A 57,434-nucleotide genomic window follows, 5' to 3' on the forward strand; every position below is an offset into this window, starting at 1 on the left:
TGATGTACAAGGTGTGGCACTCAATATCAGCAATGCCGCCGCAGTGCGCGATACCTGGCAGGATATGCAGACCCGCGTCAGCCGGCTGTGTCCGGATGCGAAGATCCATGGGGTTACGGTACAAAATATGTCGGGCAAACCGGATGGACGCGAGCTATTCATCGGTGTGTCGACCGACGAATTATTTGGCCCGGTGATTTCCTTTGGTGTTGGTGGCGTCATGATAGAACTGCTGACTGACCGTAGCCTGGAACTGCCGCCGCTGAATCAATTCCTGGTCCACCGGCTGATAGACAGGGTCAGGTCGTCCAGTATTTTGCAAGCCTGGCGCGGCGCACCCGCAGTTGACCGGGAAGCGCTGGAACAAATCCTTTTACGGGTGTCGGAAATAGTATGCGCCTTGCCGCAACTGCGCGAAATGGATATCAATCCGGTCATCGTCGATGAGGACGGTGCGGTAGTGGTGGATGCACGTATCGTGATCGACAATGTGGCACTCAAGCCCGGTAACTATGAGCATCTGGCGATTTCGCCCTACCCGTCCGACTCGGAAATGGAATTCCCGTTGCGCGATGGCAGCCGCTACATCGTGCGTCCGCTGCATCCGCATGATGCCGATATGCTGCAAACCCTGGTGCGCGGGCTGTCGGATGAAAGCCGCTATTTCCGTTTTGTGTCTTCGATTAAGGAATTATCTGAGCGCATGCTGGCCAAATTCACCCTGATCGACTATGACAGGGAAATGGCGCTGGTGGCGATCTACCCTGAACGCAGCGCCCTGCCCGACGGCGGTTTTGCTGAAACAGAAAAAATCATCGGTGTGTCGCGCTATGTGACCAATCCCGATAAGAGCAGCTGTGAATTCTCTTTACTGATCGCCGATGAATTCAGTGGTCAGGGTCTGGGTTCGCGCATGATGCTGTCCATCATAGAAGTGGCACGCAAGCGCGGCCTGAGCCAGATAGAAGGTTTGGTACTGACTAAAAACGCGTCCATGCTCAAGCTGATGCGTAGCCTGGATTTCCGGATACAGGCTTATGAAGACGATCCTGATTTCCGGCTGTGCGTGAAATCCTTATAAACTGCTGACGCTGTGATGCTGCTGTGATGCTGACTACCATCACAGCGTCAGGTTCAGCGTCAGGGTCGGCAATGATAACTCAGCGCCCCTTACGGCCACGCTGGTACATATGGATAAATGACTCGTAAAAATCGGCACCGCTGCGCTCATAGCCGTCTTCAGTGAAATGGATCAGATCCTGTCCAGCCAGCGGTGGATTGGCAGCCGCATAGCGCTGTATGGAGCAGGCACCGCCCATGGCTTTTTCCCAATCCCAGTACAACAGCTTTTCTTCAATCGCGATTTGCTTTTGTATGGTTTGCACATTCCTTAATGCCGCAGGGATTTTATAACGGCAGCCAACCTGCTCGCCGGGGCCGGTTTTTCTGGCTGAATTCGGTGCACCAATCAGCAATATCGCCGCTTGCGGCGCGGCGGCGCGCAGGTTACGTACCGAAGTTTGCAGGTCGCTGTAATACGCTTCAAAATCAGGCTTGGCATCAAAGGCTTCGTTGGTCCCGTAAGACAAAATCAGCAAATCGGGCTTACGCCAGCGCAGCTGATCGCGCAAGGCTTCCGGTTGCCAGCGCAGGATCACGCGCTGCATCGCACCGACGACGCCCAGTGCATCGACCGTCACACCGGGTGCCAGCGTATCAATCACGATGCCACCCAGCTCTGCCGGTGCTTCATCGGCACGCAGAAAAAAACTGTTCTGCTCATTACCAGCGCCATATACATAACTGACTTGCCAATCCTGAGACAGCGGCGCAGCCAGTTCACGCTGTTCGCCATCCGGCATGACAATGCGCCAGCCACCGGTAGTAGCGTCACTGCTGCGGCGCGACCAGATGCTGACGCGCAGCGGGCCATTGACCGGGAACTTGGGCTGGATCTCCATGTAGGCGCCAGGATCGGGCAAATTGGCGACGCCGCCTACCGGGAAATTCTCAGGATTGGCGCGCGCGATACGGGTTTTCCAGTTACCTGCCATTTTCATCAAGACCTGGGCTGAGCGTTGATTCTTGACGTAACCCGGCGTGATCCAGCCTATGCCGGCATTGCCAAAACGTTGCTGCATGCGGTCGCGAAACGCATGTGTGAAGTAATCGCCACCGGTATGCGAATCACCAAATTGCATAATCCTGAGCACATCCTTGCTTTCGCCACGCTCCAGCGCTGCCAGTTGCCGCCAGACGCGATGGATGTTCGGATCGCCATAATCCACTACCTGCGCCAGCCCTGCCGCCTGACTCAGTTGGGGCAGCAGCAGGAACAGCACAGTTAAACAGCTTAGTGTGGAATTACGCATCAGTTTCAATCAGTAGTTCAGGAAGAAGTGGTCGACGTCACGGACGTAGTAACCGGCGTTGATAGTACACGACTCTCTTTGCGGCGCGGATGAGCAGGCGGGATGGAGACCGGACTGGTGACTGGATTTGCGACTGGATGTGCAGCCGGGCTCAGGTTCTGCGCTGCACTGTCATTCTGTGCCTGTTCGGTGGCGGCGGGCTGCGGCAACACAAACTGGCGCATCACCAGTTGGGTAAGCAGTTTATGGCCATCGCGCGTAAAGTGCACGCCGTCGCCACTACGCACCACAATTTGCTCACCACTTTTACCGGTAATGGTGCGCTGATATTCATCGGCTTTATCGCTCAGGATTTCACGCGTGGACAGATAGCGTGAAGTACCGTCTTTCATTGCCCCCGCATACAATTGATTCAGTACCGGTACGCCTTTCTGGATATTGTCCTTACCCATATTCGGTGCACCCAGCCAGATCACCCGTACATGCTGGGAATGCGCAAAGTTCAGGATACCCGCCACCCGCTCTGCGTATAAACGACGCCAGGTTTCGCTGCCGAAAGGCTCATATTTACCGCCCAATACCATGTCCCAGGTATCGTTGGCACCCATGAAGATCACCAGAATACTGATTTTTTCTTTAGGGATCAGCTCACGGATGCGACCGGGCCAGTCAAAATAATTCGGATAGGTCAGTCCTGTGCTTTGCTTACTCACGTCCAGCGCTTTGACCTGCACATTCTGCAAAGCGCGCGCCAGATGCGGCGCAACCCCTTGCATCATAGAGTCGCCGACCAGCAATACGCGATCCGTTTTGGATAACACGATACGACCATCTTCCGCCAGACGGGCAAACTGGGTCACAGTGGGCAGCTCTTCGCTATCGCCGCTGTCGGCCTGTGCCGACGTTGCCGATGCCGCCGATGCAGTATGTGACGCAGATGCGGCTTCAGGATTGATGTTCGCAGCACTGGCCGTCGTATCCGCGCCAGTTGTGCCATTTTCCTTAATGCGCGACCCAGCTTCCGTTTGCACTGAACTCAAAGTACCTAATTGCTGTGCATGCGCCTTCAGCGACAGGCCGGCCTGCGCCGAGCTCTTGATCACAGGCTCAGACACTTGTGCGAGATCCTGATCCGTGAGAGCAGCTTTACCGTATAACAGCACATTTGCTGCCAATACCATACGCTGCTGTATTTCTGCCACACCGGATAAGCGGTTTTGCAGTGCTGACTCCAGCTGTGCGCTGAGTACCGGCCCCTGGCGCCACCAGGCATGTGGAATCGCAGTCGACAAACCCAGTTCAGCATGGCGCGTCTGTTGCCAGTACAGGTCCAGCGCATCCTGACGCAACCAGGCGATCAGCGCCAGGCTGCAGCCTAATAAACTCAACGCCCGCAGCGCAGTTGTTGGCTGTGCCTTGCGGTCGGGATGGTCACCAAAATACATATTCATTCTGTTCAGTACGAATAATACAAAAACGCCGGAACCCCGGATGGGCCCAGATAATTGATGAGTAAAACGGTCAGCGTAACCAGCAGCACTTGCAGCGGCAGCGGTGTTTTTTCCAGCCAGCGCACTGCCTGTCCCTGCCAGCGTTCATACCCCAGAGCTCCCGCAAAGAATACGCCCAGCAATAAGAAACCGGCCATGACATTCATTTGCAGCGGGCCATCAGCACGTGTGAGTCCAGCCAGATAGTGCAAAGCTTCCTGCCAGTTTTCAGCGCGGAAAAATACCCAGGCCAGACAGACAAAGTGAAAGCTGAACACGGCACCGGCTATACCCTGCACCCGCTTGCCGGTCAGGCGTTCAAAGCCATTTTGCAGCACCATGCCCAGTCCATGCAAGGCACCCCAGATCAGGTATTTGAGGCTGGCACCATGCCACAGGCCGCTGATCAGCATTGCGTTGAAAATCGTCATCTGGGTCAGCCACCAGCCACCACGGTTGCCGCCCATGGGGATATACACATAATCACGTATCCAGGTCGACAGCGAAATATGCCAGCGCCGCCAGAATTCGCGCAGACTGGTCGCCAGATAAGGCTGGTTAAAGTTATCTGCCAGACGATAACCAAGCAGTAATGCCAACGCGATCACCAGATCGGAATAACCGCTGAAGTCAAAATAAATCTGTATCGCAAACGCATACATACCGACCAGCAGTTCCAGTCCCTGATAGGCATCCGGATTGGCAAACAATGGCTTGACCCAGGCATCCGCCAGCCAGCTGGCCAGCCAGACTTTCTTGATCATAGCACTCAGCAGCAGACAAATCGCCAGCGCCGGGCGCTGGATTTCGCGCTGTTCACGGGCTTCGAGTTGACTTAATAAACCGGAGGGGCGGCAAATCGGCCCGGCAAACAGCGTAGGAAAAAAGGCCAGATACAGGCTGCCATCCAGCCAGGATGCGGGCTCACGCTCGCCGCGTGCCAGGGCAACCAGATAGGCGATGGACTGAAAAGTGTAGAACGAAATCCCGACCGGCAGAATGATATCCAGTGCCGGAATCGCCCATTGCCAGTGAAAAAATTCCGCAAGGCCCTGCATGCCTTCACGGAAAAAATCAAAGTATTTGAAGACGGCCAGATTCGCCACCGACAGCGTAATCGCAATCGCTGGCAAACTACCCCTGAGCGTGGGCCGCCATACAAGCATCTGACTGATCAGGCTGACAAAAGAAGAATAGACCACCAGTACAGCAGCAAAACGCCAGTCTATCGAAGCATAGATGCCGTAACTGGCCACCAGTAAAGACAATTTCTGTGCAACCGGCCACTTTACCAAAGACCAGTACACCACCAGAAACAGAAAAAAAACGAGCGCAAACTCAGGAGACAAATAACTCATACATGAACAACAAAATTGAGGATAGCGCTGACAAGAAGCTGTAATCAGTCAAAGAAGCATGCGATATCAGCCATGGTGCTCCCGACCTGCCTCCGTTAGCGACATGGTCAACAGCATCTGCTGCAACGCTGAATCACATCTGGAAAACCAAGCTGCGCGCTTGAGCTGGCAAATTGGTATTTCCAATTTACATTATTCTAACATTGACTTGCACGTATGGTCAGTAAGCTTGTTGTCTGTCTACGCCTTTAGGCAACAAGCCATGCTCGCGGTAACGCTTTAGATTGCCCGCAACGATATGCGCGGCGCTTTCTTTATCGGTCGGGGCCGAACAATGTGGCAGCACGGTCACAGCCGGATGCGTCCACTGCCAACTGTCCGGCGGCAGCGGCTCGACCGCAAACACATCGAGCACCGCGTGCTGCAGATGCGCGGCATCCAGCGCTGCACGCAAATCCTGTTCAACCACGATGGGGCCACGAGCAAAGTTGACCAGACTGGCACCAGCGGGCAGCATGGCCAGCCGCTGCGCATTGATCAGGCCGGTGGTTGCTACTGTGAGTGGCAGCAGGCATACCAGGATATCGGTCTGCGCCAGCATCGCTGACAACCCCGCTTCACCGCTATAACAATCAACACCATCTAAGTGCTTCTGAGTGCGGCTCCAGCCCAGCACAGGAAAACCCGCCTGCTGCAAACTGCGTGCTGCAGCTTCACCCAGCGCGCCCAGTCCCAGCAAACCTATCTTGCGCTGCGTCGCAGGTCGATATGCTTGCGGCTGCCAGCGTTGTTCTTTTTGCTGCTGCAGATAACGCGGCATATCACGATGCAAATACAGCACCCAGGCCAGCACCGCCTCAGCCATAGTGGCCGCGAGACGCGGATCAACCAGGCGCACAATATGCACCTGACTGTGCTGCATTTCAGCTAACAGGCGCTCTACCCCAGCCCACACTGAATGCAGCCAGACCAGGTTCGGACAGGCGGCTAACTCGGCCGGATCAGGATTAGCGACAATCGCGACTGTCACCGCAGCTTGATCAGCCGGACTCAAAGCAGAAAATGGCACGATACGCTCATCGGGCATGGCTGCCTGCAAGGCCGCTACCCAGGCATCGGTCGCGCCATAGCCAGGTGCTGCCAAAAAAGGAAGTGGAGGAAGCGAAGGACGCAAATCAGCAAGGGCATTGGCGGGTGCAGCAGAATTCGGCATGATCAATCAATCGGGACGTCGGAAAAGCGCATAGCATAGAACTTTCCGCATAAAATTGCAGGTTTTTCAGCCTGCAATGATACCCATGCCCAAACCACGCACACCTGATGCCAGACCCGCCGACTGGATGGCCTGGTTCGATGGCTCTTGCAAGCCCAATCCGGGCGCCTGCCAGATCGCCTGCATTTTGCAGGGACCAGATGACCAGCGGATAGCGCATACGCAGGCGGCTGGCCACGGTGACAGCAGCGATGCGGAATACCAGGCGCTGATCCAATGTCTGCAGCTCGCCCTGCGCCATGTCGCACCCGGCCAGTCGCTGCGTATCCATGGCGACAGCCAGGTGGTGATTGACGATGTGCTGGCGCGTTATGGCAAAACTTCGGCTCTGCTCGCGCATTACAGGGATCATAGTCTGCAATTGCTGAATCAGTTAGCGAATAGTCAATCGGCCTGTCATCTGCAATGGATACCGCGACATAAGAATGTGGAAGCCGACCAGTTAATGCGTACCCAGTCCTGATTCACAGCGTGCATCATTGATGCATAGCGAACGCTGAAAATTGTCGCAAGCTTTTGATTATTCAGCAAAAAACCGCAGCGACTCCGGCAAGCGCCAGCACTTTCCGGTACAATCGCGCCCATGAATGCTCAGCCTAAAAATTTATTTTCTTTCCCGCGTTACCGCGCCGATGTCGGCGCTGGTCGTACTGCCCCGTTTTTACCCATGTCCCGCGCCGAAATGGACGCCCTGGGCTGGGATAGTTGCGATGTGATCCTGGTCACGGGCGACGCCTATATCGATCATCCGAGTTTCGGCATGGCCTTGATAGGCCGCCTGCTGGAACACCACGGCTTCCGGGTCGGCATCATCAGCCAGCCAGACTGGCATTCGGCCGAGGCCTTCCGTGTGCTGGGTAAGCCGAATCTGTATTTCGGTGTCACTGCCGGGAATATGGATTCCATGGTCAATAAGTACACCGCTGACCGTAAAATCCGTTCCGAAGACGCTTACACACCGAACGGTGAAAAAGAAAAACGTCCTGACCGTGCGCTGACCGTGTATGCCCAACGCGCACGTGAAGCCTATCCGGATGCGAATATCGTAGTTGGCAGTATTGAAGCCAGCCTGCGCCGCATTGCGCACTATGATTACTGGTCGGATAAAGTCCGGCGCTCAGTGCTGCCTGATTCCAAGGCTGACATTCTGTTATTCGGCAATGCCGAACGTGCGCTGATCGACCTCAGCCACCGCCTCGCTGCAGGCGAACCGATCAAACAGATACGTGATTTGCGCGGCACCGCTTTCATGGCGCCGCGTGGCTGGTTGCCAGATGAAGACTGGACCGAAATTCAGTCGGTAAAAATCGACAAGCCGGGCAAGATCGATGCGCATACCGACCCGTATGCGATGACGCCGGAAAAAGACGCTAAATGCAAAACTGAAGGCGGCGCGACGGACAGTGGCACCACCGAAGCCAGCCCCGCTGTCGCAGAGGTAAAGCCTGACGTAGTTCAGCAGCAGACTATCCGCATCATGAGCCGCGAAGAGCGCCAGCTGATGCTCAAAAACCGCCATCACAAGAGCGTAATACGGCTGCCTTCTTTTGAAGAAGTCAAAGACGATCCGGTCATGTATGCGCATGCTTCACGTGTTTTTCATCTGGAAGCCAATCCTGGCAATGCCAAAGCGCTGGTGCAGGCGCATGACGGGCGCGATGTCTGGCTGAATCCGCCACCGCTGCCGCTGGCTATGGATGAAATGGACGGCGTGTATGACCGTGCCTATGCACGTGCGCCCCACCCCTCCTATGGCAATGCGCGCATTCCAGCGTGGGAGATGATACGCTTCTCGGTCAACATCATGCGCGGCTGCTTTGGCGGCTGCACCTTCTGCTCTATCACTGAGCATGAGGGCCGCATCATCCAGAGCCGCTCCGAGCCATCCATCCTGCGCGAAATCGAAGAAATCCGCGATAAGGTCAAAGGCTTTACCGGCACCATTTCCGATCTGGGCGGTCCAACCGCAAATATGTACCGGCTCGCTTGTAAGGATAAGAAGATAGAGGAATCCTGCCGCCGCTTGTCCTGCGTTTATCCCGGCATTTGCTCGAATCTGGGCACCGATCACAGCAAACTGATTTCGATTTACCGCAAGGCGCGCGCGCTGCCCGGCATCAAAAAAATCCTGATCAGCTCCGGCCTGCGCTACGACCTGGCCGTGCGCTCGCCCGAATATGTGAAAGAATTAGTTACCCATCACGTGGGCGGCTTGCTGAAAATCGCGCCGGAGCACACCGAACAAAATACCTTGTCTAAGATGATGAAGCCCGGCATCGGGACTTACGACGAATTCAAGGAAATGTTCGACCGCTATTCGCGCGAAGCTGGCAAAGAACAGTATCTGATCCCCTACTTCATCGCCGCCCATCCGGGAACCACCGATGAAGACATGGTCAATCTGGCGCTGTGGCTGAAAGAAAAAGACTTTAAGCTGGATCAGGTGCAAACCTTTATGCCTACCCCAATGGCATTGGCAACCACCATGTACCACACACGCAAGAATCCGCTTAAAAAAGTCAGCGGCGATTCTGAAGCGGTGGAAACTGCACGCTCCGGCAAGGTCAGAAAATTCCATAAGGCTTTGTTACGCTATCACGCACCGGAAAACTGGGAAGTCTTGCATGAGGGCTTGTTACGCATGGGACGGCGCGATCTGATCGGCAGCGGCCCGCGCCATCTGATTCCAGCGCGCCAGCCATCGGTAGCGCTGACCGTGGAAAACAGCGGCGTGCTGAATGGCCGTCGCGTGGCAGCACCCAAGATCAATACCTTTGGCAAAAAACCAGCTGGCCGGACCGCGGTCGCCAGCGCCAAGCCAGCGGCGCCCGCTTCGCGCAATGGTCTTAGCTATAACAGTGCCAAACCGAAAGCCAAGCCAGCCCAGCCGGCTGGCAGCAATAAATCGGGACGGCGCGGATAAACGGCTAAGTTTCAAGCAGCCTCACCGGAAAGCCACATGCCTGACCCGCATGTGGCTTTTTTTTCGACTGAGGGCAAAGTCATCATCTTGCTGATGTACAATAAAATTGTCGGTACATCCCCTTTTCAACAACCTGGCAGTGCGGAGGAAGTATGAAACACATGAAAACCGTCTTAATCCTCGAACATACCGAAGAGGTATTCGATAAGCTGACCTGTGATGTATGCGGTACAGAGTCGCGCTGGGATGAAAACTGGAGTAACAATGAGCACGAAAAAGTGATCACCACGATTTCACTCGAAGAAGAAGATTCCCGTGCCAGCGGTGGCAATTCCAAACTGATCCAGTACCACATCTGTCCATCCTGCTTTAAAACCCAGCTCGCACAATGGCTGGAAAGTCATCGTAAAGCAGAACCCACCGTAACTACTTCGGTCTGGTGAGCGAATTTGGCACTGTAAAGTCACTTCAAATACCGTTTTCACGCTTTTTTATACCTGTCCGGACGCGCCGATAAAACATCGCTGCGCGATCCGGTTATAATGCAAGGTTTTATTGCATTAGAAAAGCGACATTATGGAAGCCGAACGCCTCAATAGCCTGTCCTCCCTGCTTGCCGACCTGACGGTCCGTGAAGCCGAACTCCGGAGGTATCTTTGACTTCGATATCAAGTCAGAGAAACTGGAACAAGTTAACGCCGAATTAGAAGATCCTAACGTCTGGAATGATCCAAAACGTGCTCAGGATCTGGGCAAAGAAAAGAAATCCCTGGAAGCCGTGGTCAATACCCTGACCGAGGCAGAAAGTGGTCTGCGCGATGCAAACGATCTGTTTGCCATGGCCAGGGAAGAAAACGACGACGACACCTTGGAATCCATAGAAGCCGATACGCAGCATTTGCGCGAACTGATCGAAGGCATGGAATTCCGTCGTATGTTCAACAATCCTATGGACCCGAACAACTGCTTTATCGATATCCAGGCCGGTGCCGGTGGTACCGAGGCGCAGGACTGGGCATCCATGCTGCTGCGTCAGTATCTGCGCTATTGCGAGCGCAAAGGCTTTAAAGTCGAAATTCTGGAACAATCCGATGGCGATGTGGCCGGTATCAAAACCGCGACGCTGAAAGTGGAAGGCGAATATGCCTACGGCTTCCTGCGCACCGAAACCGGTGTACACCGTCTGGTGCGTAAATCGCCATTCGACTCCAACAATGGCCGCCACACTTCTTTCTCCAGCCTGTTTGTTTATCCTGAAGTGGATGAATCGTTTGAGATCGATATCAATCCGGCCGACGTGCGTACCGATACTTACCGCGCTTCCGGCGCCGGTGGTCAGCATATTAATAAAACTGACTCCGCGGTACGTCTGACCCACGGCCCTTCCGGCATCGTGGTGCAATGTCAGAATGACCGCAGCCAGCATCGTAACCGTGCAGAAGCCTGGGAAATGCTGAAAGCCAAGCTGTTTGAATTAGAGTTACGCAAACGCATGAGCGAAAAGCAAAATCTGGAAGACTCCAAGACCGACGTCGGCTGGGGCCATCAGATCCGCTCTTATGTACTGGATCAGTCCCGCATCAAGGATTTGCGCACTGGCTTTGAAACAGGTAATACCAAAGCCGTACTGGATGGTGATATCGACGAATTTATCGCCGCCTCGTTAAAGCAAGGCGTCTGATCACTGCCATGCAGCCTGCTTTCCGTGTGAACGCGGGCTGCAAATCCGCAATATCTGTAACACCCGTAATTCCCGTAATTTCGCTGCTGTCGCACAGACAGCAGCCCATCCATCAGTCAGCCACTATTTAGCCGGGCCTGTGCCCGTAACACTGAGAGAAATCTTATGTCAGACATTCAAAATCAAACAGCCGCAAGCGAATTGCCGGTCGATGAAAACTCTATCATCGCTGAGCGCCGCGCTAAGCTGGATGCGATCCGCGCCAAAGGCGTCGCCTTCCCGAATGACTTCCGCCCTCAGCATAAGGCGGCAGATCTGCAGGCGCAATACGGCGAAGTCGGTCGCGAAGAACTGGAAGCCATGAATGTGGAAGTCAGCGTGGCTGGCCGCATGATGCTCAAACGTGAAGCAGGCAAAAAAGCGGCATTCGCCACCTTGCAAGACGCCTCCGGCATCAAAGCAGATGGCCGCATCCAGCTGTATGTGACACTGGATAAAACCGGTGAAGAAGCGATGGAAGCCTTCCGTCATTATGATCTGGGCGACATCCTGGGCATAGAAGGCGTACTGTTTAAAACTAAAACGGACGAACTGACCGTCAAAGTCACTACCCTGCGCCTGCTGACCAAATCGCTGCGTCCGCTGCCGGATAAATTCCACGGCCTGGCCAATCAGGAAACCAAATACCGTCAACGCTATGTCGATCTGATCATGAGCGAAGACACACGCCGCACCTTTAAAGCGCGCACTGCAGCGATGACCTCGATCCGTAATTTCATGGCCAGCCACGAATTCATGGAAGTCGAAACACCTATGCTGCATGTGATTCCTGGTGGCGCGGCAGCTAAACCCTTCATCACACATCACAATGCGCTGGACATGGAAATGTACCTGCGTATCGCGCCGGAACTGTATCTGAAGCGTCTGGTGGTCGGCGGCTTTAACCGCGTGTTTGAAGTCAACCGTAACTTCCGCAATGAAGGTGTATCCCCGCGCCACAATCCTGAATTCACCATGATGGAATTCTATGCCGCCTATGTGGATTACAAATGGCTCATGGACTTCACCGAACAAGTCATCCGTAAAGCAGCAGAAGATGCGCATGGCACTGCAGTGCTGACTTATCAGGGCCGCGAGCTGGACCTGTCCAAACCGTTTGAACGCCTGACTATCGTCGGCGCGATCAATAAATATGCACCGCACTATACGCATGAACAATTGCATGATGCAGATTTCATCCGCACTGAGTTGCTGAAGTTTGGCGTCAAACCTTTCGCCACTTCCGGCCTCGGCGCGCTGCAACTGGCGCTGTTCGAAGAAACCGCAGAAGCGCAGTTGTGGAATCCGACTTACATCATCGATTATCCGGTTGAAGTCTCGCCACTGGCACGTGCTTCTGACAGCGTAGCGGGCATTACTGAGCGCTTCGAATTATTTATGACTGGTCGTGAAATCGCGAACGGCTTCTCTGAGCTGAACGATGCGGAAGACCAGGCTGCGCGCTTCATGGCGCAGGTCGCCGCTAAAGATGCAGGCGACGAAGAAGCCATGTACTTCGATGCTGACTATATCCGCGCTTTGGAATATGGCCTGCCTCCGACCGGCGGCTGCGGCATCGGTATCGACCGTCTGATGATGCTGATCACCGACTCACCGAACATCCGTGACGTGATTCTGTTCCCGCATCTGCGTCGCGAAGACTAATTTAGCGGCCGACAACAGGCAGCGAATCAGCCGGGTTTTGTGTATCATTCAACACGAATTGAAGTGCATAAATTCCATGCTGATTTGCCAGTCTGAATACTCGCACCTGCGCATAGCAACAAGCTTGCTGATAACGCTAAGGTGTCACCTTGGGACTGTGTAAGCAGTCCCTTTTTCTTTTCCTCCTGCCCTTATGTCCGCCCACCATCCGCTACGCAAACTGCTGACTTATGCCAGTGCCTATAAAACCGATTTCCGGCTGGCCACGCTGTATTCTGTTCTGAATAAATTCTTTGATGTGCTGCCCGAAGTACTGATCGGTGTTGCGGTCGATATTGTGGTCAATGGTGAAAAAAGCTTCTTAGCGAAGCGGGTGCTCGGTGGCTTTGGCATTACCGAAACCTGGCATCAGCTGGTTTTTCTTGGCGTGCTGAATGCCCTGATCTGGATGGGCGAATCCTGGTTTGAATACCTGCTCTCACTCAAGTGGCGCAAGCTGGCCCAGAATCTGCAGCATGATTTGCGGCTGGATGCCTATGACCATGTACAAAAACTGGACATGGCGTATTTTGAAAATCAGCGCACCGGCAATCTGATGTCCATCCTGAATGAAGACATCAATCAGATGGAACGCTTCCTGAATGGCGGTGCGAATCAGATTATTCAGGTGATCTGCTCGTCCATCATGGTCAGTGCAGTCTTTTTTGCTTTGCAGCCCTCACTCGCAGTCATCGCGCTGCTGCCGGTTCCGGCCATCTTATTTGGTGCGTTCTGGTTCCAGAAACGGCTGGCGCCACGTTATGCAGAAGTACGCGAAGCCGCTGGCGATGTCAGCGCCCGCCTGAACAATAATCTGCTCGGCCTGGCCACCATCAAAGCCTTTGCGACCGAGGACTTTGAAAAGCAGCAGATCGGTGAGGCGAGTAATGCCTACCGCAGAGCCAATGCGCGCGCCATTGCAGTCAGTTCGGCGATTACGCCGGTGATACGCATGGCGATTCTGGCAGGCTTTACCGCAACCCTGGTCTACGGGGGCTGGCTGACGCTGCATGATGAGCTGGCGGTCGGCGCGTATTCGGTACTGGTCTACCTGACCCAAAGACTGTTATGGCCGATGACGGGACTGGCAGAAGTCGCTGACATGTACCAACGCTCTATGTCGGCGATAGACCGCGCCATGAATTTGCTGGATACACCGATACAAATCCGCTACGACGGCAAGGCACTGCCACAAGCACAAGTCAGTGGCGATATACGCTTTGAAGATGTGAGCTTTGCGTATGGCGAGCAAACCACGCTGCATCACATCAGCCTGCATATCCCCGCTGGCAAAACAGTGGCCTTTGTCGGCTCAACCGGTTCTGGTAAATCGACGCTGGTGAAATTACTGTTGCGTTTTTATACGCCAGCGTCCGGCCATATTTTGCTGGATGGTGTCGCCAGTGACAGCCTGAACCTGCAGGATCTGCGCCGCGTGATCGGCTATGTGGCCCAGGATAGCTTCCTGACCGATGGCACGATCGCAGACAATATCGCTTATGGCCTGGAACAGGTCAGCGATGCAGATATCGCCGCTGCCGCACGCGCCGCAGAAGCGATGGAGTTTATCGAGAAACTGCCTTTAGGTTTTGCCACCCGCATCGGTGAACGTGGCCAGAAACTATCTGGAGGCCAGCGCCAGCGCCTGGCACTGGCACGTGCCATTCTGAAAAATCCGCCTGTACTGATACTGGATGAAGCAACCAGCGCAGTTGACAATGAGACCGAAGCTGCGATACAACGCAGTCTGGATGTCGTGAGTAAAAACCGTACCACTATCGTGATTGCACATCGTTTATCTACGGTGAGACTAGCCGACTGCATACATGTGATGGAAGCGGGACGCATCGTGGAAAGTGGCAGCCATGAACAGTTGTTAGCCAATAATCGCAGCTATGCCGCCTTGTGGCGTTTACAAACTGGTGAAAGATAATTCTGAAATGAAAAAAACCCTGATCTCCTGCGCCGTTGGCGCCCTGCTCGCCTTACTGGTGGTCGCCACGTATCAGACTGCGCAACACATCAGCAACATTGCACCAGCCAGCACAGAAACGGCGACTCCGGTTCTCAAGCCTTTAGCAGTCGATCCATCCTGGGTCAAACAAGGAAACCCAAATTTCCGCGCCACTGAATTTTTCAAATCCAGCGATGGCAAAACCAGCTCGGGTATTTTTGAATGCGACGCTTCCACCTTTGAATGGCGTTATCAACTGGATGAAGCGGTCTATATACTGGATGGCAGCGTGGAACTGGACTACCAGGGTAAACGCTTTACACTAAAAGCCGGTGATAGCGCATTCTTCCGCGCCGGCACCACCGCGACCTGGCATGTTCCATCCCATATCCGTAAAACCTGGACACTGTACGACGCAGGAAAAGTGGCACGCAGCTTCGCCAAAGTCAGCAATTAATAAGCAGATGGCGGGCTGCAGCCTGTGCTGACAGCCCGCCGATTCTGCTTTAGCCTACCGCGCTGGCCAATGCCAGTCCGCTCAGAAACGCGTTCTCGACCTTGCCTCCGCCTTCCAGGCCGTTAGCAAACCAGTCGCCACACACACCGATACCCGCCTTCGCATCCCACAAGCAAGACTGCTGCAGAGGCTGCTGCGCTTGTGAATAACGCCAGCGATGCACTACCGCATAAATCGGTTGTATCCATGAACCGGTCGCTTCATGGAAAGCCTTGAGTAATTTTTCTTTGGCGCGCTCAGGCTCATCTTCCAGATGCTCCTCACTCCACGCGCGCGTGGCATGCGCGACCCAGCGCTCACCTGCGCGGTGCTGAGGTTTAGCGTTGTCCCTGGCAATCCAGCCCAGACGTGATTGCTGCACCCAGGCGCAGTCATATGGCAGATCCAGCGCATCCTGGAAACCCAGCATCAGACACCAGCAAGGCGACAGCCGCGCCTGCTCGGCCTGTGCTGCAAAGGCAGGCAGCGGCTGCAATAGAGGAATCGCCTGATCGGAAGGAATCGCCAGTATCACCGCATCAAATGGCCCTGCGCTGGCCGCCACACTGACCGTACCGGACTGAATTTTCAGCAGCCACTTGCCCTGATAGGCCTCCAGCGCCAGCACCTGCTGATCGGACCGCACATCGAGGCCATGCGCCAGATGTTTGCCTAATGCGCTCATCCCAGGTACCGCAACATAAGGTTTGGACTGACGTCCTGCAGTTTTCGCCACCCCCGCCTCCAGGTTCACCAGGCGCGCATCCCAAGCCTGCACCCAGCCGACTTTTTTCCAGTCGGCGACTTCTTTTTTGAAGCGATCTGTCGTCGCAGTGAAGTATTGCGCGCCATGATCGAAACCACCTAATTCGGTGTGACGGGTACTCATGCGTCCACTGACACCCAGACTTTTTTCATAGACCGTCACATGATGTCCCTGCATTTGCAAATGACGGGCGGCAGTTAAGCCGGATAAACCTGCACCAACCACAGCGATATGCATATTCATTTCCTTTTTTTCTGATAAAAACCACCATACAGAGACGGCAGCGATAAACAAAAACGCCCGCAACAAACATGGGCGGGCGTTATGCTAAGCGATTCCGGTGCGCTTTGCTCAGGACTCGTTATCTTCGACTGGCCAGTCGCGGATATAGGCCTTGAGCATTTTGTTTTCAAAGCTTTGCGCTTCAAGTACCGCTCTGGCCACGTCATAAAAGGAAATCACACCCAGCAGGGTTTTGGCGTCCATCACCGGCAGATAACGCGAGTGCTTTTCCAGCATCATGCGGCGTACTTCATTAACCTCAGTTTCGGGCGTGACCGTAATCGGATGATCATCCATGTATTTGCGCACGGTGCCATTGCCCAGCGAGCCGCCATTTTTATGAATCGCACGTATCACTTCACGGAAAGTCAGGATGCCAGCCAGATCGCCGTACTCCATGACGACCAGAGAGCCGATATCTTTTTCTTCCATCACGCTGACCGCCTCCGTAATCGGCGTGTCCGGCGTAATCGTGAACAGGATATTGCCTTTTACCTGAAGAATTTCGGAAACTTTCATGTATGCGATCTCCTCTGATCTGGTTGTTTTCGGGCTGAGCCTGATGGTGGCACAAGGTAGCTAAAGACCCGGGCAGCCTCTGCAGCCATCAGGCGAACGGGTGCAAACCGGAGACACTCTTGCGTCAGCGCCATGTTTTTACTCTGCACACCAATGTATCTTAAGCGATGCAAAAAATCCAGCGCAACTACGTTATTTTTAGAGCAAAAACCCGGAATTCGCATGACGCTGTATGGCGCGAGTGGTAGCATGGCGGCGTCACAAAATGGAGATACCAGTTTATGAGCGGACCACGATATCCGGGCTTTGACACGCTGTCCCTGCATGCAGGTGCCAGCCCCGACCCCAGCACAGGCGCACGCGCCACCCCGATTTACCTGAGCTCGTCATTCAGCTTTCAAAACGCGGATCACGCAGCAGCCCTATTCAATATGGAAAAAACCGGGCATGTGTATTCACGCATTTCCAATCCCACCAATGCCGTGCTGGAAGAACGTATCGCGGCACTGGAAGGTGGTGTCGCCGGGCTGGCGGTCGCCAGCGGTCAGGCTGCGCTGCATCTGGCGATTGCCACGATCGCCGGTGCCGGTTCGCATCTGGTCGCATCACGCGCCTTGTATGGCGGCTCGCATAATTTGCTGAGCTACACCATGAAACGCTTCGGCATAGAAACCACCTTCGTCGATCCGCGTGACCCAGATGCCTGGGTCGCTGCGATTCGCCCTGAGACCAAGGCCTTGTTTGCTGAAACTTTGGGTAATCCAGGGCTCGATGTATTGAATATCCCCGTGATCGCTGAGATCGCACACAGCCATCATTTACCCTTGCTGGTGGATTCCACCTTCACCACACCTTATCTGTTAAAACCTTTGGATCATGGAGCCGATCTGGTGTTTCATTCGGCCACCAAATTCCTGTGCGGACATGGCACTGCCATCGGTGGTGTGCTGGTTGATGGCGGCAGCTTTGACTGGCAGGCCGCACATCAGCACACTGGCCGTTTCGCTGAATTATGCGAACCCTATGATGGTTTCCATGGCATGGTATTCGCAGAAGAATCACCGGTAGCTGCATTTGCCTTACGCGCGCGGCGCGAAGGTTTGCGCGACTTTGGCGCCTGCATGAGTCCACACAATGCCTTCACCATTTTGCAGGGTGTAGAAACCCTGAGCCTGCGTATGGAAAAGCATGTTGCCAACACCAGACAGATCGTCGAATTCCTGCTCAGCCATCCGGCGGTAGACAGCATTTCCTACCCTGAACTCGAAAGCCATCCGGATTACGCGCTGGCTCAGCAATTACTGCCTAAGGGTTGCGGCGCAGTGTTCTCATTTAATCTCAAAGGTGACCGCGCAGCCGGTAAGCGCTTCGTCGAATCGCTACAGGTATTTTCTCACCTGGCCAATGTTGGTGATGCTAAGTCGCTGGTGATCCACCCTGCTTCCACCACCCATTTCCGGGTTCCGGCAGATCAGCTGGCAGCCTCAGGCATCAGCGAAGGCACCATGCGTTTGTCGGTAGGACTGGAAGATATCAGCGATCTCAAAGACGATCTCAACCGCGCCTTAAAAGCCGCACTGAAAGGAGCATGAGATGCAGCTGACTATAGACAATAAGACCGCGTACGCCTATACCGGCGGCAAAGCACTGCGTAGTGAGCAGCCAACGCTGGTGCTGATCCACGGCGCGCAGAATGATCACTCGGTGTGGGCACTGCAAAGCCGCTACCTGGCCAATCATGGCTATAACCTGATTGCACTGGATTTACCGGGCCACGGCCTGAGTGCAGGCCCTGCCCTGAGCAGCGTGGAAGACATGGCTGACTGGGTACTCGCTTTTCTGCAACAGGCTGGCATAGAGCACGCTCATCTGGCCGGTCACAGCATGGGTTCACTGATCGCACTGGAAGCCAGTTATCGTGCGCCTGCCGTGGTCAGCAGCCTGAGTCTGATCGGCACCGCTTATCCGATGAAGGTATCGGACGCTTTGCTGAATGCCGCGCGCGACGAGGAACAAAGCGCAATCGACATGGTGAATATCTGGTCGCACTCTGGCCTGGTCGCCCGTCCGTCCTGTCCGGCTCCGGGCATGTCACTGCATGGTATGAGCCGCCGTCTGATGCAGAGAATCGCGGCACGCAATCCGGCCGAAAAAGTATTTCATATCGATTTCAGCGCCTGCAATGCCTATGCAAATGGTGAAGCGGCGGCCGCCGCAGTGCGCTGTCCGGCGCTGTTTGTGTTGGGCCAGCAGGATATGATGACGCCTGCCAAAGCAAGTAAGACACTGAGCGCCGCCATCCCGCACAGTCAGATACGCCTGATCGCCAACAGCGGCCATTCGCTGATGAGTGAACAGGGCGACGCAGTGTTGACGGCGATGCTTGGTTTTCTGCAGGGCCAGCGATGAATTGGGAAAATCTGGCTTTATTTACCGTGACTGAAGCAGCGATGTCGCTGTCGCCGGGACCGGCAGTGATGATGGTGGTCGCGTACGGCATCGCACGTGGCTGGCGCACCTCCTTGTTTGTGACTTTGGGTATCTTAAGTGGCAATGCGATTTTCTTTTTGCTGTCCGCCACTGGCCTCAGCGGCGTATTGCTGGCGTCGCCACAGCTGTTTTTGGGTATTAAGTATCTGGGTGCGGCGTATCTGGTGTATCTGGGTTTGTCAGCCATCACCGGCAGACCTTCACCGATCACGCTGTCGCGGCTATCCGAAAATACGCTGAGCCCACGCCGGATTTATCTCAATGCACTGATGCTGCAATTGACGAATCCGAAAACGATGCTGACCTTTGTCGCCATCCTGCCGCAATTTATTAACCTGCAGCAGCCAGTCGGCTGGCAAATGCTGATACTGGCAGTGTGTTCGATTGTTCCGGAGTTTTTCATCTTGCTGGCGTACGGCATGCTGGCGTCCAAAGCCAGTCATTTAGCAACGCAAGAACGTTATGCGCTGATCACCGAACGCATCGCTGGTGTATTGGTCTTGCTGGCAGGCGTGATGATCGCCATCGTCTGATCCGGCCTTGTTAGCCGCCAGTTGTCGCGCTTTGCATCCCGCTGCATGTGGATGAAAAGCGCGACTCGCCTCACACAGAGTTTTTTGTAGCCAGCTGTGCCAGATAATCGGCCCGGAAACGACGCAGTATAAAGTCCTTGAAGTTTGCTTCCTTGAGTTGAGTCCAGGCTTGCAGACGTTTGACGCGCGATGCTTCCCTCGCCTCTGCGATCATTGCAGGATCAAGCGCACAACTGGCTGCTGTCATTCTTTCGTAGCCATATTGCAGCATCCAGTCAGCGCAGATACTATCAATGGCCTCGATTTCAGTGATGGATAGCTGCTGCTTGAATTTATCTTTGTTCGCCATCAGCGGTGGAAAGCGGTTACTTTCCCACAGCGCCGATAATTGCGAAATCTGTTGTGCTTCCGCTGAATGAGCAACATCCAGCATCGCTGGCAAAAATGGAATACCAAAGAAGCTGCAGACTCGGCGCAATACCGCTTCCTGATTACTCAGAAAATCTTCATAGCGTATGCTCAGCACCCGATCTGGCCAGCGCTGCTGGACTTGCTGCGCCATTTCATGCGCTTCACGCCAGGTCAGTGCATTCAAACGCGAATCGTAGTCGTGAATAATGGCACGGTTCATCGACGCGACCTGGGCACGCGGATCGCGGATCACGTTCAGGAACAGCATATCGGGAAACAAGTCCATCAGTTCATCCGCATAGCGCACGCTGTCCAGTGACTTGTCCATGACGATACCAGCCTGATGCAATTCACCTGCGCGTAACAGCAATTCCCATAAGATGCGGTGCACACTACGTTTCTGATCGCGTAAGGCCTCAAAAATCTCGACCGGATCAAATACCATGTCTTTCCATTTGACCATGCTGGCAGCTTGCAGGCCTATGACATCGACCACCAGCCGGAAATAGTTTTCATCCTGCGACAAGTCACCGTAGCCCGGCAGCAGCGGCATGAAATCGATGATGTGCAATGGGTAGGGAGAATAAAACGCAGGATTCTGATTCAGACGCAGACGCAGCGCATGACTGCCGCAACGGCGTAGCGGTATCATCAGCACCGGGCGTGGCCGGCCTGATGGCTGAGTTGTATCTGAATGCTCCTGCCTGACTGCTGGTGCTTGCATGATCTGCCTCGTCTTCGTTCAGTTTCCATCACGACCGGCAGACACGCCTCCGAAGTGCTGAGCACATGAAATTCACTTCAGGGCTGGCGGCCTGCTTGAGCCGGCTCAAAAAAATCAAAAAACCGCTGATAAAACAAGTCCTGCTGTTCTGCCTCCAGGACATTGATACCCGCTGCAATCCGGCGTCCGCCACCACCGGCGAACTGGCTGCACAGGCGGTCGGCTGGCAGTGTTTCCGGATGGGCCGAGCGCACGCTGACCACAAATCCGCCCTGCTGCCTTGGCGTCAGCACCGCAAACGAATATTCCCTGCGTTCTTCCAGCAAGCGGTTGGCCAGCAAGCCAGACAGGCGTCTCGCCCACGGTACATCCGGCAAGAGATAAATTTCACTGAGCCCACGACTGGCTACCGGTTGCAATTCACTCAAAAAAATCGTCTCTTCAGCAAACGCATATTGCAGAGCCAAAAAGTGACTGGAGTTCTGAATAAAATCAAAGGGATTAACGAATTTATGTACTTCTCGATACAGCAATTGCGGATGTACATGCAAATCTTCCGTGCTTTCCCCATAAGCGTTGTAATTCAGCAGTCGTCCTAATTCCATCAATGCCGAACGGTCTTCGCGGCTCAGACCATGCTGCATCGCGAGTCCATTGGCGGTATCGAGCAGATTGTCACCAAACGCAGCAACGATGGCCCACATCACATAACGGCCTTCCAGATATTCATTGACCAGCAAACTGGTACAGACATCACGTGCATCATTCCAATACAACTGCAAATTCGGATGCGCAAAGCGCTGGTTAGCCGCATGGTGGTCGAAATACTCGACTTCTGCGCCAGCCGCCAGATGCTTTTTGAGCGCCTCCACATTCGTATCCAGTGAAATATCGAGTACGGTGATCCGGTCTCCGGCTTTGGCATCTATCCGGCTCAGCAAAGCCACATCGCGCTTCACCCCGGTAATCTCAATCGTCTCACGTGGAAACGCCAGTCTGAGCTGATGCAGGGCGCAAATCCCATCGGCGTCACCATTAAACACATCAAAACATGTCACATTGTCCGGGATTGCTGTTGTCATCAGTTCACCTCATCAAACATCGCTCCGCCAGATACGCCAATAGCTGGTCTGCGGCCGTCTGCGTCGTTGTTAACTCGGTATCTATCGTGAAATCAGGGGTTTCCGGCTCCTCATAGGGCGCACTGACACCGGTGAACTGCGGAATCTCGCCTCTTCTGGCTTTGGCATACAAGCCTTTGGGATCACGCTGCTCACAGGTTTTACCTGATGCCTTGACGTATACCTCAACAAAATTGTCATGACCGATAATTTCGGCTGCCATCGCACGGTCTGCACGTAAAGGCGAGATGAACGCGGTAATCACGATCATGCCAGCTTCATTAAACAGATGCGCGACTTCCGCTGCGCGGCGTAAATTCTCGCGCCGGTCAGCGACGGAAAAGCCTAAATCGCTATTGAGGTGATGCCGCAGGTTATCTCCATCCAGCACATAACACAGCTGCCCACAGTCCAGCAGCTGCTTTTCGAGTGCATAGGCCAGGGTGGATTTGCCTGCAGCACTGAGTCCGGTCATCCATAAACATAGCGGACGCTGGCCCAGTACCCTCTCCCTTACTGTAGCTGAGACATGACCGGAATGCCAGACTACATGCTGTGCGCGTGGCTGAGTATCAGGCAGAAAGCGCCCGAGTGTCTCTTTCCTGTCGATAGCGAGTGGCGACGCGGCCGGAACGGTTTGCGCGAAGATTGGCATATGCCCTCCTGTTACTCATTTACGCTGTGATACAGCTACTCAGAATTCTTCCCATTCCTGCTCAGTCGCGGCTTTGGTCTGGCGTGCAGGCTGGGCCTGTGCGGTACCACCGATACGCTTGATCTGTTTGAGCGATGGTGCTGACTGTGCATGCGGTGCAGCTTTTTTGACCAGTGGCAGAACTTTAGCGGACTTCGCCGCTGCTACCGGGCTATTCAAATTGGGTGAGGCACTTTGGGCAGAGGACAGGATGAAAGTACTGACCAGGTCGCTCAGACTATCCGACTGATTTTGCAAAGAGGCCGCTGCTGCTGCTGCTTCTTCGACCAAAGCAGCATTTTGCTGGGTTACATCATCCATTTGCACGATGGCCTCGTTGATCTGCTCGATACCGGCAGTCTGCTCCTGAGTGGCCAGCATAATTTCATTCATAATGGCGGTCACGCTTTGTATGCTGCCGACGATTTCTTCCATCGTCGCACCTGCCTGATCGACCAGTTTGGCACCGATCTCCACTTTACTGACTGAGTCGTCGATCAGTTTCTTGATCTCGCGTGCTGCCTCGGCGGAGCGCTGAGCCAGATTGCGTACTTCAGTCGCTACCACGGCAAAACCACGACCCTGCTCACCCGCCCGCGCTGCTTCGACGGCGGCATTCAGCGCCAGGATATTGGTCTGGAAAGCGATGCCATCGATAACGCCGATAATATCGACAATCTTGCGTGAAGAATCATTAATGGAACCCATGGTCTGCACCACTTCACCCACCACAGTACCCCCCTTGACTGCGACATCGGAGGCAGACATCGCGAGCTGATTCGCCTGACGTGCGCTGTCAGCATTTTGTTTCACGGTTGAGGTCAGTTCTTCCATTGAGGACGCAGTTTCTTCCAGCGACCCCGCCTGCTGTTCTGAGCGTGAAGATAAATCCATATTACCGGAAGCGATCTGGCGCGATGCGCTGGCGATCGTTTCGGTACCGGTTCTGACCATGCCAACGATGTCCGCCAGGCCATTACGCATATCGCGCATCGCGTGCATCAGACTGTGGCTGTCACCCTTATCGACCCGGATGTCCATGCTCAGATCACCAGAAGCAATTTTTTCAGCGATTTGCACCAGATAACGTGGCTCGCCACCCAGTTGGGCCAGCAAACTACGTACGATTAACCAGGCAGCGATAGCGCCGACCAGCAAGGCCAGACAACCCAGGGTAATCAAGGTGCTGCGCGCCTGTTTATAATCCGCCGCTGCTTTGACGACCGCAGCCTGATTTTGCTTTTCCTGCTCAACCATCTGCTCATTGATCATATCCCACCATTTGCGTTGCACTGGGCGATATTCATAACGCAGGATGCGATAAGCCTCTTCGGTCTGTTTTTGTAAAGCCAGGTTCGCCGCTTTTTCAATAAATGGCAGTGATAATTTGGATTGCTCTGCGATCTTATCCAGATTTGCGATGTCTGCAGGTGAAGACTCAGGATCCGTCTTCAGCAATTGATAAAGTTTGGTCTGTGCATCTGCATATTTTTTATTTTGTGCTGCGATGCGGTCTACCTCTATCTGTATCTCTTTTTGCTCCGTCAGCAAAATCAGATTGCGTAGCGCCAATGCGCGTTCGGTAACAGTCAGATACATGGTTTGCGCGGTACGGATTTCTTCATCGTTAAATTGCACGATTTGCTCCATACGCTTATTCATTTGCTGCATATTAATGATCGCCATTGCCAAAATGACGAACATAAACACGAGGACCAGACTAAAGCCACTAATGAGTCTGGTCGAAACTTTGGTATTTTGTATATTCATTTTTTCCTCCGCACGCGCATCAGTTCCACATTACTACAAGTCAACATCAACACCCGATATGTCCCGGTTGCCGCACAATCCTTGCTGGTTGCAGGCACAGTGTGGCCACGATGACTAGCTATTAGTGCCACATGAAAAAGCTTTGTGCTGACCAGGTAGTTACCAAAAAACAAAATGCAAAAAAATGTTACACAGATCTTACTCTAGTGCATATATTTCAAAAGTCACTATTTATTATTAACTTATCTATAGACGGAAAAATCATATGCTACATCGATATATAGCGATGAAAGCCTGTGTCGTGGACAGCTCAGAAACAGGAGCAAGCGGCCATAAAAAAAGCCAGCGCTGAGGCTGGCTGGTGCTGCAATCGCGGTAGCAATTACAATGTATGCTTCATCGAGACATGCGGGATGCCGGCTTCTTCAAAACTATCGCCCTCACGCACAAAGCCTTCACGCAGATAAAAGCGCTCTGCTGTGTGCTGTGCATTCAGACGCACTTCGGCATCACCACGGCGTCTGGCCTGGCTCATGAGTTCACGCAGAATTTCTGCACCGACACCCAGATTACGCGCCGACGCCAGCACTGCCATACGACCGATATGCCCATCGGGCAGCAAGCGCCCGGTTCCGACAGCCTGTTGTTGTTCATTGTAGGCCACCGCGTGCAGGCATTGCGCATCCATCACATCCCATTCCAACTCTGCCGGAATATTTTGTTCGACGACAAAAACCTGATAACGAACTGCTTGCGCATCTTGCTGCAAGCTACTCCAATCTCCTAATACGACTCTTACTGTACTCATGGACGACTTCTCAGTGGTGAAGGGACTTGTAAAACCGGCGCATGCTGCACAGATTCCCTGCAAGCGATGCAGGCCATCCCGGGTGGAAAAACGAACAATATACGCCTGCCAGCCTGCTACTTGCAAGCGCGGTCAAAGCTAACTCAGGAACTCAGGAATTGCCGTAACAGCGCATTCACTCTTTGTGGCTGTTCATGGATCACCCAATGCCCGCCCTCAGGAATGCGTACGATCTGCAAGTCGGGGATAAAAGCCTCTATACCAAGCAGCAGACTGGCTGGCAAAGCCTGATCAGCTTCACCCCAAATGATGCGTACCGGTGGCTGCACGCAGAAATCAGCGGGTTTCAGTTCCAGGCGCTGCGCACCGGCCGCCTGATTTGTCGGTGGGTGCAAGGGCGAAGCACGATAATAATTCACACCGCCATGCAGGCCACGCTGCCAGCATGCGTGATACTTACTGCGGGTGTCCGCATCAAACCAGACTGCGGGCGGCTGTCCCATGCCCTGAAAAAAGCCTTCCATTAAAGCGAAATTGTCTTTTTCCAGTGCCTGCTCAGAACCCGGCTGCCGCAACCAGTTCATGTATGCGCTGGAAGCCTGCTGGGCAGGGTCGTTTGCGAGTGCCTGCATAAACAGATAGGGATGCGGTGAGTTGATGATGATGAGTTTTTCCACCAGCTTGGGCAAGGCATTCGCGAGATTCCAACATACCGCGCCACCCCAGTCATGCGCGACGATGATCGCTTGCTGATAACCCAGCGTAGTGATCAGCCCCTGCAAATCATCAACGATATGTCTGGCTTTGTAAGCAGCGGGATCAGTCGGCATATCCGACAGATTAAAGCCACGCAAATCCGGCGCTACCGCAAAATAATCCGTGCCGAATTCTTCCAGTTGCGCTACCCACTCGTACCAGAATTCGGGAAAGCCATGCACAAACAAAATCAGCGGCCGGCCAGGCTCACCGGCACTCGCATAATGCAGGCGCGTGCCATTCGGCAGTTGCGCAAATTGTCCGGTTTGTATCTGAACTTTTGCCATGCTCATACTTAGCTCCTGTGCCTTAAATAAGAAGATGAAACGAGCCGGACGCGGCTCAGGATTTCAGTTTTTCACGCAGCATTTCGCGTATGTGCGGCGTTGCTTTGTAGGGATCGCCGGGGTTACGTTGCTGCACGATGTCTTCCATTCTGTCCTGCACATTCGCCAGCGCTGCCGGATGCGAATAGATGTAAAACTGTGCTTCAGCGATCGCCTTGAAAGTATTCTCAGCCACTTCCTGCGCCGTCACCTTACCTGAGCTGACTGCCTTATCAGACATCACCTGTGCCACGCGCTGACTGACGGTAGGCGCACTGCCAGCCACATCTTCGGGCCGGTTACGATGCGATTGCGCGATACCAGTTGGCACAAAATACGGACAAAGCACCGAAGCGCCTATCGGTGCATCAACCAGTTGTAAGTCCTGATACAGCGATTCCGACAGCGACACCACCGCATGCTTAGACACGTTATACACGCCCATGGTCGGCGCATTGAGTAAGCCCGCCATCGATGCAGTATTGACGATATGTCCTTCATAATCAGCATCCTGACGCGCGCACGCCAGCATCAGCGGTGTGAAAATCCTGACGCCATGAATCACGCCCCACAGATTCACACCGAGCACCCATTCCCAATCGGCCTGGGTGTTTTCCCAGATCAGACCACCGGAACCGACACCCGCATTGTTAAATACCAGATGGACTGCGCCAAAGCGCGCCATTGTTGCATCGGCCAGTGCCTGCACCTGCTCCGCATGGCGCACATCACAGGCCTGCGCCAGTACCTGCACGCCCTGTGCACTGAGTTCAGCGCTCAGCGCATCGAGCGCTTCTTTCTGTACATCGGCCAGCACCAGCTTCATACCCAGCCTTGCACCGATCAGTGCAAACTCACGTCCAAAGCCACTGGCAGCGCCGGTAATCACGGCTACCCGGTTAGTAAAAGTCTTCATCTTGTCTCCTGTTTATTTTGTAATCGATGATGAATTGCTTAAGCTGGGCAGCTGGACTTAGATCAGCCTGACCAGTTGTTTGCCAAAATTACGGCCTTTTAACAAACCGATCAGTGCCTCCGGTGCCTGTGCCAGCCCTTGTGCGACAGACTCACGGAACTTGAGCTGGCCGCTGGCGACCTGTGCGCCCAGTTCCTGCAAGCCCTGTGGCCATAGATCCATATGCTCAGAAACAATGAAGCCACGCATAGTCAGACGCATCGTCAGGAACACGCGTGAATTTTGTATCGGTACCGGTTCGCCGTTATAGCCGGCGATCATGCCGCACAAGGCAATGCGGCCAAACGGATTCATACGCGTCAGCGTCGCATCGAAAACTGCGCCGCCTACATTTTCATACAAGGCATCGACGCCATCCGGTGTGGCAGCTGTCAATGCAGCCTGCCAGTCATCTGCTTTGTAATCGATACAGGCATCAAAGCCCAGTTCATCCACCACATAGGCGCATTTTTCCTGGCCACCGGCGATACCCACCACACGGCAGCCGCGTTGCCGCGCGAGTTGACCGACGACGCTGCCCACCGCACCGCTGGCGGCAGAAACGACTACCGTTTCACCTGCTTTGGGCTGCATGATCTGGGTCAGGCCATACCAGGCTGTCAGGCCCGGCATTCCCACCGCCCCCAGATAGGCAGACAAAGGGATGTGCGTCGTATCGAGCTTACGTAACAGGCTGCCATCCGATACCGCCATTTCAGTCCAGCCACTCATGCTGATGACTTGATCACCAACCGCAAAACGCGGATTTTTTGTGGCGATGATTTCGCCTACGGTACCGCCTATCATGGTGGCATTCAAAGGCTGCGGCTCGGCATAGCTTTTACTGTCCTGCATGCGGCCACGCATATATGGGTCGAGCGACAGATAGTGATTGCGGATCAGGACTTCGCCATCCTGAATCTCAGGTACTGCCAGGATCTCAAGCCGGAAATTATCCGGGCTGATTTCGCCCTGAGGACGGGAAGCTAAAACGATGCGTTGATAAGTGCTCATGTTGGTATTCCTTTAGATCAGGATTGAGGCGTGTCGCGTCAGCGTCGCTACGCCCGGCCAGATTCAGGCCTCTATCCTGGATTGATACAAAATTAGGCGTAACTTAATCGCTGCCACACAGCTTTTTCATGTTTTCGCCGGATTTCAGACGGCGCAGATATTTAAATGTGCCCATCGCCTTCGCGATCAGGCGCTCGCCATGCCAGATTTCAGCTTCACAAAAACACATGGTGGTGGATTGATGAAAGGCCTTGCCGCGTGCCTCGATGCGGCCTCCCGCAACGCCGCCAGGTTGCAGGAAACTGGTTTTCATCTCTACCGTCACCACACCTTTCAGATCTTCATGCAGTGAGCGTCCGGCCATCGCCATCACCACATCCAGCATGGTCATCAGCACGCCGCCATGGGTGATCATCCAGCTATTCATATGGCGCGTTTCCAGATCCAGTGCAATTCTGGCCTGGCCATCGGCCATCTCCAGAAACTCCACCCCCAGATCATGCAGGAAGGGATTAAGTTCAGCAGTCGGCTGAGCGAGCACAGCGCCCGGCGTAGTTGTCGCTGGTTTCGCTGGTGTCGCAGCTATCGCTGACGCAGTTGCGTCGGGAACGGATAATTCTTTCATGGATCTATCAACAAACAGACTGGCTGCCGCAGCAGCCGCAGTCTTTAAAAAAAGGCGAACCAGCCTGAAACAATGCAGACGTTGTATCAGGCCACTGCAGACACGCCACCATCCACAGCCAGAGTCTGACCAGTAATGTGCTTGCCTGCATCGGAGGCGAATAATACCGTGATTCCCTTTAAGTCTTCGTCGTCACCGATGCGCTGCAAAGGTGCCATGCGCGACAAGTTCTTTTCACCCAGATGCTCAAGTATGCCTTTCGTCATTTTGGACGGGAAGAAACCGGGCGCGATCGCGTTGACCGTAATACCGTACTGACCCCATTCACCGGCCAGGGTGCGGGTAAAGTTAATCACTGCTGCTTTCGAGGTGTTATATGCAATCGTCTGCATAGTGCCGGGCGCATTACCGGCCAAACCTGCGATGGAGGCGACATTGATGATACGGCCAGTCTGACGCGGTATCATGCTGCGTTTACCTATGATCTGGGACAGCAGGAAGATACTGCGCACATTCAGATCCATCACCTTATCCCAAGCCTCCAGCGGGTAATCCTGCGCCGGGGCACCCCAGGTCGCACCGGCATTGTTGACCAGAATATCAATCTGTCCCGCCTGCGCCAAAGCCTGCTCCGCCAGTTGCTGCACAGCCGCTTCCTGCGCCAGATCCGCGGCTATCGCACTGGCAGCGATGCCACGCTCATGTAAGTAAGCAACGGCCTGATCCAACTCATCCTGTTTGCGCGCCGACAGGATGACGCGTGCGCCCTGTTCGCCCAGTGCCTCAGCCATTTGCAGCCCCAGCCCGCGTGAGCCGCCGGTAACCAGTGCTGTTTTACCCTGCAAATTCATCAGTTGTTGTACGCTGCGTGCGGTCATTGCATCTCCGTTATGTTGAGTTCACGCCAGCAGTCAGCGCTGTTCAGCGCCAGCCTGACGTGCCCGAATCTGAAAATTGATCTTCTGTGTGAATCGCTTAAACAAGCAGCTCTGGTATCAGAACCAGCTGTCCTGCATATCGAGGTTGGTGCGGTCCAACTGCGCCAGAATGTCGAGTTGCGCATGAACTTTCGGTAATTCCCATTGAAAGAAATAGCGGCAGGCCTGCAATTTTCCTGCGTAAAAATCGGCATCGTGGGCCAGCTTTTGTTGAAGCGCACATAAAGCCTGCTCCAGCCAGATCCAGGAAACTACCGCATGTCCAAATACCTCCAGATACAAAGAGGCATTTGCCAGCGTCAGATTCTTATCTGTCTGGCTGTGCAAGAGCTTAGTGACCTGCGCCAGTCGTTGCAGCACCCTGGCCAGCGCTTTGCCATAGCCGACTAAGGGCTCGGTGTTAGCGGCCCGCAGCAGGGTTTTATGCATCAGTTCGCCCAGTGCTTCCAGCGCTGCACCATCCTGCATGATGACTTTGCGCCCCAACAAATCCAGTCCCTGTATGCCGTGCGTGCCTTCGTGGATGGGATTGAGCCGGTTATCACGGTAAAACTGTTCGACATGGTATTCACGCGTATAGCCGTAACCACCATGAACCTGTATCGCCAGATTATTCGCCTCCAGACACCATTGCGATGGCCAGGATTTAGCAATCGGAGTCAGGATGTCGAGCAGCAGATTGGCATAGGTACGCGTAGCGGCATCAGGCGCGGTGCGCTCTTCATCCACCAGTCTGGCGCAGTAGAGATTCAGTGCCAGTCCACCTTCGACATAGCTTTTCTGCGCCAGCAGCATGCGCTTCACATCGGTATGTTCAATGATGGGTATCTGCTTGCTGGCAGGATCTTTATTCAATGGCGCCCTGCCTTGCGGACGCTGACGCGCGTACTCCAGTGCATGCAGATAGCCGGTGTAACCCAGCATCACGGCCCCCAGACCGACGCCTATGCGTGCCTCGTTCATCATATGGAACATATTGGCCAGGCCCTGATGCAGATTGCCGACCAAGTAGCCGATGGCTCCGGCCTGTGACTGCGGCTGGAATTTACCTTCACCGAAATTCAGCAGGCAGTTGGTGGTGCCGCGATAGCCCATTTTATGGTTGAGGCCAGCCAGCACCACATCATTGCGCTCACCCACACTGCCATCATCCTGCACCAGAAACTTAGGCACGATGAACAGCGATATGCCTTTCACGCCGGGTATCAGCTTACCGTGCTGGTCAGGTACTTTCGCCAGCACCAGATGAACGATGTTCTCCGCCAGCTCGTGTTCACCGCCAGAAATCCACATTTTGTTGCCAGTCAGACGGTAAGTCCCATCCTCCTGCGGGATAGCCTTGCAAGTGATGTCCGACAGACTGGACCCCGCCTGCGGCTCAGACAGGCACATGGTGCCGAAAAAGCGGCCTTCCAGCATGGGTTTCACATAGCGTTCTATCTGCTCAGGCGTACCACAACGCAGCAAGGTGTTGGCATTGCCTATGGTCAGAAACGGATAGGCGGCGGTACCTACATTAGCTGCTTTAAAATAGGCAAAACCCGCCTTTTCGACTACGCAGGGTAACTGCATCCCGCCATATTCATAATCCTGGCCCGCAGCAAACAAACCGGCATTGCGGAAAGCCTGCAGCGCATGCCCGACTTCCGGAATCATGCGTACCGAGCTGCCGTCAAACACCGGCTCATTTTCATCCGCTTTTTTATTATGCGTCGCAAACAAATCGCTGGCGATCTGCTCACAGGTATCGAGTGCGGCACTGAAGGTTTCCCGGCTATGATCCGCATAGCGCGGGCGCTCTTGCAGCTGTTCTACCTGCAGCCACTCAAACAATAAAAAATCCAGATCACGGCGGGAGACAAGTTTAGATTGCATAAGTCACTCACTAGAAATCAACACACTATTCAAGATCAGACAACTTCAAACAAGCCTGCCGCCCCTTGGCCACCGCCTATGCACATGGTCACCACCACATATTTCACGCCACGGCGCTTGCCCTCGATCAGCGCATGCCCCGTCAGACGTGCACCAGATACACCATACGGATGGCCGACAGCGATGGAGCCGCCATTCACGTTTAATCTGTCCATAGGGATGCCCAGTTTGTCAGCGCAATACAGCACCTGTACCGCAAAGGCTTCGTTTAATTCCCACAGACCGATATCCTCAACGCGCAGACCAGCTTTTTTCAAGAGCTTAGGGATCGCAAATACCGGGCCTATGCCCATCTCATCGGGTTCGCAACCCGCCACCGCAAAGCCTCTGAAAATACCCAGCGGCTGTAAGCCCTTGGCTTCCGCCACTTCAGAGCGCATCACAATCGCTACCGAAGCTCCATCTGAGAACTGACTCGCATTACCGGCTGTAATCACGCCACCAGGCAAGGCGCTACGGATTTTCGACACGCCTTCGATTGTAGTGTCTGCCCGAATTCCCTCGTCGGCGGCGATCGTGACTTCACGGGTAATCAACATACCGGATGCCTTATCCGCCACGCCCATGGTGGTGGTCATCGGGACGATTTCCGCATCAAACAAGCCAGCTGCCTGTGCCGCTGCGGCGCGCAACTGACTTTGTACGCCATACTCATCCTGACGTTCACGCGAAATCTGATAACGCTTCGCGACCATTTCAGCGGTCTGCAACATAGGCCAGTACACTTCCGGCTTATGCGCCTTGAGCCAGGGCTCAGCGATCATGTGTTTATTCGCCTCGTTTTGCACGCAAGAGATAGACTCCACCCCGCCTGCCGCAAAAATATCGCCTTCACCGGCGATGATACGCTGCGCTGCCAGCGCTATCGTTTGTAAGCCGGAAGAACAGAAACGGTTAACCGTGACACCGGCCGCCGTGACCGGACAACCAGCGCGCAGCGCAATCTGGCGCGCGATATTGCTACCGGTTGCACCTTCCGGTGTGGCACAGCCCATCACCACATCCTCAACCTCTGCTGCCTCGATACCGGCGCGCTTTATGGCGGCCTGCAGCACATGTCCACCCATGGTCGCACCATGGGTCATATTGAAAGCGCCTTTCCAGGACTTAGCTAAACCGGTGCGGGCGGTAGAAACGATGACTGCGTCTGACATAGGAGGTCTCCTGTTATAGGTATGGTTCAAACGGGGTTTTCTGATAGCAAGTCTGACATGATTCGGGCTAACTTGCTTCAGTACAAATCAAACAATCCGCAGCAGAATAGCACAATTAAGCACGACCGTTCGATAATTGAAAATTTCTCTTCGATGTGTCTTTTTTTAACAAAAAAACCGACAAAATTGCCCTTGTGTAAGTTTCTGTAAGTTTCAAGAAAGCATGCCGTAAGCTTACGCTCGCACACTCAGGCTGTGCAAAAAAGATCAGACCGGTCAGATTCTATCGTCCGTTTGATTGCATTGCCCAACTACTTTAATACATAAAACAGGAGACAAGCATGGCGACAGCACCTATTGCAACGTCAGGCGGCATGACAGCTGAAGAACGCAAAGTCATTTTTGCGTCCTCACTCGGTACCGTCTTTGAATGGTATGACTTTTATCTGTACGGCTCACTGGCAGCCATCATTGCCAAACAATTCTTTGCCGGCGCAGATCCAAATACCGCTTTTATTTTTGCTTTGCTGGCTTTTGCAGCAGGCTTTATCGTGCGTCCTTTCGGCGCACTGGTGTTTGGTCGTCTGGGTGACATGATCGGCCGTAAATACACCTTCCTGGTCACCATCCTGATCATGGGCGGCTCGACTTTCTGCGTTGGTTTATTGCCGAATTACGAAACATGGGGTGTGGTCGCTCCTATCATCCTGGTTTCCCTGCGCATCCTGCAAGGTCTGGCACTGGGTGGCGAATACGGTGGTGCCGCAACTTACGTGGCCGAACATGCGCCGCATGGCAAGCGTGGTGCCTACACAGCCTGGATTCAAACTACAGCGACTTTGGGTTTGTTCCTGTCGCTGATGGTGATTCTGGGTACACGTACTGCAATCGGTGAAGAAGAGTTCAATATCTGGGGCTGGCGCGTTCCTTTCCTGGTTTCTGTTTTCCTGCTGGCGATCTCGGTATGGATACGTTTGTCCATGAATGAATCCCCTGCTTTCGCAAAAATGAAAGCAGAAGGCAAAACCTCCAAAGCACCGCTGACTGAATCCTTCGGCCAATGGAAAAACCTGAAAATTGTGATCCTGGCACTGGTTGGTCTGACTGCAGGTCAAGCTGTGGTCTGGTACACAGGTCAGTTCTATGCTCTGTTCTTCCTGCAGCAAACGCTGAAGGTTGATGGCGCAACAGCTAACCTGCTGATCGCTGCTTCGCTGGTCATCGGCACACCTTTCTTTATCGTATTCGGTTCCCTGTCCGATAAAATTGGTCGCAAACCGATTATTCTGGCTGGCTGCCTGATCGCTGCGGTGACCTACTTCCCGATTTTCAACGCCTTGACTCACTATGCGAATCCGGCACTGGAAGCTGCATTGAAAAACTCTCCTGTCGTAGTAACTGCAGATCCGGCTGACTGCCAGTTCCAGTTCAACCCAACCGGCACTAAGAAATTCACTTCTTCCTGCGACATCGTGAAGGCAAAACTGGCTGCAGCATCGGTCAACTATGCCAATGAAGTTGCACCGGCTGGCACAGTAGCGACTGTTAAAGTCGGCGACAAAGTCATCACTTCGTATGCGTCTACCGGCTTACCAAAAGAAGAAGCTGCAGCCAAAGATAAAGCCTTCTCGAAAGAACTGAGTGAAGCGATCAAAGCAGCTGGCTATCCTGCCAAAGCAGATCCTAAGGCCATCGACAAACCGATGGTGCTGGTCTTGCTGGTGATCCTGGTGTTGTACGTCACCATGGTGTACGGCCCGATTGCTGCGATGCTGGTTGAAATGTTCCCAACCCGTATCCGCTACACGTCTATGTCCCTGCCTTACCACATCGGTAATGGCTGGTTCGGCGGCCTGCTGCCAACCACAGCTTTCGCGCTGGTGGCATTCAAAGGCGATATTTACTACGGTCTGTGGTATCCGATCATCATCGCGCTGGCAACCTTTGTGATTGGTGCACTGTTCATCCGTGAGACCAAAGACAATGATATCTATGCCGGTGACTAAACCTGGCGTATCTGCCTCAGCTTGCAAGTGAGCTGAGGCAGTACAGATATCTAAAATGCAAAAAGAGAAAGCCACCTTCACGGTGGCTTTCTCTTTTAGTGCGCTGGCCGCAGCAATCAGTGCTGATTCAGCTTACCACTGCATCGCTAGTGTAGCCTGTTGCTGCGTAACCCTGAGTTCCGCCTGGCTACCCACCATCAGACTGGCACGCATAGGTGTATGTCCAAATGGCAGCCCGGTCACCACCGGTACCGCGATGATGCTGCGCAGATAATCCAGCATCGCTTCCATGTCATAACCATTGTCATGCGGCGCCAGCTTGTAAGCCGAAAAATGTCCGAGCACGATCGCTTTTTGATTCGCTAAGGCACCGGCATAATGCAATTGCAGCAGCATGCGCTCTATGCGATACGGGTGTTCACCAATATCTTCGAGGAATAGTATCCCTTCCGGCTCATGGTGCCAGTAAGGCGTGCCGGCTGTATGCGTAAGCATGGCCAGATTTCCGCCCCACAGCTTACCCGACACTTGTAATTCGCCACTGTACGCAGTTTCAAACTCGACGCGATGACTGTCAGCAGAAATACAATGCATGAACTGGTCTATGGTGTAAACAGACTGCTGCTCACGTGTGTAATCATCACACAGCATGGGGCCTGCCAGACTGCGGCAGCCACGCTGCAACAAGCCCTGATGCACCAGCGTGAAATCACTGTAACCGACAAATAATTTGCCGCTTTGTGCCAGCAAATCAAAATCAATATCGGGCAACAAACGTGACAACCCATAGCTGCCGCGCAGCGCCAGTACAATTTCCACGTCGGGATCGCTGGCAGCAGCATGAATTTGCGCGACGCGATGCGCATCTCTGCCACCAAAGCGCTGATATTTTTGTTCGGGATCGTAAAAAGAATGCACCGTAAAACCCTGCTCTTGCAGGCGGGTCAGTCCTAATTTGACAGCAGCTTCATCGGGTGGCGCGCCGCTGGGGGCAACCACCGCAATGTGCCTGGGAGTAGTGCTAAGCGCTGAGCTTGAATTCACAAGACACCTGCAAAAAAATAAACAGTCCCTAGAGTAACTGATTAATAGTTTTCAAGGCAATGCTTGGGAACAAAAAAACGGAGATTATGGAGCGTCTGGCAGCACCTGACTCTGAGTTTGGGCAAGCAGCTTTTTTTGTGCTGCGGCTAAACGCCGGCTACGAAAAAAATCCTGCAACAGCGCCGCGCATTCTTCCGCCAGCACACCGCGTGTCAGCTGCGTATGATGATTGAGTTTAGGCTCGTCAAAGATATTCAACACTGAACCGGCGACACCGGTTTTATAATCGCTGGCACCAAAAATCACGCGCGCTATCCGCGCATGCATCATAGCACCGGCGCACATCACACAAGGTTCCAGCGTGACATATAGCTCACAACCTGGCATGCGGTAGTTTTGCAGCAAGGCCGCTGCCGCGCGCAGTGCCATCATCTCAGCATGAGCGCTGGGATCATGGTCAACGATAGGACGATTGTAGCCAGCGGCGATGACCTGTCCGTCTTTGACCAGCACCGCACCGACCGGCACCTCACCCTGCTCCCAGGCCAGCTTTGCCTGTGCCAATGCCAGGCGCATGAAACCTTCGTCTCTGTGCGCCTGCTCCGCAGCGGACAGTATTTCCGCTTTCATCAGCCGTCGATTTCTGCCCAGCAGTTAGGCGTTTCGTAGAGTGTGACTTTTTTCAGTTCCAGCGTACGGCCAAAACGATCACGGTAAACATCCTTCAGAATATCGAAGGCGATTTTGGCCAGGTTCTCTACGGTAGGCACGCGGTCTATCACTACCGTTTTATGTCCCGGCAGTTTTTCCAGGAAATTGCGGATGATGTAGTCTTTCTCGTAGACGATGAAAGAGTGATCCCACAGATTGACCAGGTGTTCATTGGCGAGCGCCTTGATATCGCCAAAATCCATAATCATGCCATTATCGGATTCACCATCCTGCTGCACCACCTCACCAGTCAGAGTGATTTGCAGGGTATAGCGGTGACCGTGCAAATTACGACACTGGCTGCTGTGATCCGGAATACGATGACCGGCATCGAATTCCATTTTTCGGGTAATCGTTAACATGAAAAGCTTAAGGAATTTGTAGAAGTTTATGGGTTTGCAAGCTCAGCTTCCATTGCGGATTCGCTTTGCAAAACTCGATTGCGAGACGCAGATTATCGTCCCGCAGCGGGCCATCCATGGCTTGCACGAAGTAATGTTCAAAATCAAGATTTGCATATGTTGCCATATCCTGACCCAGTTGCGGGATCACCACCTTGATTTCATTGCCGCGCCTGACCTGCAAAGCCGAGCCCATTTTAGGACTGACGCAGACCCAGTCCACGCCTTCAGGCACAGGCAAGGTGCCATTGGTTTCAATCGCAATTTCAAAGCCGACCGCATGCATCGCGGCGATCAGTTCCGTATCCAGTTGCAATAAGGGCTCACCGCCGGTGAAGACCACGTATTTACTATCCGGGTAAGACTGTGGCCACAAGGCGTTAATCGCCTGCGCCAGCTCCTGTGCAGATTTAAACTTGCCACCACCAACGCCGTCAGTACCGACAAAATCAGTATCACAAAACTGACAAACCGCAGAGCTGCGATCCTCTTCCCTGCCCGACCACAGATTACAGCCCGAAAAACGGCAAAAAACCGCAGGGCGGCCAGCATGATTGCCTTCGCCCTGCAGTGTATAAAATATCTCTTTGACGCTATATGTCACGTCTTATTCCCATTCTATCGTTGCTGGTGGTTTGCCAGAGATATCGTAAACCACGCGGTTGATGCCGCGTACTTCGTTGATGATCCGGTTGGAAACCTTGCCTAATAATTCGTGCGGCAGGTGGGCCCAGTGGGCGGTCATGAAGTCCTGGGTTTGCACCGCACGTAAAGCGACTACGTAGTCATAGGTGCGGCCATCGCCCATGACGCCTACCGATTTAACCGGCAGGAAAACGGCAAATGCCTGGCTGGTCGCGTCGTACCAGCTGACTGGCTTTTCTGCGTTTGGATCAACGAAGTTAGTGCGCAATTCTTCGATGAAAATCGCATCGGCTTTACGCAGCAGGTCGGCGAATTCTTTTTTGACTTCACCCAAAATGCGCACGCCCAGGCCAGGGCCAGGGAAAGGATGGCGATACACCATGCCGTGTGGCAGACCCAGCGCAACGCCCAGCTTACGGACTTCATCCTTAAACAGTTCGCGCAGTGGCTCCAGCAGTTTCAGGTTCAGGGTATCTGGCAAACCGCCGACATTGTGGTGGCTCTTGATGGTATGCGAACCCTTTTTACCTTTACCGGCGCTTTCGATCACATCAGGATAAATCGTGCCCTGCGCCAGCCATTTTGCGTTGCTGAGTTTGGCGGATTCGGCCTGGAACACTTCAACAAATTCACGACCGATGATTTTGCGTTTTGCTTCAGGATCGGTAACGCCGGTCAGATGCCCCATGAACTGGGCAGTCGCATCGACATGGATCACTTTCACACCCAGATTATTGGCAAACATTTCCATGACCATCTTGCCCTCGTCCTGGCGCAACAGGCCATGATCGACGAATACGCAAGTCAGCTGATCACCGATGGCGCGATGGATCAGCGCTGCAGCCACACTGCTGTCAACACCACCGGACAGTCCAAGTATCACTTCATCGCTGCCTACCTGGGCGCGGATAGCGGCCACCGCTTCAGCGATATAGTCAGGCATATTCCAGTCAGATTGACAGCCGCAGATATCGTGCACAAAGCGACCGATAATCGCTTCACCTTGCACCGTGTGTGTGACTTCTGGATGGAACTGAACTGCATAGAAACGGCGATCTTCATCAGCCATTGCCGCGATCGGGCAATTGTCGGTCGATGCCATCAGTTTGAAACCAGGCGGCATTTCATTGACCTTGTCGCCGTGGCTCATCCAGACTTTGAGCATGCCATGGCCTTCCGGCGTCACAAAATCATGGATATCTTTGAGCAAAGCAGTATGGCTGCGTGCACGCACTTCAGCATAGCCGAACTCGCGTACCAGACCATTTTCTACTTTACCACCCAGCTGCTCGGCCATGGTTTGCATACCGTAGCATATACCCAACACCGGCACGCCAGCCTCAAACACTGCCAGCGGCGCACGTGGCGTATCGCCTTCGGTCACGCTGTTCGGGCCACCGGACAGGATAATCCCGGCTGCGCCATAATTTTTGATGAATTCATCGCTGACATCGTAAGGATGAACTTCAGAAAACACACCGGCATCGCGCACACGGCGGGCGATCAGTTGCGTCACTTGCGAACCGAAATCAAGTATCAGTATTTTGGAGTGCATAATTCAAATAATCATGTCTGGTTGTGCGGGCGCTGCCTGTACAACACTATTGTTTCCTGCTGTCCTCGCAGAGAGCAGGGCTTTTTCAGCGAGGCTGATCAAGGCTTCTGGATCTGCTTCAGGAAAAGTGTCGGTTGACACCACCCCACTACAGACCGTCAAATTTTTTTCTGCGTCATCCACCCATTCAGGGTGCGTCATCACGGCGAGACGGATACGTTCCGCCACCGCGAATGCGACCAGATGCGACGCGCCAGGCAATACGATCAGCAACTGATCGGAACCAAACCGCCCCAGCGCATCAAAAGGACGGATACAGGAACGTACCCGGCTGACTACCCGTATCAATAACTGATCAGTCGCCGCCAGACCATATGCGGCGCGGATCTGATCAATCTGATCCGGATAAACGAACAGCAGCGACAAGGGCTTTTGCGCCTTGGTACAGCGCTCCATTTCTATGCTCAGGGAGCGGATGATTGCGCCCTTATTCCAGGTACCCAGCAAGGGATCTATCATCGCCTCGCGCTTCAATACCCGGTTTTGCTTGAGCAGTTCGTTATGCGTCTGCAGCATCACACCCAATGCCAGCTCGCGCTCTATCAGCGCCGCCAGATCAGTCAGCAGCAGTCGCTGTGATTCATCAAACTGGCGCGGCTGATAATCAACCAGGCGCAAACAGCCCGCCAATTGTCCATCCTGTGCATAGACCGGATGTGAAGCGAAGAAGCGAATAAACGGCGGCCCTGCCACGTAGCGATTTTCCGCAAGCTCAGTGTGTTGATTGAGATCGGGAATGACGACGATCTCATCCGTGCCTGGAATCGCATCACAAAACAAGGCTTCCATTTCGGTGATGGACTTCTCATTACCACCTGAACGCCCAGAGAGCTGACCAAAGCTCACAAAGCAATTGGCCGTAGAAAACAGCTGCAGTCCCAGGCGCTCAAAACGGGCTATCCTGGCGTCGAATTTTTCACTCATCAAACGTTCAACACCTGTTTGCAGCTGTCGTATGCCCGTCGAATGAAATCCCCCTACACTTGCAGACATGCTTCCTCCCTCTGGTTCACTGATGATTAGTCAGCGCGGTAGTTCGGAGCTTCCTTGGTGATTTGTACGTCATGCACATGGGACTCACGCATGCCGGCAGAAGTAATTTCTACAAATTCTGCCTTGGTATGCAAGTCATCGATAGAGCCGCAACCACAGTAGCCCATGGAGGAGCGTACACCGCCAACCAGTTGATACAGAATGGCTAATACACTGCCTTTGTAAGGCACACGACCTTCAATACCTTCCGGTACCAGTTTATCTGCATTATTGGCAGCATCCTGGAAATAACGGTCAGCAGAACCGTCTGCCATCGCACCCAGACTGCCCATGCCGCGATAGGATTTATAGCTGCGGCCCTGGAACAGAATGACTTCGCCCGGTGCTTCTTCGGTACCGGCAAACATACTGCCCATCATGACCGTCGATGCGCCAGCGGCCAGTGCTTTGGAGACGTCGCCAGAGAAGCGTACACCGCCGTCAGCGATACAAGGAACGCCAGTACCTTTGAGCGCGTTGGCGACATTGGCAATCGCAGTAATCTGCGGTACACCCACACCGGCTACGATACGGGTAGTACAGATAGAACCAGGACCAATACCGACTTTCACCGCATCGGCACCATGTTCAACCAGTGCCAGCGCAGCTGCGGCCGTTGCGATATTGCCGCCGATGACTTCGATATGCGGGTAGTTATCCTTGACCCAACGCACGCGATCCAGCACGCCCTTAGAGTGACCATGTGCGGTATCAACTACAATCACGTCCACACCTGCCTTTGCCAGCAAGTCGATACGTTCTTCATTATCCGGACCAACGCCGACCGCAGCACCGACACGTAACTTACCGTGCACATCTTTGGATGCGAAAGGATGTTCGGTCGATTTTTGTATATCTTTGACCGTGATCAGACCACGCAATTCAAAGCTGTCATTCACCACCAGTACACGTTCCAGGCGGTGTTTATTCATCAGACGCTTGGCTTCGGACAGGTCGGCCGTTTCATTCACATACACCAGTTTTTCACGTGGCGTCATTTTGGAACGCGCTTCTGCATCGAGTTCTTCTTCGAAGCGTAAATCGCGATTGGTGATGATACCGACTACAGTATTGCCCTCCACCACAGGGAAGCCACTGATCCCGTATTGCTGGGACAAGGCAATCACCTCGCGGATTTTCATGCTCGGTGGAATCGTGATCGGATCACGCAGCACACCGGACTCAAAGCGCTTGACCTTCGCGACTTCGCGGGCCTGCTCTTTGGCTGTGAGGTTTTTATGGATGATACCGATACCGCCTTCCTGTGCCATGGCAATTGCCAGTCTGGCTTCAGTCACTGTATCCATAGCTGCGGACACCAACGGAATATTCAAATGAATATTGCGCGTCAATTTCGTCGCAAGAGAAGTGTCTTTAGGGAGGATGTTCGAGTAAGCTGGAACGAGTAGCACGTCATCGAAAGTGAGTGCTTTTTGGAGTAAACGCATAGTATTTCCTATAGGCGCAAAAGTGAATTATACAGAAAACTTGCGAACTCGTCTGCCCGCGTGTAAAACTCCTATATCTTTTTTCTTTGCCGTTTTACAGAAAGTACATCATGCTACGTCGTCAGATTCAAATTATCACTGCCCTACTCGCACTCGGCATCACCAGTCATGCACTGGCTCAGTACGTATGGGTGGATGATAAAGGAAATAAACAGTACTCCGATACCGCACCACCCGCTTCCGTTCCAAAAAACCGCATCCTCAAAACACCGGGTAAGTCGACTGAGCAAAGTGAGCCAGCAGCACCAGCGAAGGAAGCCAGCACAGCCGCGAATGCAGCCTCTGCCAATAAGCCAGTCACTACCGCATCGCGCAATGAAGATTACAACAAGCGCCGTGCTGAACAGGCTGAAAAAGATAAAAAAGCCGCCGACGATCAGCAAGCCGCGTCTGAGAAAAGCAAAAACTGTGAACGCGCCAAAACCTACCAAAAGACCCTGGAATCCGGCGTGAGGGTCGCCACCACCGATAAAAACGGCGAGCGCAATTATATGGATGATGCACAAAGAGCCAAAGAAATTGCGGATACAAAAAAGGCAACCGCTGGCTGCCAGTAATCTAAGGCGTTACTCACAACTGCGCTGTACTGAGGTGCAGGCTTCAGGATGAGGCCTGCTGGCGCGCCTGCTTTTTGGCACGGCGGCGGCGCGCCTCCATAGGATCTGCAGATAAGGGCCGGTAGATTTCTATGCGGTCCGCGTCATGCAAACCAGCATCCAATGCCCGCAATTTGCCGAACACACCGACCTTCATAACGCTGACATCGATGGCCGGACACATGTTCACGATACCGCTTTGCACAATGGCTTCATGTAAAGTCGCATCTGCGGTAAGCGTCGCCTGCGCGCAGTAGATCGCATTCTGAGCCGCATACACAACTTGCACGGTAATCATCGCCGCATTGACAGAATCAGGCATAAACCACCTCGGCGCGCGTGCAAAAACAATCAACAAAACTATTGGCAATCTTACCAAACACCGGACCAATCAAATGTTCCAGTAATTTGCTGGAGAACTCATAATTGAGATCAAACTCAATTTTGCAGGCATCTGCGCGCAATTCCGTGAACTTCCATTGACCACTTAATTGGCGGAACGGCCCTTCCAGCAAATTCATTTGCATGCTGTGCGGTGGCTGATTGATATTTTGTGTAGTAAAGCTTTGGCGGATACCGTGATAATTAATCGATAAAGTGGCAGTCAGACCAGTCGGTGTCCGTTCAGCCACGCTCACGCCACCGCACCAGGGCAGGAATTCGGGATATTTTTCGACCGCTTCAACCAGCGCAAACATCTGGGCGGCGCTAAAGCCGATGAAAACTGTTTTATGTACAACTGCCATCTAAGGGAACCATTTGGTAGAATCACAGGTTCGCATTTTAACCGAGTCATCACCATATCGAAATCGCCGCGGCCATTTCTGTGACGGCGACATCAAGAAAAACCACGATCAATGAGTATTGCTGATAATAGAAAAGCCTTCCACGATTACTTTATCGAGGAACAGTTCGAGGCTGGAGTTGTATTACAAGGCTGGGAAGTCAAGGCTATCCGCGCCGGCAGATTGCAGTTAAAAGAAGCCTATGTGATTGTGCGCGACGGTGAGATTTTCCTGTTCGGTGCCCATATTGGTGCCTTGCCTACCGCGTCCACACACATACACCCTGACTCGGTTCGCACCCGTAAGTTGCTGTTGCATGCAGCAGAAATCAGCAAGTTAATCGGCAAAGTAGAACGCTCAGGCTACACCATGGTTCCGCTGAATATGCATTTCAGCAAGGGCCGCATCAAATGCCAGATAGGCCTCGCCAAAGGTAAAAAGCAGCACGATAAACGCGATACAGAAAAAGAACGCGACTGGCAGCGTGAGCAACAAAAGATCATGAAACAACATCGTCGCTGATCAACGGGACCGGATACAACATTGATCCGGCCGACAATCGTGCGCAGCGGACTGCCAGCATGTGACACATATCACGATGAATGACCTTGTGCCGTATTTGCGTCCAGCCAGTCACCAAGTTCCACTTTGTTTTTCACCCTCAGGCGCAGGTAAGCATCACGCAGGTAGGTGCGCACGGTAGATGGCTTTAAATTGAGCAAACGTGCGATTTCTTTATAAGATAAGCCTCTGGCAAATAAATGTGCCACCCTTTGCTCGCGTGGTGACAACAAAAAATCCCGTCTGTCGGACTCCCCACACGTCAGCCAGATATGCTCATCCTTAGCGCGAATTTTGATCGTACTCCCTTTCAAACGCATTTTTGAAGGCAAATGATCAAAATGGGCGCAGAGGGCTGGCGGCAAATGTATCCCATTCCACTCTGGCCAGTGCGCATAAATTAACTCGCATAATTCCGGTCCGGCATAGAGCACCCTGCCGTCAGCACTGGCTAACAGCGCGCACGATAAACGCTCAGATGCGGACAGTGCATCTTGCAGAGCGAAATACCAAAGCTGAACAATATGCCGCATCAGATGAAGAAACAGGTCTGCTTCGCCGACACTGAAAGGCGCAGTCCCTTGTCCACGGTAGACGACAATAAAGAAACCATGTCCGCTTAGCCCATCAGCCAGCGACAGCCCCATCGCGTGATGCAGATCGTAACGGCGGTCAAACTCAATGATTTCGGGCGGCAAGTCAGTGTAGTCGCCCCCCACATAACACTGCACCTCACCACCCCGCTCACTCAATGCTGCGGCATAACTGTCCATGCACGCTATTTTTTGCCACTCGGTGGAAAAATCACTGGGTAATCCCAGATATTCCGCCTGATGAATCGCAAATGACAAGCCTTCCCCTGGCGCTGAGCCCAAGCCCCACCAGCCACGTGGAAACTCCAGCACCTCACGGACAACACTGACCGCCTGACTGAGAAAGTCTGCTGCAACAACCGATCTGGATAAGCGCCCCAGTTTTAACAGCTGCTCACTCAATTGCGCTAAGTCCTTGGAAACAGGCATGGCAAATAGTCTGGTTTTTATACATTTTAAAATGACGGACTGCCAGGCATCAGCAGACCAGGTCCGTGCGCAGACTGAGGCCTAATCGAGCCCGCAGCAGCAGAAAACACCATAACACCAAGGCTAAGCTTTGGTGTCAATGATGCCTGTTTTTTGCAGCCAACGTGATAAAAAAACCACTCTCCTCCTCATTTGCAGCCCCCTCAATTGCGGTTCTTGCCCGCATAGCAAACGCGCAATAAGCTGACAATGCATTGCAAAAACCCACGCGGCACCATGCAAAATAAGAATTCAAACAGATCCAACCCGGAGACAATATGATTAAAAAATTTAGCCGACGCGAGGCGCTCAAAACCTTAGGTGCTGGCGGCGTCCTTGCAAGTATCGGCGTACTCGGTGGCTGTGGCGGCAGCACTACGCGTGCTGAACCGGAAGAAGCCATCGCTGACAGTCTCCTCAGCTTTACCCCAGAAAATCAGGCAGCAACTTTCCGTCATGTGAACCGGCTGGGCTATACCCGGGTCATACAACGCGGCACCGCAGTCCTCCCCCTGCCGGCACATAGCCGCAATCTGGGTGCAATGCGCTATACATTTGCAGGACAAAGCTACTCGATTGAGGATTACATGAAGCGCAACCGGACCAGCGGCCTGTTGATATTGAAAAATGGTGCGATTGCGCTGGAACGCTACGGCATGGGCAACGATGCTGAGACCCGCTGGACATCGTTTTCTGCTGCGAAATCACTGACCTCCACCTTGATTGGTGCCGCGCTCAAGGATGGCAGCATCGCCAACCTGGATGACAAGGTCAGTAAATACGTAGCGCAATTAAAAGACAGTGCTTACGCTGCAAACTCTATACGCGAATTATTGCGCATGAGCTCAGGTGTGCGCTGGATAGAAAACTACAGCAGCAGCGCAGACTCAGATATCGCGCGGCTACTGCAGGCTGTGCAATCTAAGGTGCCGGGTGCAGCGATGGCTGCAATCGGCAGCAGACCCAGAGCCGCAGCTCCGGGAACGGTATTTAATTACAGTACCGGTGAAAGCTATGTACTGGGTGCTGTTGTCGCTGCAGCGACAGGCACATCACTGAGTGAATATGCATCGAAAAAAATATGGGCGCCTATGGGTATGGAAAAAAATGCTTACTGGCTGCTGGATGCGGAAAATGGTTTGGAAATGGGTGGAAATAATTTCAGCGCATGCTTGCGTGACTACGGGCGCTTCGGGCTTTTCTTCCTGCGGCAAGGCATGATTCAGAACAGGAGCATACTCCCTGATGGCTGGCGCGATTTAGCGGGGCATCCGGATACGCCCCTGACTGCATGTGGCAACCTCTATCCCGACTATGCTTTAGGTTACGGATATCAGTGGTGGAGTTTTCCAACCGGAGCATCGTCTCTGGCTGTGCATGATGGTGCATTTTCCGCAATGGGTATTTTTGGCCAGTTCATTTATATCAATCCTGCGCTCAATATCGTTGCCGTCGTCTGGAGCGCGTGGCCAGAATCCTGGATAGATAGTGCTGAGTCGGAAACCTTTACCCTAATTGGTAATGCAGTAGCTTTGCTCGCATGAGAGCCGCACCTTATGTTGAGGCCGGCACTAAATATCCAGTTATTAAGCCATATTCAGTGTGGCTGAAGACGAAGCTGACTGAACTAAAACCTGATCGACATATTGATACACAGACTGCCATTCTGCATGCGCAGATGGCTACGAACTGATACCACTCAACAAAAACTTGCTTATACCTTTGCGTAAGGTATACAGTTCCAATACGATACCTCGCTTATATCAGCCCACGTGGCTGCCCCGCTGTGGATCGTTAACTTTAATCAGCAAGTAACTGAAATGCTAACAATCCCAGACTAATGGCCGGTAAACTGTGTAACTTTCTGTAAGCAGATTGGGCTAACGGTTTTCAAGCCACAGTGATGCAAGTACCATACGGGCTATGAATAATCTGAACATAAACAATGAATCCAGCTCTAACCCAGTGAGCAATCCACCCAAAGCCAAAATTCTGGTTGTTGATGATGACTTACGTCTGCGCGAACTGCTGCGCCGCTATCTGACCGAACAAGGCTTTTACGTCGTTGGCGCTGAAAATGCCCAGGTCATGAATAAGCTCTGGATGCGTGAGCGTTACGACATGCTGGTCCTTGATCTGATGCTGCCAGGTGAAGATGGGCTTGCCATCTGCAGGCGCTTGCGCGGCGGCGGCGATCAGACCCCCATCATCATGCTGACTGCAAAAGGTGAGGAAGTTGACCGCATTATAGGCTTGGAAATGGGCGCAGATGATTATCTGCCCAAACCTTTCAATCCCCGCGAACTGGTAGCACGCATCAATGCTGTGTTGCGCAGAAAAGTGCCGGACGAACTGCCGGGCGCACCATCCGATGGTCCACAGACGTTCAGTTTTGGCGAATTTGTACTCGATTTGGGTACCCGTACCCTGAAAAAAAACAACGAGACGATTTCACTGACCACGGGTGAATTTTCAGTGTTAAAAGTATTCGCCCGCCACGCACGTCAGCCCATGTCCAGAGAAAAGCTGATGGAACTGGCTCGCGGACGTGAATATGAGGTGTTCGACCGCAGCCTGGACGTACAGATTTCCCGCCTGCGTAAGCTGATAGAACCGGATCCATCCAGTCCCCTCTACATCCAGACGGTTTGGGGACTGGGCTATGTTTTCATTCCTGATGGTCAGAAAAACTAAGTTGCAAACTTAGTATCCTGCGATGCAATCCTATTTAAACAGCCCTGAATGGCTGCGCAGCGGTCTGTTCTGGCGTACCTTTATCATGCTGGCCACCTTGGTGATGACCAGCATGATAGTCTGGTTTGTCAGTTTCCGTAGCCTGGAACGCACCCCGCGAGCACAGCAATTAAGCTCACAGGTCGTCTCTATCGTCACCATCACGCGTGCCGCCCTCACCCATTCCGTTCCCGAAACCCGGCGTGAACTGTTGCTGGATCTGGCGCATGAAGAAGGGATACGGATACATCTGGTCAGCGAAAACGATAAGGTTGAAGTTCAGGAAAATACTGCCTTCTTCAGCGAACTGAGTCAAATGCTGCGCGTCAAGCTCAGCAACTCTACCCGTTTTGCCAAATCCGTTAACGATATCAAAGGCTTCTGGATCAGTTTTGATATCGATACGGAGCAATACTGGCTCAGGCTGGATACCGATCGCATAGAACCACCGATGACACTGCCTGTGATCAGCTGGGCCACCGCCTCACTGATATTGACCTTGCTGGGAGCCGCAGTGATTTCCAAGCTGATTAATGATCCTTTATCTCGGGTCAGTCTGGCAGCGCGCCTGCTGGCACAAGGCAAACAACCAGATCCCTTACCAGAGCTGGGCCCCAAGGAAATCAGGGAAACCAATGCAAGCTTTAACAGCATGGTCGAAGATCTGGCGCGCATAGAAACAGACCGTACGATTATTCTGGCAGGTATCTCTCATGATCTGCGCACTCCATTAGCAAGGATGCAGCTGGAAGTGGAAATGTCCAATCTGGATCAGCATGCCCGCCTCGGCATGCAATCTGATCTGAGCCAGATGGATGCCATCATCAATCAATTTTTGGATTACGCCAAACCACTGGATAGCCATGGTTTCGCTACCATCAATATCAGCGATTTACTGGGACAGGTGATCTCAGAATATGCCAGGGTGAATCACTTACAAATTCGTACCGATATCGCACCGGACCAACTCATGCTCGGCAATGCCACTGAGTTACACCGTATGTTTTCCAACCTGATAGAAAACGCGAGCCGCTACGGTAAAAATCCAGACAAGATTTCGACCATCATCGAAGTGCAATGCAGCCGGAAAACCAAAGGTAAAAAGCAAGGCATATTGATCAGTTTCCGTGACTATGGTGACGGCGCCCCGGTTGATGATATGGTCAGGCTGCTACGCCCTTTTACCCGTGCTGACGCATCGCGCAGTCAGGCGAACGGTTCCGGTTTAGGACTGGCAATTGTCGATCGCATTATCAAGCGCCATCGCGGGCGATTACGTATTTATAACCACGAAGACCGTGGTTTTGTCGCTGTGATGATTTTCCCCGAATACAAGCCTGAATAACTCAGTTCAGGTCTGTCTTAGTCCATACAAACAGTAGCATTTCAGCCTGATTGAAAAACAAAAAAAACCGGTGGACCTGCCACCGGTTTTCACATGTCCCCTACTATTATTGTTCTTAGCTGTTAGCTTATTTGGTCTTTACCATGGCCAACTGTGTCACTTCAGCTTCAGCAGTTTGAATTGCATTGTCCTCACGATCAGCGATCTTGTTTTTCTCTGCAGTCCCACCCAGTTGATAACTCAATTGCAAACCAGTTGCAGTGACCTTCACGGCATGATTTTCGGCTTGATTAGTAACTTGATTTGCTGCTTGAATTACTGACTGATTGGTTGAGGAATCCGCAGTTTGCACGGGCAACTGTTGTACGCTAGCCGCCTGCTTACCTTCGGCTTTACCTGTTACCTGCCCGGAAGCGTGTACCACTGGCAGCAACTGAGAAAAGCCGGCAGCCCCTATCATCCCAGCGCATAACATCAGGCCGGCCAGTATGGATGGACGCAGACGCAGGCCAACCGGCGTTGCTGGCTCAGACTGAGCAAAGTCCGTATCCAGCGTGACAGGTGCAGACTCTAATACCTGCTGCACTTGTTCACGCCATACCACGTGATGCTGACGCTGATCGCGCAAGCGCTGTATCAAGGTCTGTGCCAACACCTCTGCAGCCTGATGTTCATGGGCGAGTTGCTGCTGCTCTTCCTGCGCGGCTGCCTGCAGTTTTTGTTCTTCCTGTGCCCATTGCGCTTGCAAGGCAGTCAATTGCTGACGTTGCTGTTCACGCAAAGCAGCCAGTTTCTCACTTTGTACAGCCTGCCCTGCCAACAAGGCTTGCAAAGACTGCTCTTCTGCGCTCAGTGCCAATTCTTGTTCACGCGCCTGCTCTAACGCCAGTTTTGCCGCCTGACGCTCTTCTCTTCTGCGCAAAATCAGATCAGCGAATGCAGCTTGTTGCTGCTCTTGCTCCTGTTCCTGCTGTTCCAGCTCCAGCAGCGCCGCCTGTTCCGATGCAAGTTGATTTGCCAGCTGCGCTGCCAGAGCTTGTTCTTTTTCGCGTCTTGCAGACGCCAGCTCGATTAATTTCTGCTCAGCTGCGCAGCGTTCCTGCAACGCTGCGCTGGCTAAATTGTCTTCGGTCAGCGCAGTACTGAGCGCTGCTGCCAGTTGCGCTTCCAGCTCACGTTTCTGCTGCCCGGCTTGTATGGACTCCTGATGCAACGCCAAACGCTGCTGACTATCCGTTGCCAACTGCTCTTCAATTTGCAGGCGTTCTTGTGCAGCCTGTACCAATGCTTCTTCTGCCTGCATCTTCGCATCGATGACTTGCAAAGCCTGATTTTTGAGGGCGATGGTTTGTTGTTCAAGTTGCTGATGTTCAGCCAGCTTCAGTAATTCCTGTTGTTCTGCATGAGCACGTTCGGCGGCCAGTTTTTGCAATGCCAGCATTTCTTCTGCTTTCACTTGCGCGAGACGACTGGCTTCCAATTCTGTTTCTGCATGCAAGGCAGCGAAGCGCGCAGCATCCTGTTCGGCCTCTGCTTTGGCCTGCATCGCAACTGCAGCTTCTTGCTCGGCTTTAGCGCGCTCTTGTGCTGCCTGCAGATAAGTCTGTTCGGCCTGCTCGGTTGCGACTGCGGCGGCCGCAGCGCTTTGTTCTGCCTGCAGTTTTTCACGTATCAGCACCAAGGTGTTCGCTTCTGTCGCAGCACGCTGATTTTCCGCATCTAACAGTTTTTGCGTCTCAGCCACACGCGCTTCCAAAGCCTGACTAGCCAGCTTCTGCGCTTGTGCATGTTGGCTGGATTGCGCAAACAAGGCCTGCTCTGCCAGCAGCTGCGCCTGAGCGGCAGCTTCTGCCTCCTGTGCCAACACCTGACGTTGCGCTGCCAGTTCACGGGCTTTTTCTTCTGCTGCCAGTGTCGCTTGTTGCAGTGCCAGCTCCTGCTCCTGGAAAGCCAGCTTAGCGGCCAACTCAATACTCAAAGCCTGCTCGGTGTGCAAGCGTGCCTGCTCAGCCTGTGCAGAAGCTGCCAACAGTGCTGATTTTTTCTCTAAAGCGGCGGCGGCTTCACGTTTAATCAAGGCTTCTTCAGCAGATTCTTGTAACCAGCGCTTTTCAGCGGCGTTGACCGTCTCTAAGGCAAGTCGTGCCTCCTGTTCAGCCTGCAGACCTTGCTGCGCCAGGGCTTGCTGTTCTGCTTCAGCCTGTTGGCGGCTGGCGGCCTCGTTCAACAGTGCCTGCTCCGCCTCTTGTTTTTGCTGTAGGGTCACCATCAATGCCTGCTCGGCTTCGGTACGTTGCTGCTCCAGGCTACGCAATTGAGTTTCCGCCTGCAGCCGCTGTGCGACCAGATTCGCAGTCAATTGCTGAGCTTCAGCATGGGCAGCCAATTCCTGATGTAAAGCCTGTTCTGCTGCAAGTGTCGCGGCGGCGGCAGCATGAGCGATACGTTCGGCATCGGCATTGGCCTGGGCAAAGCGTTGTGCCAGCTGCTCTTGTTCCAGTTTAGCCTGGGTTTCAGACTGAGCCTGTTGTTCCGCCAACAAACGCGACTCGGTGCTCATCAATAAGCTGGCTTCCTGCTCTACACGTTGAGCGACAGCTTGCTCCAGCTCTGCCAGACGGCGGTTTTTCTCCTGCACTAACTGGTGCGCCTTGACCTGGCTGGCAGCATAAGACTTCGCTTGCTGCTGCAATGCGACTTCCGCTTCCAGCTTAGCCTGAGCCATAGTCTGTGCTTCAGCTTCAGCAGCAGCACGCTCGGCCGCTGCACGCGCCTGCGCCTGTTCCGTCTGAGCGCGGCTCTGTGCCGCCGCATTGGCTAGCTGTTCGGCTTGCAGCTTTTCTTTTGCCGCCTGTTCCGCCACTTGTGCTGCAAGCGCAGCCTGTTCTGCCAGGCGTGCCTGCTCTTCCAGTGCAGCAGCTGCTGCCAGTTGTGACTGGGCCTTTTCCTGTTCCAGGCGCTTGGCGCGGCTGGCTGCTCTCACGCGCTGTTCAGCTGCATTGGCTGCAGTCTGTTCAGCGTTGGCTTTCGCAGCCAGCTCTTCATGTAATTGTTTTTCCTGAGCCAGCTTAAACTCTAAAGCTTCACAGATCGCCTGCTCCGCTTGCAAACGTGCCTGATGCTCGATCTTTTCCGCTTCTTCAAGGCGGGCTTTTTCGGCCAATTCAGCGGCTAACTGCTGTTCTGCATGCAGTTTTTCCTGTACCAGTGTCAGCGCTTTTTTTTCTGCTTCTGCGCGCAAACGCAAAGTTTTTCCCAATTGCTCGGCTTGCTGAACTTTTTCTTTTGCATCCTGCGCAGCCTGCTTTTGTAAGTCAGCATGTTCCTGAATTTTGATCAAGCGCTGCTGCTCGGCTTCTATCATGGCCTGGCGCGCCAGACGGGCTTCCTGCTCCTGTTGCTGACGTGCCTGCAATACCGCAACATGCTCACGATCAGCGCAGGCGCGGGCGATGATTTCTTCTGCGGTCAGCTTTTCGGCCTCTAATTTTTCTTGTGCCAGGTTGGCGGCTTGCTGCTCTGCTTTACTACGAATTTGTTCTGCTTTGGTCAGTTCAGCAGCCTGTTGCTGCTGCAGCGCTGCGAATTGTGCAGCCTGTTGCTGCATCTCTTTTTGCTTTTCGGCTTCAATCAAAGCCTGTTGCTGTACCAGTGCCTGTTCTTCTGAAGCCAGGCGTGCAGCACGCTCTGCCGCTTCACGCGCCGCCGCAGCAGCTTTCGCCTGCTCCTCGGCAAACCGGGCTGCCTCAGCCTCTTCACGTGCAGCCTGTTCCAGCGCCAGTTTTTCTTCTGCCGCTGCTAACATCGCCTGTACCGCCACTGCGCGACGACGTTCTGCATCCAGTTTTTCATCCAGCAATGCCATCGCTTTCGCCTCATCGTTTGCCAACTGTTCCTGAACGCGCAGCAGTTCATCTGCGTCGCGGGTTTTCTTTGCCATCATTTCTGCACGGCGTTGCTGCAATTCAGCCTGTTTCATCGCTTTTTCTAACGCAATGCGTTCAGCGATCATTTCGCTTTCCTGCGCTAAACTGGCTGCCCGCGCTACTTCTTCCTGCATGCGTAACAGCTCGGTATGTTCGCGCTCAGTCTGTGAACGCGCATGCGCTTGCTGGGTTTTGCTACGTTCTGCCTGTAATTTTTCCTCCAGCGCTAGTGCTGCCTTTTGCTCAGCGTCTGCCCGCAACTGTTCTGCCTGCAGCAACTCAGCGGTTTTTTGTGCTTTTAATTCTGACGCAGCCTGAGCCCGCTTCAGCAGCTCAGCCTGGAAGGCAGATGCGCTCAGCGCCTGTTGCTCAGCATCCGCTTGTTCACGCGCCAGTTGTACGGCCTGGCGCTCTATCTCTATGCGCTCTTTGGCCAGCTCTGCGGCACGCTGCTCCTCTGCCGCACGTTGCTGTGCCAGCGCAGTCGCTTCTTGCTCGGCGATACGGCGCAATCTTGCTTCTTCAGTTGCCGCCGCCTCTGCTGCCAGGCGTTCACGCGCCTGGGCATCCGCTTGCTGTTCGTTTTCGATACGGGACAATGCTGTGGTCTGCAACTCACGTTCAGCACGGATACGGGATTCCGTGACCTGACGGATTCTTTCTTCTGCATCTTTACGTGCCTGCGCGGTCGCGGCGGCCATTAACTCAGCCTGCTCCCGTTTTTGTGCTGCTGCGCGCAAGTCCTGTTCGGCCTGCATACGCATCTGGATGGCTTCTGCAGCGCGTTGCTCAGACTCCATACGCGCCTGCGCCATCGCCTCCTGTTCTTGCTCAATATGCAGACGTGCCATTGCATCTTCACGTGCACGCATTTCCATCGGTGCACGGTTAATGGCAACTTCTAAAGCTTTTGCCTCGGCTTGCTCACGCTCTTTACTCGCCTGTAAAGCTTCATTGCGTACCTTGGCAAGCATTTCAGCATGTTGACGGGCTTCGCGATCAAGCTTTTCACGCTCACGTGCGAGCTCAACAATTTTTGCATCGGCTAATGCACGTTCACTGGCTTGTTGACGGGCGCTTTCTGATGCGGCAAACCGTTCAGCCGCGAAACTTTTAGCAACTTCTGTTTGTTCGGCGAGACGACTGGCTTCAGCATGGGCCTTACTGCTTAAATCCGCTTCTGTCTTCCATTTTTGCTCGGCGCGCTGACGTGCTTCACGCTCCAGACGCTGGCGCAATTCGGACTGCTGACGGGCACGATGCTCCATCTCAGCACGTTGCTGCAATTCACGCGACTCCATCTCGTGAGCGGCAGCACGAGCGACACTGGCTGCCTGCGATTCTTTTTCAGCGATGAGCCTGGCCTGGCTCTGTTTCGCAGCTTCTTCTTCCAGTTTCAGTTTAGCTTGCGCTAATTCTGCTGCTTCAGATTCAGCCTGGGCCCGGGTTTGCGCTAATTCACGCGCAGCTTCTTCCGCTTTCAGACGGGTTTCCGTCGCGACGGTGGCTCGTGCTTCTGCTTCTACCCGCGCTATCGCTTCACGAATTCCCTTTACATCGATACGGGAGTTAGATTCCAGTACATCAGGCGAAGACAACAAATCCTCCTTGCTATCGTCAAGGCGATCGAGGGAATAAGCTCCCAAAGAAAATTTGTTTAACAGTGACTGGTTATCCATGCTTCGCTCCTGAATATATCCTTGTGTCTCCGCATCACCGGCCCGTGCGCGTGAAACCTCATATCAGAATTATCGGCGATGCAAAAATAAACAATCCTTCGAGTAAAGCGGGAAAAGCCCCTTATTTCCAGATTGTTGCATCCAATTTCTGCCCTGGCTCTCCCATAAAGCCTTACAGCAACGTAAAATAGCGGTCACACCAAAATTAGCAGGAGAATCATCTTGAATGAATTAGTCACAGAAATTAAGCATCCATTAGTACAGCACAAGCTGTCCCTGATGCGCAGTAAAGATACGCCTACAGATAATTTTCGCCGTCTGTTACGTGAAATCAGCCAGATGCTGGCATATGAAGTGACGCGAGACCTGCCTATCGGATTCACTAAAATCGAGACACCAATCGAAACTATTGATGCACCAACCATCAGCGGCAAAAAGCTGTGCGTTATTTCCGTGCTGCGTGCCGGCAATGGCATTCTGGATGGCATGCTGGATTTGTTGCCGAATGCACGGGTTGGTCATATCGGTCTGTACCGCGATCCAGAAACCCTGGAACCGGTTGAGTATTACTACAAAGTGCCGGAAGATATCGCTGACCGCCTGGTCATCGTGGTTGATCCTATGCTGGCAACGGGTAACTCTGCCGCTGCCGCTATCGAAAGACTGAAACTGGGTGGTGCAAAAACCATTAAGTTTGTTTGCCTGTTAGCTGCACCAGAAGGCATCCAGGTCATGCAAAAGGCACATCCTGATGTACCGGTGATTACCGCTTCCATCGATAAATGTCTGAATGAGCATGGCTATATCGTGCCTGGACTCGGTGATGCCGGTGACCGTTTATTCGGCACCAAATAATCCTTGTCATTCAAGCCCCGCCAGCCGGGGCTTTTTTACGCACTCCATCATGTCAGAATTTCAATTCTCTCCCAGTGACTCGAAATTTCCAGGTGAGGTCACCACCATTTTTTCAGTTATGTCCAAATTGGCTCAACAGCATCAGGCCATCAATCTGGGACAAGGCTTTCCTGACTTTGACTGCGATCCCACCCTAATAGAGCGCGTCACAGCTGCCATGCAGGCCGGAATCAATCAGTATCCACCTATGCCTGGCCTGCCAACACTCAGAAATGCGATCGCAGACAAGATCCGCATAGCGTATGACAGTGTCTATGACGCAGAGTCCGAAATAACAGTGACGGCCGGCGCGACGCAGGCCCTGCTGACGGCCATCCTGACTTTCGTGCACGCAGGCGACGAAGTCATCATCATAGAGCCTGCTTACGACAGTTATCTGCCCTCCATCCATCTGGCTGGCGGCATCGCCAAGCCTGTACAAATGGAGTTAGATGGAAGTCGTTACTTCATCCCCTGGGATAAAGTCAAACAGTCCATCACGCCAAGAACCCGGATGCTGATCCTGAATTCACCGCACAACCCGACCGGTACTGTATTGACTCAGGATGATATCGAGGCACTCAAGGACTGCGTGAGAGATAGCGGCATCCTGATTTTGTCTGATGAAGTGTATGAACACATTATTTTCGATGGTCAGATCCATGCTTCGATGGCGAGCGACCCTGAGCTGAAAGCACGTAGTCTGATTGTGTCCAGCTTTGGCAAAACCTTCCATGTCACGGGCTGGAAAGTCGGCTACATCGCGGCGCCTAAGATGCTGAGCACAGAGTTTCGCAAAGTCCATCAATACAATGTATTCACCGTTAACTCCCCTATGCAGGCCGCATTAGCCGAACATCTGTCACATTCGAGCCAGCATTGGGAGTTACCTGCGTTTTACCAGGAAAAGCGCGATTATTTTCGCGATGGATTACAGCAAACCCGTTTTGAGCTCCTTCCTTGTCTTGGAACTTATTTCCAAAGCGTGCGTTATCGGGATGTTTCAGACTTACCTGAAAGGGAATTTGCTGAGTGGCTTACCAAGGAGGCAGGTGTCGCCTGTATACCAATGAGCGCTTTTTATCAAAAGCCGACAGACTCTGGCGTTGTGCGCTTCTGTTTTGCGAAACGTCAAAGTACGCTGGACCAGGCACTGCAACGCCTTCAGGCACTGTAATCAACACGATTAGCTACATATACAGCAAAGGGAGAACGCGCGAGCGTTCTCCCTTTATTTTTGTTTTTTGTTTTTTAGCTCAGCTGCTTGCTGCAGCATTGCCCCGTCACTTGTATTGTGCTTCTCCGTATGTGCCTGGCGCATCGGTGTGCAGCTAAATTTCAGCGTGTATGCGGTTCGTCAATTCTGAACCTTTAAAGCTTCAGGCAAAGCGCTACGCGCATAAAGCAAAGCTAAACACAAAGCCTAAACCACAAAGCGCCTAAAGCGCACCTAAAAGCAAAACCCCCCGTTACTACTGTAACGAGGGGTTTTTAAAGGGAGCCTGACGATAACCTACTTTCACACTGGTTGCAGCACTATCATTGGCGCAGAGTCGTTTCACGGTCCTGTTCGGGATGGGAAGGGGTGGTACCAACTCGCTATGGTCATCAGGCATAAACTGTCGATTTGTTGTGTCTGCGTTATTCTGCAGCCCACAGCAAATCCAATTCAGAAGAAGCTTCGTAGAATGTGCGCCGTCTCTATATCGACTCGCACCAATCTCTATTCATTTTCCTAATCTCTTAGGTATTACTGGTTATGATTCGTATCCAACTCACTG

At 53.3% G+C, this 57,434-nt stretch carries 47 protein-coding genes, 1 rRNA gene and 1 pseudogene (1 of these 49 only partly in view); 19 read left to right on the plus strand and 30 right to left on the minus strand.

Features of this window, described 5'->3' with window-relative positions; genetic code table 11:
* Nucleotides 1-1,081, plus strand: partial view of a bifunctional acetate--CoA ligase family protein/GNAT family N-acetyltransferase gene (locus H8K43_RS02905; protein WP_186902460.1) — the 3' end only. 1,622 nt of this gene lie to the left of the window's left edge; the window shows 1,081 of its 2,703 coding nt (coding positions 1,623-2,703); the start codon falls outside the window, past its left edge; the stop codon is at nt 1,079-1,081.
* Nucleotides 1,082-1,160: 79 nt separating this feature from the next.
* Here the strand turns inward: H8K43_RS02905 and H8K43_RS02910 are convergent, their stop codons facing one another.
* From H8K43_RS02910 to H8K43_RS02925, 4 genes are all read right to left on the minus strand, one after another.
* Nucleotides 1,161-2,372: an SGNH/GDSL hydrolase family protein gene (locus tag H8K43_RS02910; protein ID WP_186902461.1), complete on the minus strand. Its 1,212-nt coding sequence runs from the start codon at nt 2,370-2,372 to the stop codon at nt 1,161-1,163.
* A gap of 17 nt (nt 2,373-2,389) precedes the next feature.
* Nucleotides 2,390-3,823 (minus strand): SGNH/GDSL hydrolase family protein, encoded by a 1,434-nt coding sequence (locus H8K43_RS02915; protein WP_186902462.1) that lies wholly within the window; start codon nt 3,821-3,823, stop codon nt 2,390-2,392.
* A 5-nt stretch (nt 3,824-3,828) separates the two neighbouring features.
* Nucleotides 3,829-5,220: an MBOAT family O-acyltransferase gene (locus H8K43_RS02920; RefSeq protein WP_186902463.1), complete on the minus strand. Its 1,392-nt coding sequence runs from the start codon at nt 5,218-5,220 to the stop codon at nt 3,829-3,831.
* Between the two features lie 220 nt (nt 5,221-5,440).
* Nucleotides 5,441-6,433 carry a 2-hydroxyacid dehydrogenase gene (locus H8K43_RS02925; protein WP_186902464.1) on the minus strand — a complete coding sequence of 331 codons (993 nt, stop codon included), beginning with the start codon at nt 6,431-6,433 and terminating at the stop codon, nt 5,441-5,443.
* Nucleotides 6,434-6,518: 85 nt separating this feature from the next.
* Between H8K43_RS02925 and H8K43_RS02930 the strand changes: the two genes are divergently transcribed.
* From H8K43_RS02930 to H8K43_RS02960, 7 genes are all read left to right on the plus strand, one after another.
* Entirely contained in the window at nt 6,519-6,956 is a 438-nt protein-coding gene (locus H8K43_RS02930; protein ID WP_186902465.1) for a ribonuclease HI family protein, read from the plus strand.
* Nucleotides 6,957-7,076: 120 nt separating this feature from the next.
* Entirely contained in the window at nt 7,077-9,416 is a 2,340-nt protein-coding gene (locus H8K43_RS02935) for a YgiQ family radical SAM protein (RefSeq protein ID WP_186902466.1), read from the plus strand.
* Nucleotides 9,417-9,577: 161 nt separating this feature from the next.
* Nucleotides 9,578-9,859, plus strand: coding sequence for a hypothetical protein (locus H8K43_RS02940; RefSeq protein ID WP_186902467.1), 282 nt, complete (start codon nt 9,578-9,580; stop codon nt 9,857-9,859).
* Nucleotides 9,860-9,992: 133 nt separating this feature from the next.
* A protein-coding gene (gene prfB, locus H8K43_RS02945; protein WP_162018772.1) for a peptide chain release factor 2 occupies nt 9,993-11,097 on the plus strand; the annotation gives its coding sequence in 2 pieces (ribosomal slippage) (nt 9,993-10,073 and nt 10,075-11,097; 1,104 coding nt in all).
* A gap of 165 nt (nt 11,098-11,262) precedes the next feature.
* Nucleotides 11,263-12,801 carry a lysine--tRNA ligase gene (lysS, locus tag H8K43_RS02950; RefSeq protein ID WP_162018773.1) on the plus strand — a complete coding sequence of 513 codons (1,539 nt, stop codon included), beginning with the start codon at nt 11,263-11,265 and terminating at the stop codon, nt 12,799-12,801.
* A gap of 193 nt (nt 12,802-12,994) precedes the next feature.
* Nucleotides 12,995-14,773: an ABC transporter ATP-binding protein gene (locus H8K43_RS02955; protein ID WP_186902468.1), complete on the plus strand. Its 1,779-nt coding sequence runs from the start codon at nt 12,995-12,997 to the stop codon at nt 14,771-14,773.
* Between the two features lie 7 nt (nt 14,774-14,780).
* Nucleotides 14,781-15,251, plus strand: coding sequence for a cupin domain-containing protein (locus tag H8K43_RS02960; protein ID WP_186902469.1), 471 nt, complete (start codon nt 14,781-14,783; stop codon nt 15,249-15,251).
* Between the two features lie 49 nt (nt 15,252-15,300).
* On the opposite strand, the gene H8K43_RS02965 is transcribed toward H8K43_RS02960, so the two are convergent.
* Both H8K43_RS02965 and H8K43_RS02970 read right to left on the minus strand, forming a co-directional pair.
* A complete protein-coding gene (locus tag H8K43_RS02965) occupies nt 15,301-16,293 on the minus strand; it encodes an NAD(P)/FAD-dependent oxidoreductase (RefSeq protein ID WP_186902470.1) in 993 nt (330 codons plus the stop codon).
* Between the two features lie 114 nt (nt 16,294-16,407).
* The gene (locus tag H8K43_RS02970) at nt 16,408-16,857 is read right to left on the minus strand and encodes a CBS domain-containing protein (protein WP_162018777.1); all 450 of its coding nucleotides are present in this window, start codon (nt 16,855-16,857) and stop codon (nt 16,408-16,410) included.
* Nucleotides 16,858-17,138: 281 nt separating this feature from the next.
* Between H8K43_RS02970 and H8K43_RS02975 the strand changes: the two genes are divergently transcribed.
* Genes H8K43_RS02975 through H8K43_RS02985 form a run of 3 tightly spaced genes read left to right on the plus strand, consistent with a single transcriptional unit; the run spans nt 17,139 to nt 19,880 of the window.
* Nucleotides 17,139-18,449, plus strand: coding sequence for an O-acetylhomoserine aminocarboxypropyltransferase (locus H8K43_RS02975; protein ID WP_186902471.1), 1,311 nt, complete (start codon nt 17,139-17,141; stop codon nt 18,447-18,449).
* A gap of 1 nt (nt 18,450) precedes the next feature.
* The gene (locus H8K43_RS02980; protein WP_186902472.1) at nt 18,451-19,266 is read left to right on the plus strand and encodes an alpha/beta fold hydrolase; all 816 of its coding nucleotides are present in this window, start codon (nt 18,451-18,453) and stop codon (nt 19,264-19,266) included.
* A complete protein-coding gene (locus tag H8K43_RS02985; RefSeq protein ID WP_186902473.1) occupies nt 19,263-19,880 on the plus strand; it encodes a LysE family translocator in 618 nt (205 codons plus the stop codon). Before H8K43_RS02980 ends, H8K43_RS02985 begins: the two co-directional genes overlap by 4 nt.
* Nucleotides 19,881-19,950: 70 nt before the next feature.
* Here the strand turns inward: H8K43_RS02985 and H8K43_RS02990 are convergent, their stop codons facing one another.
* The 12 genes from H8K43_RS02990 to H8K43_RS03045 form a co-directional block, all read right to left on the minus strand.
* Nucleotides 19,951-21,015, minus strand: coding sequence for a sulfotransferase (locus tag H8K43_RS02990; protein WP_186902474.1), 1,065 nt, complete (start codon nt 21,013-21,015; stop codon nt 19,951-19,953).
* A 77-nt stretch (nt 21,016-21,092) separates the two neighbouring features.
* On the minus strand, nt 21,093-22,097 hold the full coding sequence (locus tag H8K43_RS02995; protein WP_186902475.1) for an acetyltransferase: 1,005 nt from the start codon (nt 22,095-22,097) through the stop codon (nt 21,093-21,095).
* 4 nt (nt 22,098-22,101) lie between these two features.
* Entirely contained in the window at nt 22,102-22,791 is a 690-nt protein-coding gene (gene cysC, locus H8K43_RS03000) for an adenylyl-sulfate kinase (protein ID WP_186902476.1), read from the minus strand.
* A 39-nt stretch (nt 22,792-22,830) separates the two neighbouring features.
* Nucleotides 22,831-24,600 carry a methyl-accepting chemotaxis protein gene (locus H8K43_RS03005; RefSeq protein WP_186902477.1) on the minus strand — a complete coding sequence of 590 codons (1,770 nt, stop codon included), beginning with the start codon at nt 24,598-24,600 and terminating at the stop codon, nt 22,831-22,833.
* A gap of 382 nt (nt 24,601-24,982) precedes the next feature.
* Nucleotides 24,983-25,408: a GNAT family N-acetyltransferase gene (locus H8K43_RS03010; RefSeq protein WP_186902478.1), complete on the minus strand. Its 426-nt coding sequence runs from the start codon at nt 25,406-25,408 to the stop codon at nt 24,983-24,985.
* Between the two features lie 143 nt (nt 25,409-25,551).
* A complete protein-coding gene (locus H8K43_RS03015; RefSeq protein ID WP_186902479.1) occupies nt 25,552-26,457 on the minus strand; it encodes an alpha/beta fold hydrolase in 906 nt (301 codons plus the stop codon).
* A gap of 49 nt (nt 26,458-26,506) precedes the next feature.
* On the minus strand, nt 26,507-27,406 hold the full coding sequence (locus H8K43_RS03020) for an SDR family oxidoreductase (protein ID WP_186902480.1): 900 nt from the start codon (nt 27,404-27,406) through the stop codon (nt 26,507-26,509).
* Nucleotides 27,407-27,463: 57 nt separating this feature from the next.
* Nucleotides 27,464-28,459 carry an NADP-dependent oxidoreductase gene (locus H8K43_RS03025; protein ID WP_186902481.1) on the minus strand — a complete coding sequence of 332 codons (996 nt, stop codon included), beginning with the start codon at nt 28,457-28,459 and terminating at the stop codon, nt 27,464-27,466.
* Between the two features lie 103 nt (nt 28,460-28,562).
* On the minus strand, nt 28,563-29,084 hold the full coding sequence (locus H8K43_RS03030) for a PaaI family thioesterase (protein ID WP_186902482.1): 522 nt from the start codon (nt 29,082-29,084) through the stop codon (nt 28,563-28,565).
* 86 nt (nt 29,085-29,170) lie between these two features.
* On the minus strand, nt 29,171-29,962 hold the full coding sequence (locus tag H8K43_RS03035) for an SDR family oxidoreductase (RefSeq protein WP_186902483.1): 792 nt from the start codon (nt 29,960-29,962) through the stop codon (nt 29,171-29,173).
* Between the two features lie 117 nt (nt 29,963-30,079).
* The gene (locus H8K43_RS03040; protein WP_186902484.1) at nt 30,080-31,897 is read right to left on the minus strand and encodes an acyl-CoA dehydrogenase; all 1,818 of its coding nucleotides are present in this window, start codon (nt 31,895-31,897) and stop codon (nt 30,080-30,082) included.
* Between the two features lie 35 nt (nt 31,898-31,932).
* Entirely contained in the window at nt 31,933-33,111 is a 1,179-nt protein-coding gene (locus tag H8K43_RS03045; protein WP_186902485.1) for an acetyl-CoA C-acyltransferase, read from the minus strand.
* Between the two features lie 341 nt (nt 33,112-33,452).
* On the opposite strand from H8K43_RS03045, the gene H8K43_RS03050 reads away from it, so the two are divergent.
* The gene (locus tag H8K43_RS03050; RefSeq protein ID WP_186902486.1) at nt 33,453-35,117 is read left to right on the plus strand and encodes an MFS transporter; all 1,665 of its coding nucleotides are present in this window, start codon (nt 33,453-33,455) and stop codon (nt 35,115-35,117) included.
* Nucleotides 35,118-35,249: 132 nt separating this feature from the next.
* Here the strand turns inward: H8K43_RS03050 and H8K43_RS19150 are convergent, their stop codons facing one another.
* From H8K43_RS19150 to guaB, 7 genes are all read right to left on the minus strand, one after another.
* The gene (locus tag H8K43_RS19150; RefSeq protein ID WP_186902487.1) at nt 35,250-36,161 is read right to left on the minus strand and encodes an LD-carboxypeptidase; all 912 of its coding nucleotides are present in this window, start codon (nt 36,159-36,161) and stop codon (nt 35,250-35,252) included.
* A gap of 84 nt (nt 36,162-36,245) precedes the next feature.
* Entirely contained in the window at nt 36,246-36,791 is a 546-nt protein-coding gene (gene tadA, locus H8K43_RS03060) for a tRNA adenosine(34) deaminase TadA (RefSeq protein ID WP_186902488.1), read from the minus strand.
* On the minus strand, nt 36,791-37,234 hold the full coding sequence (gene queD / locus H8K43_RS03065) for a 6-carboxytetrahydropterin synthase QueD (RefSeq protein WP_186902489.1): 444 nt from the start codon (nt 37,232-37,234) through the stop codon (nt 36,791-36,793). Before queD ends, tadA begins: the two co-directional genes overlap by 1 nt.
* Nucleotides 37,235-37,241: 7 nt before the next feature.
* Nucleotides 37,242-37,877, minus strand: coding sequence for a 7-carboxy-7-deazaguanine synthase (queE, locus tag H8K43_RS03070; protein WP_162018797.1), 636 nt, complete (start codon nt 37,875-37,877; stop codon nt 37,242-37,244).
* A gap of 3 nt (nt 37,878-37,880) precedes the next feature.
* Nucleotides 37,881-39,473, minus strand: a complete 1,593-nt coding sequence (gene guaA, locus H8K43_RS03075; RefSeq protein WP_186902490.1) for a glutamine-hydrolyzing GMP synthase — start codon at nt 39,471-39,473, stop codon at nt 37,881-37,883.
* A gap of 3 nt (nt 39,474-39,476) precedes the next feature.
* Nucleotides 39,477-40,526, minus strand: coding sequence for a sensor domain-containing diguanylate cyclase (locus H8K43_RS03080; protein WP_186902491.1), 1,050 nt, complete (start codon nt 40,524-40,526; stop codon nt 39,477-39,479).
* A gap of 26 nt (nt 40,527-40,552) precedes the next feature.
* On the minus strand, nt 40,553-42,013 hold the full coding sequence (gene guaB / locus H8K43_RS03085; protein WP_162018803.1) for an IMP dehydrogenase: 1,461 nt from the start codon (nt 42,011-42,013) through the stop codon (nt 40,553-40,555).
* Between the two features lie 110 nt (nt 42,014-42,123).
* On the opposite strand from guaB, the gene H8K43_RS03090 reads away from it, so the two are divergent.
* Nucleotides 42,124-42,630, plus strand: coding sequence for a DUF4124 domain-containing protein (locus tag H8K43_RS03090; RefSeq protein WP_186902492.1), 507 nt, complete (start codon nt 42,124-42,126; stop codon nt 42,628-42,630).
* Between the two features lie 43 nt (nt 42,631-42,673).
* On the opposite strand, the gene H8K43_RS03095 is transcribed toward H8K43_RS03090, so the two are convergent.
* Nucleotides 42,674-42,991 carry an RnfH family protein gene (locus tag H8K43_RS03095; RefSeq protein WP_230403618.1) on the minus strand — a complete coding sequence of 106 codons (318 nt, stop codon included), beginning with the start codon at nt 42,989-42,991 and terminating at the stop codon, nt 42,674-42,676.
* Complete coding sequence (locus H8K43_RS03100; protein ID WP_186902493.1) at nt 42,984-43,415, minus strand: type II toxin-antitoxin system RatA family toxin; 432 nt, start codon at nt 43,413-43,415, stop codon at nt 42,984-42,986. The genes H8K43_RS03095 and H8K43_RS03100 overlap by 8 nt, the downstream gene beginning before the upstream one ends.
* Nucleotides 43,416-43,517: 102 nt before the next feature.
* On the opposite strand from H8K43_RS03100, the pseudogene smpB reads away from it, so the two are divergent.
* Nucleotides 43,518-43,976: pseudogene (gene smpB, locus H8K43_RS03105) on the plus strand (SsrA-binding protein SmpB); the annotation flags it as partial.
* 71 nt (nt 43,977-44,047) lie between these two features.
* On the opposite strand, the gene H8K43_RS03110 reads toward smpB, so the two are convergent.
* On the minus strand, nt 44,048-45,037 hold the full coding sequence (locus tag H8K43_RS03110) for a helix-turn-helix transcriptional regulator (RefSeq protein WP_186902494.1): 990 nt from the start codon (nt 45,035-45,037) through the stop codon (nt 44,048-44,050).
* A gap of 317 nt (nt 45,038-45,354) precedes the next feature.
* On the opposite strand from H8K43_RS03110, the gene H8K43_RS03115 reads away from it, so the two are divergent.
* The 3 genes from H8K43_RS03115 to H8K43_RS03125 all read left to right on the plus strand — a co-directional run bounded on the left by H8K43_RS03115 (nt 45,355) and on the right by H8K43_RS03125 (nt 49,154).
* Nucleotides 45,355-46,620, plus strand: a complete 1,266-nt coding sequence (locus H8K43_RS03115; RefSeq protein WP_186902495.1) for a serine hydrolase domain-containing protein — start codon at nt 45,355-45,357, stop codon at nt 46,618-46,620.
* Nucleotides 46,621-46,999: 379 nt separating this feature from the next.
* Complete coding sequence (ompR, locus tag H8K43_RS03120) at nt 47,000-47,770, plus strand: osmolarity response regulator transcription factor OmpR (RefSeq protein ID WP_162018808.1); 771 nt, start codon at nt 47,000-47,002, stop codon at nt 47,768-47,770.
* A 22-nt stretch (nt 47,771-47,792) separates the two neighbouring features.
* Nucleotides 47,793-49,154 carry an ATP-binding protein gene (locus tag H8K43_RS03125; protein WP_186902496.1) on the plus strand — a complete coding sequence of 454 codons (1,362 nt, stop codon included), beginning with the start codon at nt 47,793-47,795 and terminating at the stop codon, nt 49,152-49,154.
* Between the two features lie 127 nt (nt 49,155-49,281).
* On the opposite strand, the gene H8K43_RS03130 is transcribed toward H8K43_RS03125, so the two are convergent.
* The gene (locus tag H8K43_RS03130; RefSeq protein ID WP_186902497.1) at nt 49,282-54,759 is read right to left on the minus strand and encodes a hypothetical protein; all 5,478 of its coding nucleotides are present in this window, start codon (nt 54,757-54,759) and stop codon (nt 49,282-49,284) included.
* Between the two features lie 219 nt (nt 54,760-54,978).
* Here H8K43_RS03130 and upp point away from each other — a divergent pair, with 219 nt between their 5' ends.
* A complete protein-coding gene (gene upp, locus H8K43_RS03135; RefSeq protein WP_408058252.1) occupies nt 54,979-55,614 on the plus strand; it encodes a uracil phosphoribosyltransferase in 636 nt (211 codons plus the stop codon).
* A 49-nt stretch (nt 55,615-55,663) separates the two neighbouring features.
* A complete protein-coding gene (locus H8K43_RS03140) occupies nt 55,664-56,830 on the plus strand; it encodes a methionine aminotransferase (RefSeq protein ID WP_186902498.1) in 1,167 nt (388 codons plus the stop codon).
* Nucleotides 56,831-57,153: 323 nt separating this feature from the next.
* On the opposite strand, the gene rrf is transcribed toward H8K43_RS03140, so the two are convergent.
* A 5S ribosomal RNA gene (gene rrf / locus H8K43_RS03145) occupies nt 57,154-57,266 on the minus strand.
* Between the last annotated feature and the right edge of the window lie 168 nt (nt 57,267-57,434).

This window comes from Cognatundibacterium curvum (assembly GCF_014284235.1).
Classification (GTDB): domain Bacteria; phylum Pseudomonadota; class Gammaproteobacteria; order Burkholderiales; family Burkholderiaceae_D; genus Undibacterium; species Undibacterium curvum.

What these genes read in the sequence shown, in the direction of transcription:
- H8K43_RS02910 (WP_186902461.1), bottom strand. Translation starts at nt 2,372, where the DNA reads ATGCGTAATTCCACACTAAGCTGTTTAACTGTGCTGTTCCTGCTGCTG.
- H8K43_RS02915 (WP_186902462.1), bottom strand. Translation starts at nt 3,823, where the DNA reads ATGAATATGTATTTTGGTGACCATCCCGACCGCAAGGCACAGCCAACA.
- H8K43_RS02920 (WP_186902463.1), bottom strand. Translation starts at nt 5,220, where the DNA reads ATGAGTTATTTGTCTCCTGAGTTTGCGCTCGTTTTTTTTCTGTTTCTG.
- H8K43_RS02925 (WP_186902464.1), bottom strand. Translation starts at nt 6,433, where the DNA reads ATGCCGAATTCTGCTGCACCCGCCAATGCCCTTGCTGATTTGCGTCCT.
- H8K43_RS02930 (WP_186902465.1), top strand. Translation starts at nt 6,519, where the DNA reads ATGCCCAAACCACGCACACCTGATGCCAGACCCGCCGACTGGATGGCC.
- H8K43_RS02935 (WP_186902466.1), top strand. Translation starts at nt 7,077, where the DNA reads ATGAATGCTCAGCCTAAAAATTTATTTTCTTTCCCGCGTTACCGCGCC.
- H8K43_RS02940 (WP_186902467.1), top strand. Translation starts at nt 9,578, where the DNA reads ATGAAAACCGTCTTAATCCTCGAACATACCGAAGAGGTATTCGATAAG.
- lysS (WP_162018773.1), top strand. Translation starts at nt 11,263, where the DNA reads ATGTCAGACATTCAAAATCAAACAGCCGCAAGCGAATTGCCGGTCGAT.
- H8K43_RS02955 (WP_186902468.1), top strand. Translation starts at nt 12,995, where the DNA reads ATGTCCGCCCACCATCCGCTACGCAAACTGCTGACTTATGCCAGTGCC.
- H8K43_RS02960 (WP_186902469.1), top strand. Translation starts at nt 14,781, where the DNA reads ATGAAAAAAACCCTGATCTCCTGCGCCGTTGGCGCCCTGCTCGCCTTA.
- H8K43_RS02965 (WP_186902470.1), bottom strand. Translation starts at nt 16,293, where the DNA reads ATGCATATCGCTGTGGTTGGTGCAGGTTTATCCGGCTTAACTGCCGCC.
- H8K43_RS02970 (WP_162018777.1), bottom strand. Translation starts at nt 16,857, where the DNA reads ATGAAAGTTTCCGAAATTCTTCAGGTAAAAGGCAATATCCTGTTCACG.
- H8K43_RS02975 (WP_186902471.1), top strand. Translation starts at nt 17,139, where the DNA reads ATGAGCGGACCACGATATCCGGGCTTTGACACGCTGTCCCTGCATGCA.
- H8K43_RS02980 (WP_186902472.1), top strand. Translation starts at nt 18,451, where the DNA reads ATGCAGCTGACTATAGACAATAAGACCGCGTACGCCTATACCGGCGGC.
- H8K43_RS02985 (WP_186902473.1), top strand. Translation starts at nt 19,263, where the DNA reads ATGAATTGGGAAAATCTGGCTTTATTTACCGTGACTGAAGCAGCGATG.
- H8K43_RS02990 (WP_186902474.1), bottom strand. Translation starts at nt 21,015, where the DNA reads ATGCAAGCACCAGCAGTCAGGCAGGAGCATTCAGATACAACTCAGCCA.
- H8K43_RS02995 (WP_186902475.1), bottom strand. Translation starts at nt 22,097, where the DNA reads ATGACAACAGCAATCCCGGACAATGTGACATGTTTTGATGTGTTTAAT.
- cysC (WP_186902476.1), bottom strand. Translation starts at nt 22,791, where the DNA reads ATGCCAATCTTCGCGCAAACCGTTCCGGCCGCGTCGCCACTCGCTATC.
- H8K43_RS03005 (WP_186902477.1), bottom strand. Translation starts at nt 24,600, where the DNA reads ATGAATATACAAAATACCAAAGTTTCGACCAGACTCATTAGTGGCTTT.
- H8K43_RS03010 (WP_186902478.1), bottom strand. Translation starts at nt 25,408, where the DNA reads ATGAGTACAGTAAGAGTCGTATTAGGAGATTGGAGTAGCTTGCAGCAA.
- H8K43_RS03015 (WP_186902479.1), bottom strand. Translation starts at nt 26,457, where the DNA reads ATGAGCATGGCAAAAGTTCAGATACAAACCGGACAATTTGCGCAACTG.
- H8K43_RS03020 (WP_186902480.1), bottom strand. Translation starts at nt 27,406, where the DNA reads ATGAAGACTTTTACTAACCGGGTAGCCGTGATTACCGGCGCTGCCAGT.
- H8K43_RS03025 (WP_186902481.1), bottom strand. Translation starts at nt 28,459, where the DNA reads ATGAGCACTTATCAACGCATCGTTTTAGCTTCCCGTCCTCAGGGCGAA.
- H8K43_RS03030 (WP_186902482.1), bottom strand. Translation starts at nt 29,084, where the DNA reads ATGAAAGAATTATCCGTTCCCGACGCAACTGCGTCAGCGATAGCTGCG.
- H8K43_RS03035 (WP_186902483.1), bottom strand. Translation starts at nt 29,962, where the DNA reads ATGACCGCACGCAGCGTACAACAACTGATGAATTTGCAGGGTAAAACA.
- H8K43_RS03040 (WP_186902484.1), bottom strand. Translation starts at nt 31,897, where the DNA reads ATGCAATCTAAACTTGTCTCCCGCCGTGATCTGGATTTTTTATTGTTT.
- H8K43_RS03045 (WP_186902485.1), bottom strand. Translation starts at nt 33,111, where the DNA reads ATGTCAGACGCAGTCATCGTTTCTACCGCCCGCACCGGTTTAGCTAAG.
- H8K43_RS03050 (WP_186902486.1), top strand. Translation starts at nt 33,453, where the DNA reads ATGGCGACAGCACCTATTGCAACGTCAGGCGGCATGACAGCTGAAGAA.
- tadA (WP_186902488.1), bottom strand. Translation starts at nt 36,791, where the DNA reads ATGAAAGCGGAAATACTGTCCGCTGCGGAGCAGGCGCACAGAGACGAA.
- queD (WP_186902489.1), bottom strand. Translation starts at nt 37,234, where the DNA reads ATGTTAACGATTACCCGAAAAATGGAATTCGATGCCGGTCATCGTATT.
- guaA (WP_186902490.1), bottom strand. Translation starts at nt 39,473, where the DNA reads ATGCACTCCAAAATACTGATACTTGATTTCGGTTCGCAAGTGACGCAA.
- H8K43_RS03080 (WP_186902491.1), bottom strand. Translation starts at nt 40,526, where the DNA reads ATGTCTGCAAGTGTAGGGGGATTTCATTCGACGGGCATACGACAGCTG.
- guaB (WP_162018803.1), bottom strand. Translation starts at nt 42,013, where the DNA reads ATGCGTTTACTCCAAAAAGCACTCACTTTCGATGACGTGCTACTCGTT.
- H8K43_RS03090 (WP_186902492.1), top strand. Translation starts at nt 42,124, where the DNA reads ATGCTACGTCGTCAGATTCAAATTATCACTGCCCTACTCGCACTCGGC.
- H8K43_RS03095 (WP_230403618.1), bottom strand. Translation starts at nt 42,991, where the DNA reads ATGCCTGATTCTGTCAATGCGGCGATGATTACCGTGCAAGTTGTGTAT.
- H8K43_RS03100 (WP_186902493.1), bottom strand. Translation starts at nt 43,415, where the DNA reads ATGGCAGTTGTACATAAAACAGTTTTCATCGGCTTTAGCGCCGCCCAG.
- H8K43_RS03110 (WP_186902494.1), bottom strand. Translation starts at nt 45,037, where the DNA reads ATGCCTGTTTCCAAGGACTTAGCGCAATTGAGTGAGCAGCTGTTAAAA.
- H8K43_RS03115 (WP_186902495.1), top strand. Translation starts at nt 45,355, where the DNA reads ATGATTAAAAAATTTAGCCGACGCGAGGCGCTCAAAACCTTAGGTGCT.
- ompR (WP_162018808.1), top strand. Translation starts at nt 47,000, where the DNA reads ATGAATAATCTGAACATAAACAATGAATCCAGCTCTAACCCAGTGAGC.
- H8K43_RS03125 (WP_186902496.1), top strand. Translation starts at nt 47,793, where the DNA reads ATGCAATCCTATTTAAACAGCCCTGAATGGCTGCGCAGCGGTCTGTTC.
- H8K43_RS03130 (WP_186902497.1), bottom strand. Translation starts at nt 54,759, where the DNA reads ATGGATAACCAGTCACTGTTAAACAAATTTTCTTTGGGAGCTTATTCC.
- H8K43_RS03140 (WP_186902498.1), top strand. Translation starts at nt 55,664, where the DNA reads ATGTCAGAATTTCAATTCTCTCCCAGTGACTCGAAATTTCCAGGTGAG.